This window comes from Burkholderia sp. SRS-W-2-2016 (genome assembly GCF_001931485.1).
Lineage (GTDB): Bacteria > Pseudomonadota > Gammaproteobacteria > Burkholderiales > Burkholderiaceae > Paraburkholderia.
On sequence record NZ_MSDV01000038.1, the window covers coordinates 1 to 57,671 of the forward strand.

Annotated in this window: 48 protein-coding genes, 2 tRNA genes and 1 pseudogene (1 of these 51 running past the window's edge); 19 read left to right on the forward strand and 32 right to left on the reverse strand. The window is 64.8% G+C overall.

The window, feature by feature from the left end; genetic code table 11:
* Positions 1-202 precede the first annotated feature (202 nt).
* From BTH42_RS17275 to BTH42_RS17360, 17 genes and pseudogenes are all read right to left on the reverse strand, one after another.
* Positions 203-562, reverse strand: a complete 360-nt coding sequence (locus BTH42_RS17275) for a DUF488 domain-containing protein (protein ID WP_075301558.1) — start codon at positions 560-562, stop codon at positions 203-205.
* A gap of 214 nt (positions 563-776) precedes the next feature.
* Positions 777-941: pseudogene (locus BTH42_RS36345) on the reverse strand (3-oxoacyl-ACP reductase); the annotation flags it as partial.
* 148 nt (positions 942-1,089) lie between these two features.
* A tRNA-Pro gene (locus BTH42_RS17285) sits at positions 1,090-1,166 on the reverse strand.
* A gap of 79 nt (positions 1,167-1,245) precedes the next feature.
* Entirely contained in the window at positions 1,246-1,680 is a 435-nt protein-coding gene (locus BTH42_RS17290; RefSeq protein ID WP_075301560.1) for a MerR family transcriptional regulator, read from the reverse strand.
* Positions 1,681-1,724: 44 nt separating this feature from the next.
* Positions 1,725-2,135, reverse strand: a complete 411-nt coding sequence (locus tag BTH42_RS17295; RefSeq protein WP_075301562.1) for an integration host factor subunit alpha — start codon at positions 2,133-2,135, stop codon at positions 1,725-1,727.
* 68 nt (positions 2,136-2,203) lie between these two features.
* The gene (gene pheT, locus BTH42_RS17300; protein WP_075301564.1) at positions 2,204-4,639 is read right to left on the reverse strand and encodes a phenylalanine--tRNA ligase subunit beta; all 2,436 of its coding nucleotides are present in this window, start codon (positions 4,637-4,639) and stop codon (positions 2,204-2,206) included.
* A 164-nt stretch (positions 4,640-4,803) separates the two neighbouring features.
* Positions 4,804-5,817, reverse strand: coding sequence for a phenylalanine--tRNA ligase subunit alpha (gene pheS, locus BTH42_RS17305; RefSeq protein ID WP_075301566.1), 1,014 nt, complete (start codon positions 5,815-5,817; stop codon positions 4,804-4,806).
* Between the two features lie 158 nt (positions 5,818-5,975).
* Positions 5,976-6,335: a 50S ribosomal protein L20 gene (gene rplT, locus BTH42_RS17310; protein WP_006052502.1), complete on the reverse strand. Its 360-nt coding sequence runs from the start codon at positions 6,333-6,335 to the stop codon at positions 5,976-5,978.
* 29 nt (positions 6,336-6,364) lie between these two features.
* Positions 6,365-6,562 carry a 50S ribosomal protein L35 gene (gene rpmI, locus BTH42_RS17315; protein ID WP_006052501.1) on the reverse strand — a complete coding sequence of 66 codons (198 nt, stop codon included), beginning with the start codon at positions 6,560-6,562 and terminating at the stop codon, positions 6,365-6,367.
* Positions 6,563-6,820: 258 nt separating this feature from the next.
* The gene (infC, locus tag BTH42_RS17320) at positions 6,821-7,345 is read right to left on the reverse strand and encodes a translation initiation factor IF-3 (protein ID WP_075301568.1); all 525 of its coding nucleotides are present in this window, start codon (positions 7,343-7,345) and stop codon (positions 6,821-6,823) included.
* 50 nt (positions 7,346-7,395) lie between these two features.
* Complete coding sequence (gene thrS / locus BTH42_RS17325) at positions 7,396-9,303, reverse strand: threonine--tRNA ligase (RefSeq protein WP_075301570.1); 1,908 nt, start codon at positions 9,301-9,303, stop codon at positions 7,396-7,398.
* Between the two features lie 251 nt (positions 9,304-9,554).
* Positions 9,555-9,631: transfer RNA gene (locus BTH42_RS17335), tRNA-Val, on the reverse strand.
* A gap of 96 nt (positions 9,632-9,727) precedes the next feature.
* Positions 9,728-11,971 carry a bifunctional (p)ppGpp synthetase/guanosine-3',5'-bis(diphosphate) 3'-pyrophosphohydrolase gene (locus BTH42_RS17340; protein ID WP_075301572.1) on the reverse strand — a complete coding sequence of 748 codons (2,244 nt, stop codon included), beginning with the start codon at positions 11,969-11,971 and terminating at the stop codon, positions 9,728-9,730.
* Positions 11,972-12,049: 78 nt separating this feature from the next.
* On the reverse strand, positions 12,050-12,403 hold the full coding sequence (locus BTH42_RS17345; RefSeq protein ID WP_075301574.1) for a RidA family protein: 354 nt from the start codon (positions 12,401-12,403) through the stop codon (positions 12,050-12,052).
* A 102-nt stretch (positions 12,404-12,505) separates the two neighbouring features.
* Complete coding sequence (locus BTH42_RS17350; RefSeq protein ID WP_075301576.1) at positions 12,506-13,414, reverse strand: alpha/beta fold hydrolase; 909 nt, start codon at positions 13,412-13,414, stop codon at positions 12,506-12,508.
* Positions 13,415-13,704: 290 nt separating this feature from the next.
* Entirely contained in the window at positions 13,705-14,346 is a 642-nt protein-coding gene (locus BTH42_RS17355; RefSeq protein ID WP_075301578.1) for a CoA transferase subunit B, read from the reverse strand.
* A gap of 2 nt (positions 14,347-14,348) precedes the next feature.
* Positions 14,349-15,053 carry a CoA transferase subunit A gene (locus tag BTH42_RS17360; RefSeq protein WP_075301580.1) on the reverse strand — a complete coding sequence of 235 codons (705 nt, stop codon included), beginning with the start codon at positions 15,051-15,053 and terminating at the stop codon, positions 14,349-14,351.
* A gap of 269 nt (positions 15,054-15,322) precedes the next feature.
* Here BTH42_RS17360 and BTH42_RS17365 point away from each other — a divergent pair, with 269 nt between their 5' ends.
* Positions 15,323-15,868, forward strand: a complete 546-nt coding sequence (locus tag BTH42_RS17365) for a LuxR C-terminal-related transcriptional regulator (RefSeq protein WP_075301582.1) — start codon at positions 15,323-15,325, stop codon at positions 15,866-15,868.
* 58 nt (positions 15,869-15,926) lie between these two features.
* On the opposite strand, the gene BTH42_RS17370 is transcribed toward BTH42_RS17365, so the two are convergent.
* Complete coding sequence (locus BTH42_RS17370; protein WP_075301584.1) at positions 15,927-16,358, reverse strand: thioesterase family protein; 432 nt, start codon at positions 16,356-16,358, stop codon at positions 15,927-15,929.
* Positions 16,359-16,458: 100 nt separating this feature from the next.
* The gene (locus BTH42_RS17375; protein ID WP_075301586.1) at positions 16,459-17,235 is read right to left on the reverse strand and encodes an SDR family oxidoreductase; all 777 of its coding nucleotides are present in this window, start codon (positions 17,233-17,235) and stop codon (positions 16,459-16,461) included.
* Positions 17,236-17,422: 187 nt separating this feature from the next.
* Here BTH42_RS17375 and BTH42_RS17380 point away from each other — a divergent pair, with 187 nt between their 5' ends.
* A complete protein-coding gene (locus BTH42_RS17380) occupies positions 17,423-19,096 on the forward strand; it encodes an electron transfer flavoprotein-ubiquinone oxidoreductase (RefSeq protein WP_075301588.1) in 1,674 nt (557 codons plus the stop codon).
* Between the two features lie 110 nt (positions 19,097-19,206).
* Here the strand turns inward: BTH42_RS17380 and aroC are convergent, their stop codons facing one another.
* The 3 genes from aroC to BTH42_RS17395 form a co-directional block, all read right to left on the reverse strand.
* Positions 19,207-20,307 (reverse strand): chorismate synthase, encoded by a 1,101-nt coding sequence (aroC, locus tag BTH42_RS17385; RefSeq protein ID WP_075301590.1) that lies wholly within the window; start codon positions 20,305-20,307, stop codon positions 19,207-19,209.
* Positions 20,308-20,383: 76 nt separating this feature from the next.
* Entirely contained in the window at positions 20,384-22,321 is a 1,938-nt protein-coding gene (locus tag BTH42_RS17390) for an MFS transporter (RefSeq protein ID WP_075301592.1), read from the reverse strand.
* Positions 22,322-22,496: 175 nt separating this feature from the next.
* Positions 22,497-22,967 (reverse strand): CBS domain-containing protein, encoded by a 471-nt coding sequence (locus tag BTH42_RS17395; RefSeq protein WP_075301594.1) that lies wholly within the window; start codon positions 22,965-22,967, stop codon positions 22,497-22,499.
* Between the two features lie 285 nt (positions 22,968-23,252).
* Here BTH42_RS17395 and BTH42_RS17400 point away from each other — a divergent pair, with 285 nt between their 5' ends.
* The 3 genes from BTH42_RS17400 to BTH42_RS17415 all read left to right on the forward strand — a co-directional run bounded on the left by BTH42_RS17400 (position 23,253) and on the right by BTH42_RS17415 (position 26,072).
* Positions 23,253-24,608 (forward strand): O-acetylhomoserine aminocarboxypropyltransferase, encoded by a 1,356-nt coding sequence (locus BTH42_RS17400; RefSeq protein ID WP_075301684.1) that lies wholly within the window; start codon positions 23,253-23,255, stop codon positions 24,606-24,608.
* Complete coding sequence (locus BTH42_RS17405; protein WP_075301596.1) at positions 24,605-25,438, forward strand: alpha/beta fold hydrolase; 834 nt, start codon at positions 24,605-24,607, stop codon at positions 25,436-25,438. The genes BTH42_RS17400 and BTH42_RS17405 overlap by 4 nt, the downstream gene beginning before the upstream one ends.
* 313 nt (positions 25,439-25,751) lie before the next feature.
* Positions 25,752-26,072: a DUF962 domain-containing protein gene (locus BTH42_RS17415; protein WP_075301600.1), complete on the forward strand. Its 321-nt coding sequence runs from the start codon at positions 25,752-25,754 to the stop codon at positions 26,070-26,072.
* 49 nt (positions 26,073-26,121) lie between these two features.
* On the opposite strand, the gene BTH42_RS17420 is transcribed toward BTH42_RS17415, so the two are convergent.
* Entirely contained in the window at positions 26,122-27,435 is a 1,314-nt protein-coding gene (locus BTH42_RS17420) for a YihY family inner membrane protein (protein WP_083654835.1), read from the reverse strand.
* Positions 27,436-27,578: 143 nt separating this feature from the next.
* Here BTH42_RS17420 and wrbA point away from each other — a divergent pair, with 143 nt between their 5' ends.
* The 4 genes from wrbA to BTH42_RS17440 all read left to right on the forward strand — a co-directional run bounded on the left by wrbA (position 27,579) and on the right by BTH42_RS17440 (position 31,139).
* On the forward strand, positions 27,579-28,181 hold the full coding sequence (gene wrbA, locus BTH42_RS17425) for an NAD(P)H:quinone oxidoreductase (protein WP_075301602.1): 603 nt from the start codon (positions 27,579-27,581) through the stop codon (positions 28,179-28,181).
* A gap of 95 nt (positions 28,182-28,276) precedes the next feature.
* Positions 28,277-28,693 (forward strand): DUF2069 domain-containing protein, encoded by a 417-nt coding sequence (locus BTH42_RS17430; protein ID WP_256702083.1) that lies wholly within the window; start codon positions 28,277-28,279, stop codon positions 28,691-28,693.
* Between the two features lie 36 nt (positions 28,694-28,729).
* Positions 28,730-30,148 (forward strand): FAD-binding oxidoreductase, encoded by a 1,419-nt coding sequence (locus tag BTH42_RS17435; RefSeq protein ID WP_075301604.1) that lies wholly within the window; start codon positions 28,730-28,732, stop codon positions 30,146-30,148.
* A 184-nt stretch (positions 30,149-30,332) separates the two neighbouring features.
* Positions 30,333-31,139, forward strand: coding sequence for a metallophosphoesterase (locus BTH42_RS17440; protein WP_075301606.1), 807 nt, complete (start codon positions 30,333-30,335; stop codon positions 31,137-31,139).
* A 243-nt stretch (positions 31,140-31,382) separates the two neighbouring features.
* On the opposite strand, the gene BTH42_RS35505 is transcribed toward BTH42_RS17440, so the two are convergent.
* The gene (locus tag BTH42_RS35505) at positions 31,383-31,535 is read right to left on the reverse strand and encodes a hypothetical protein (protein WP_178392191.1); all 153 of its coding nucleotides are present in this window, start codon (positions 31,533-31,535) and stop codon (positions 31,383-31,385) included.
* A gap of 236 nt (positions 31,536-31,771) precedes the next feature.
* On the reverse strand, positions 31,772-32,710 hold the full coding sequence (locus BTH42_RS17445; RefSeq protein ID WP_075301608.1) for a LysR family transcriptional regulator: 939 nt from the start codon (positions 32,708-32,710) through the stop codon (positions 31,772-31,774).
* 405 nt (positions 32,711-33,115) lie between these two features.
* Between BTH42_RS17445 and BTH42_RS17450 the strand changes: the two genes are divergently transcribed.
* The 4 genes from BTH42_RS17450 to BTH42_RS17465 are packed head-to-tail and all read left to right on the forward strand — an operon-like array spanning position 33,116 to position 38,156.
* The gene (locus tag BTH42_RS17450) at positions 33,116-34,852 is read left to right on the forward strand and encodes an efflux transporter outer membrane subunit (RefSeq protein WP_075301698.1); all 1,737 of its coding nucleotides are present in this window, start codon (positions 33,116-33,118) and stop codon (positions 34,850-34,852) included.
* Positions 34,853-34,863: 11 nt separating this feature from the next.
* Positions 34,864-37,077 (forward strand): FUSC family protein, encoded by a 2,214-nt coding sequence (locus BTH42_RS17455; protein WP_075301621.1) that lies wholly within the window; start codon positions 34,864-34,866, stop codon positions 37,075-37,077.
* On the forward strand, positions 37,067-37,267 hold the full coding sequence (locus BTH42_RS17460) for a DUF1656 domain-containing protein (protein ID WP_075301623.1): 201 nt from the start codon (positions 37,067-37,069) through the stop codon (positions 37,265-37,267). The genes BTH42_RS17455 and BTH42_RS17460 overlap by 11 nt, the downstream gene beginning before the upstream one ends.
* Before the next feature lie 13 nt (positions 37,268-37,280).
* Entirely contained in the window at positions 37,281-38,156 is an 876-nt protein-coding gene (locus tag BTH42_RS17465) for an HlyD family secretion protein (protein ID WP_075301625.1), read from the forward strand.
* Between the two features lie 54 nt (positions 38,157-38,210).
* On the opposite strand, the gene BTH42_RS17470 is transcribed toward BTH42_RS17465, so the two are convergent.
* Positions 38,211-39,917 (reverse strand): methyl-accepting chemotaxis protein, encoded by a 1,707-nt coding sequence (locus BTH42_RS17470; protein ID WP_256702081.1) that lies wholly within the window; start codon positions 39,915-39,917, stop codon positions 38,211-38,213.
* A 416-nt stretch (positions 39,918-40,333) separates the two neighbouring features.
* Between BTH42_RS17470 and BTH42_RS17475 the strand changes: the two genes are divergently transcribed.
* Together BTH42_RS17475 and BTH42_RS17480 are read left to right on the forward strand one after the other, a co-directional pair.
* The gene (locus BTH42_RS17475) at positions 40,334-41,599 is read left to right on the forward strand and encodes an MFS transporter (RefSeq protein ID WP_075301629.1); all 1,266 of its coding nucleotides are present in this window, start codon (positions 40,334-40,336) and stop codon (positions 41,597-41,599) included.
* Between the two features lie 1,014 nt (positions 41,600-42,613).
* Positions 42,614-44,584, forward strand: a complete 1,971-nt coding sequence (locus tag BTH42_RS17480; RefSeq protein WP_083654836.1) for a propionate--CoA ligase — start codon at positions 42,614-42,616, stop codon at positions 44,582-44,584.
* A gap of 140 nt (positions 44,585-44,724) precedes the next feature.
* On the opposite strand, the gene BTH42_RS17485 is transcribed toward BTH42_RS17480, so the two are convergent.
* Both BTH42_RS17485 and BTH42_RS17490 read right to left on the reverse strand, forming a co-directional pair.
* Entirely contained in the window at positions 44,725-45,519 is a 795-nt protein-coding gene (locus tag BTH42_RS17485) for a 5'-methylthioadenosine/adenosylhomocysteine nucleosidase (protein WP_075301634.1), read from the reverse strand.
* A complete protein-coding gene (locus BTH42_RS17490; RefSeq protein ID WP_075301636.1) occupies positions 45,516-47,879 on the reverse strand; it encodes a UvrD-helicase domain-containing protein in 2,364 nt (787 codons plus the stop codon). Before BTH42_RS17490 ends, BTH42_RS17485 begins: the two co-directional genes overlap by 4 nt.
* 899 nt (positions 47,880-48,778) lie before the next feature.
* Here BTH42_RS17490 and BTH42_RS17500 point away from each other — a divergent pair.
* A complete protein-coding gene (locus BTH42_RS17500; RefSeq protein WP_075301638.1) occupies positions 48,779-51,658 on the forward strand; it encodes a valine--tRNA ligase in 2,880 nt (959 codons plus the stop codon).
* A gap of 65 nt (positions 51,659-51,723) precedes the next feature.
* Positions 51,724-52,605, forward strand: a complete 882-nt coding sequence (gene galU / locus BTH42_RS17505; RefSeq protein WP_075301640.1) for a UTP--glucose-1-phosphate uridylyltransferase GalU — start codon at positions 51,724-51,726, stop codon at positions 52,603-52,605.
* A gap of 196 nt (positions 52,606-52,801) precedes the next feature.
* Here galU and BTH42_RS17510 read toward each other — a convergent pair whose 3' ends face one another.
* The 4 genes from BTH42_RS17510 to BTH42_RS17525 form a co-directional block, all read right to left on the reverse strand.
* Positions 52,802-53,029: a sulfurtransferase TusA family protein gene (locus BTH42_RS17510; RefSeq protein ID WP_075301700.1), complete on the reverse strand. Its 228-nt coding sequence runs from the start codon at positions 53,027-53,029 to the stop codon at positions 52,802-52,804.
* A gap of 103 nt (positions 53,030-53,132) precedes the next feature.
* Entirely contained in the window at positions 53,133-54,164 is a 1,032-nt protein-coding gene (locus BTH42_RS17515) for a Gfo/Idh/MocA family oxidoreductase (RefSeq protein WP_075301642.1), read from the reverse strand.
* Positions 54,164-55,180 (reverse strand): inositol 2-dehydrogenase, encoded by a 1,017-nt coding sequence (gene iolG, locus BTH42_RS17520; RefSeq protein WP_075301644.1) that lies wholly within the window; start codon positions 55,178-55,180, stop codon positions 54,164-54,166. Before iolG ends, BTH42_RS17515 begins: the two co-directional genes overlap by 1 nt.
* Entirely contained in the window at positions 55,173-56,057 is an 885-nt protein-coding gene (locus BTH42_RS17525) for a MurR/RpiR family transcriptional regulator (protein WP_075301646.1), read from the reverse strand. Before BTH42_RS17525 ends, iolG begins: the two co-directional genes overlap by 8 nt.
* Before the next feature lie 266 nt (positions 56,058-56,323).
* Here BTH42_RS17525 and BTH42_RS17530 point away from each other — a divergent pair, with 266 nt between their 5' ends.
* Both BTH42_RS17530 and BTH42_RS17535 read left to right on the forward strand, forming a co-directional pair.
* Positions 56,324-57,370 (forward strand): sugar ABC transporter substrate-binding protein, encoded by a 1,047-nt coding sequence (locus BTH42_RS17530; protein ID WP_075301648.1) that lies wholly within the window; start codon positions 56,324-56,326, stop codon positions 57,368-57,370.
* Between the two features lie 194 nt (positions 57,371-57,564).
* Positions 57,565-57,671, forward strand: partial view of an ABC transporter permease gene (locus BTH42_RS17535; protein ID WP_075301650.1) — the 5' end (the start) only. The gene runs 1,069 nt beyond the window's last position; 107 of the gene's 1,176 nt are visible here — the first part of the coding sequence; its start codon is at positions 57,565-57,567; its stop codon lies off the right edge, out of view.

The window sequence follows — 57,671 nt, forward strand, 5'->3', positions numbered from 1 at the left end:
CGGTCGCCATTCCCCTTTGGGGGCGTTGTGTTCTCTTTATCGTGTTTGGGTGTCCGTATTATATTCTTTTGGTGTTTTTGGGTTTGGGGGGGGGTTGAGGGTTGGGTGGGCTGCTGCGGTTCGGTGTTGCTGCCGACCGCATGCACGCGACGATCGTGTTTGGCGAAATCTGTCCGACGCGTGTGCCCGCACACATCCCGTGTCAGCGTTTTTGAACGTACTGCTGCAGCACCACCGCCTGGTTGTGCTCTTCGTCGCGCGCGCCGTACACCAGCGTAACCGGCCCTTCCTCGCAAAGCGCGCGCAACCGCGACACCGCCTCGTCGTTCGCATCGAGTTCCCGCCGGTACTCGCGCTGAAACTGCTCCCACCGCTCCGGATCGTGATTGAACCACTGCCGCAGCTTCGTGCTCGGCGCGATCTCTTTCAACCATAGCGTCAAGCCAGCCCGCTCTTTCCTGATGCCACGCGGCCACACGCGATCGACGAGCACGCGCGCGCCGTCTTGCGGCGACGCCGGCTCGTAGATTCGTTTGATCTGCACGTTGTGATGCGAGCGCATGTCGATGTTTCGCTATGGAAGAGTTAGCGACGACTTTTAGCGTAGTGACTTCCCCATAGCATTGCAAGCGGACGGCTGTCTTCCGGCAGACCGAAATACTCAGTTCTGCCACGGATATTTTCCAGTCGAGCGGATCCAGGCCATTGAGAAACTCGTGCGTCCGCGGTTGATGCAGCGGCGTCCTGATGATGCCCGGCGCGACCGCATTCACGCGGATGCCGCTGCGCGCATATTCGATCGCGGGCGAGCGCGTCATCGCATCGAGCCCGCCCTTAGTCAGATCGACGAGACCCGACGGCATAGCCGCGATCGGCTGATCGACCAGTGCCGCCGTGGGCAGGCTCGCAACGACCTGCCGGTCGGAACCGTGGTCGAACATCCGGTGCAAGCGTTTGCGGATAAGCAGGGATTGTTTGCGGCTTGAGGTCGTGGACCACGTCGTGACGCGTGCTCACGCAGTGAGTGCGTATCAACCGCCAGAAACGAAAAAAGGACCTACGGCTTTCACCATAGGTCCTTCTATTCTTTGGTCGGGGCGAGAGGATTTGAACCTCCGACCACCTGCACCCCATGCAGGTACGCTACCAGGCTGCGCTACGCCCCGAACAGCAAGAAATTATAACAGACACTTTATTCGATTAGAACCGCCAGACGGAAAACTAAACTCCGTCTCGCGGCATCGGCTATTGATGTCCACCGAGCAGATCGATCACGCTTTGCAGTTCCTTGCGCAACTTCTCGACATCCACCGCATCCCCGGCGCGCTCCACAGGGGCCGCGGAAGTCTGCACCGCCGCTGCCCCGCTACCCTCGCCTTCGTCGCCCATCGCGTCCGGCGCAGCACCGCCGCCATGCGAATCGAGCCGGTTACGCGCGCCGTTGATCGTGAAGCCCTGTTCGTACAGCAATTCACGAATCCGGCGGATCAACAGCACCTCGTGATGCTGGTAGTAACGACGATTGCCTCGCCGCTTGACCGGCCTCAACTGGGTGAACTCCTGCTCCCAGTAACGCAGCACATGAGGTTTCACGCCGCATAGTTCGCTGACCTCACCAATCGTGAAGTAGCGCTTAGCTGGAATCGGAGGCAACACGACTTTTTCGATCGTCGCGGTCATCGTCAGTTAGCCGTGATGGATTGCGCAAAAGCGCGCCAGTCAGATCAGCGCGCGAAGCTCGCTTCAGCGCCGTTCTCGACGAGCGCCTTCAGCTTTTGACTTGCATGAAACGTCACCACACGACGCGCGGCGATCGGAATCGCCTCGCCGGTCTTCGGATTACGGCCCGGACGCTGCGGCTTGTCGCGCAACTGAAAGTTACCGAAGCCCGACAGCTTGACGCTGTCGCCGCTCTCCAGCGCGTCACGGATCACTTCGAAGAAGGCTTCGACCATGTCCTTCGCTTCCCGCTTGTTGAGCCCGACATTGTCGAACAGCAACTCGGCAAGTTCCGCCTTGGTGAGCGTCGGCGTTTCGGTGGAAACGACGGCGGGTGATGTCGGAATATCTCGAATCATGGCGCTGCGTTGCGCCGTAAGAAGGGCTTCGAAATCACTCGAGTTCATTTCATTCATATCTATCAAATGGCGCGCCAAGCATAAAACAATGGATGCGGAAACAGCCGTGCAATTGTCAAATGCGGTTATCCGCGCAACCGTGCGCCATATACTCGAGCCAGACGTTCCACCAGAGTTTGAATAGCCAGATCGACCGTTTCATCCTGAAGGGTTCCGCCAGTATCTTGCAAGGTCACACGGAACGCAAGGCTTTTCTCGTGCGCGGCCAGACCACCGGAAGTGTTTGATTTTGGACGGAATTCGTCGAAAAGCGCAACCTTCTGAACGCTCTTGCAAGCAGGTTCCGACAGGGCCTTCTGAAGCTCGTCGAGCAGCGCCTGGACCTCGATTTTTTGATCGACGACCACCGCGATATCACGTCGTACCGGCGGGAATTTCGATACTTCCGACGGAACCGGCAATACTCGCTGCATTAATGCTTCCGCTTCGATTTCAAACAGAATCGGCGCATGCGGTAAATCATATTTTTGCATCCAACGCGGATGCAATTCGCCAATCCAGCCGACCGCGCGACCATTCAGCTCGATACGCGCACTGCGTCCCGGATGGAGCGCCGGATGCTCGGCCTTCACGAAGCGCGCAGTGGCCGGCGCGACCAGCGCCTCGAGATCGCCCTTCACGTCGAAGAAGTCAACGGCACGCGTTGCCGCGCCCCACTGCTCTTCCAGTGCCGGACCATAGGCGAGGCCGCCAATCATCTTCGGCTGCGCGAAACCTTCGACGGTCAGCTCACCAGCCTTGATCGACGGATCGTGCAGGAACACGCGACCGGCTTCGAACACGCGCACGCGGTCCGCGGCACGACGGTTCAGGTTGGTGCGCAGCACGTGGATCAGGCTGCCGAACAGCGTGGTGCGCATCACCGACAGCTGGCTCGCGATCGGATTGAGCAGACGCACCGGGTTGCTGTTGCCCGCGAAGTCCTGCTCCCACTCGGCATCGACGAAACTGAAGTTCACCGTCTCCGCGTAGTCGCGCGCGGCGAGCGCGTGACGGATCGTGTGGATCGAGCGCTGCGTTTCGTTGGTCGCGCGCATTTCGCTGGCGGCGACCGGCGGGTTTGCCGGGATCTTTTCGAAGCCGTAGATACGCGCGACTTCTTCGATCAGGTCTTCTTCGATTTCGATATCGAAGCGGTACGACGGCGGCTGCACCGCGAACGTATCGCCGTCGCGCTCGAACGTGAGACCGAGGCGCGTGAAAATCTGCGCGATTTCATCGGCGCCGATCTGCACACCGATGATGCGATTCGCGCGCGACACCCGCATCTTCACCGGCGCGCGCTTCGGCACGTTGACGATCTGATCGTCGACCGGGCCGGCTTCGCCGCCGCAGATATCGAGAATCAGCTGCGTGATGCGCTCGATATGCTCGACGGTCGTCGCATAGTCGACGCCGCGTTCGAAGCGATGACCCGCGTCGGTCGAGAAGTTGTACTTGCGCGAGCGGCCGCGAATGCTATCGGGCCACCAGAACGCGGCTTCCAGATAGATGTTGGTGGTGTCGAGCGTGACGGCCGTGCTGTCGCCGCCCATGATGCCCGCGAGGCTTTCGATATGCTGCTCGTCGGCGATCACGCCGACCGTTTCGTCGAGTTCGACCGTGTTGCCGTTCAACAGCTTCAGCGTCTCGCCCTTGCGGCCCCAGCGCACGTCCATGCCGCCGTGGATCTTGTCCAGATCGAACACGTGCGACGGACGGCCCAGTTCGAGCATCACGTAGTTCGAGATGTCGACGAGCGCGGAAATGCTGCGCTGACCCGAGCGCTCGAGACGCTCGACCATCCATTGCGGCGACTTCGCGCGCGCATTCACGCCGCGGATCACGCGACCCGAGAAACGGCCGCACAGATCGGGCGCCGAAATCTTCACAGGCAGCGTTTCGTTGAGCTTCACCGCAACCGGCTTGATCTCGAGCGGGCGCAGCGGCGCACCGGTGATCGCCGAGGTTTCGCGCGCGACGCCGAACACCGACAGGCAGTCCGCCTTGTTCGGCGTCAGCTTGATTTCGAACACGGTGTCGTCGAGGTTGAGCGTATCGCGGATGTCCTGGCCGATCGGCGTGTCTTCCGGCAGGATCAGCAGGCCGCTATGGTCTTCCGAGAGTTTCAGCTCGCGCGCCGAGCACAGCATGCCCTGGCTTTCCACGCCGCGCAGCTTCGACAGCTTGATCGCGAACGGGGCGCCGCCCTCTTCGGCCGGCGGCAGTTGCGCGCCCACCAGCGCGACCGGCACCTTGATGCCGGGCGACACGTTCGGTGCGCCGCACACGATGTTCAGCGTCGCGCCGGTGCCGGCGTTGACCTGACACACGTTGAGCTTGTCCGCATCCGGATGCTTGACGACTTCCAGCACCTGGCCGACGACGATCTTCGAGGTGGGCGGCGCAGCCGGACGCAGGTCTTCGACTTCGAGACCCGCCATCGTCAACGCATGCGACAGCTCCTCGGTGGTCAGTTGCGGATCGACAAAAGTTCTGAGCCAGGATTCCGGAAATTGCATGGTTCTGTGTTCGTTCTGATCAGGTTAGGTCCACGTCCGGCGAATGCCTCGTGTCCGTAATGCACCGGTTTCGGACCGGCCCACTCGGCGCTGCCGGGGACGCTCGCGGCACGCATTCGATGCGCCACCGCGTTCTATGCTTGGTCGCGCTCGCGCGCGCCGCTTCACGCGAATTGACGCAGGAAACGCAGGTCGTTTTCGAAGAACAGGCGCAGGTCCTGCACGCCGTAACGCAGCATCGTGAGACGCTCGAGGCCGCTGCCGAAGGCAAAGCCGATGTAGCGCTCAGGGTCGAGGCCCATGTTGCGGATCACGGTCGGATGCACCTGGCCCGAGCCCGAAATCTCGAGCCACCTGCCGGCGTTCTTGCCCGTTTCGAACTGCATGTCGATCTCGGCCGACGGTTCGGTGAACGGGAAATACGACGGCCGGAAGCGCACGAGAATGTCGTCGCGCTCGAAGAATTTCTTCAGGAAATCGGTGTAGACGCCCTTCAGGTCCGCGAAGCTGATGTCCTCGGCGATCCACAGGCCTTCGACCTGGTTGAACATCGGCGAATGGGTCGCGTCGCTGTCCACGCGATAGGTACGGCCCGGCACGATCACCTTGATCGGCGGCGTGTTGGTGCGCGCGTAGCGGACCTGCATCGGGCTCGTATGCGTGCGCAGCAGCAGCGGACGGCCGTCGGCATCCTTGCCGTCGACGTAGAAGGTGTCCTGCATCGAACGCGCCGGATGGTTTTCCGGGCTGTTCAGCGAGGTGAAGTTGTACCAGTCGGTTTCGATCTCGGGGCCGTCGGCCACGTCGAATCCGATCGTGCGGAAAATCTGTTCGACGCGCTCCCAGGTGCGCATCACCGGATGCAGGCTGCCCGTGCTGGCGCCACGACCCGGCAGCGTCACGTCGATCGATTCGGCGGCCAGACGCTGGTTCAGCAGCGCGTCGGCGAGGGCCTGACGGCGTGCGGTCAGCGCGGCTTCGACCTGCTGTTTGACGAGGTTGATCCGTGCGCCTTCGGTCTTGCGCGTGTCGGGATCGAGTTTGCCAAGGCCCTTCAACAGTTCGGTCAGCGCGCCCGATTTACCGAGAAAGCGAGCCTTCTCGTTCTCGAGCGTGGTGACGTCGGGGGCTTCTGCGAAGGCTTTTTGCGCGTCGGCGACAATCTGGTCCAGATCCATTGATCCCATCATTTCAACGTCAGTGTTCTATCGAAACAAAACTGGTTCTACCAACAAAAACGGGGCTCGGTGAGGAGCCCCGTTTTTGTTGCAGCGTCACCGAGACAACCGGATATTCGCTGCTACGAACCACGCAGTTTTAATTGCCAGAAGCGCAATCAGGCTGCAACGGCGGCTTTCACCTGCTGAACGATCGCAGCAAAAGCAGCCTTGTCGAACACAGCCATGTCGGCCAGCACCTTACGGTCCAGTTCGATCGACGCCTTCTTCAGGCCGTTGATGAACACGCTGTACGTCATGTCGTGCTGACGCACCGCCGCGTTGATACGCGTGATCCACAGTGCGCGGAACACACGCTTCTTGTTGCGGCGGTCGCGGTAGGCGTACTGGCCTGCACGCATGACCGCCTGCTTGGCGATGCGATAGACGTTATTGCGACGGCCGCGGTAACCCTTGGCCAGCTTGATGATCTTCTTGTGACGGGCCCGTGCGGTAACCCCACGTTTTACTCGAGGCATGTTTCGCTCCTATGAGTGTCGGTTAAGGGTTAAGCGAACGGCAGCATTGCGCGAACGGAGTTCAGATCGGAATCATGAACTGCCGTGGAGCCGCGCAGATGGCGTTTGTTCTTGGTGGTCTTCTTGGTAAGAATGTGACGCTTGAAGGCCTGACCGCGCTTGACGGTACCGCCCGGACGCACCACGAAGCGCTTTGCAGCACTCTTCTTGGTCTTCATCTTCGGCATGACAACTCCATTATTAGATGGACATGGGTGTGCGGTCGGCCAGATAGCCATTTCCCGCCCTTCGAAACCCACTCCACTTGGTATGCAGACCGCCGATACCGCCAGCGGCCGCTTTCCGGGACCCGCCGCGCACTTGCGTACGCGCCGTTCCGAAACCTTCCTGCGCCGCACCGGACACCCGGCACGACGACAAACAAACCTGCGCCACCGGAGCGCGCGCCACACGGCGCGCCGCCGCTCCGGATCACTACTGAGCGCTTACTTCTTTTTCTTCGGAGCGAGCACCATGATCATCTGGCGCCCTTCCATCTTCGGCATCTGCTCGACCTGACCGACTTCGTCGAGGTCGGTGCGCAGGCGTTCGAGCATGCGCATGCCGATTTCCTGGTGAGCCATTTCACGGCCCCGGAAACGCAACGTGATTTTGGTCTTGTCGCCGTCTTCGAGGAAGCGAATGAGGTTGCGCAGCTTGACGTTGTAGTCACCGTCGTCGGTACCCGGGCGGAATTTGACTTCCTTGACCTGGATGACCTTCTGCTTGAGCTTGGCCTCGTGTTGCTTCTTCGCTTCCTGGTACTTGAACTTGCCGTAGTCCATCAAACGGCAAACCGGCGGAACCGCTTGCGGAGCGATTTCAACCAGATCGACGTCCTGTTGTTCCGACATACGGAACGCCTCAGCGAGCTTTACGATGCCGAGCGGTTCGTTCTCGACGCCGACCAGTCGCACCTCGGGTGCAGTGATCTCACCGTTGATGCGGTGCGCAGACTTATCAGTAGCGATGTTACGTTTCCTCTAAAAATTAAAAAAAACGAGCCGGGCTGCCAAGTGGCTCAGTTGAACGACTGCACGTCCTGGCGCAGACGCTCAATGAAGGAATCGACGGGCATCACACCCAGATCGACACCGCCACGGGCACGCACGGCTACCGTTTGTGCTTCACGCTCCTTGTCGCCGACTACCAGCAGGTATGGGACCTTTTCCAGCGTGTGCTCGCGTATTTTATAGCTAATCTTCTCGTTGCGCAAATCGGCCTCAACTCTAAGCCCTTGTTTTTGCAACGATTGGGCCACAGCCTGCGCATATTCAGCCTGGTTTTCCGCGATATTCATCACGACAACCTGCATCGGCGCAAGCCACGCGGGCATTGCACCAGCATGGTGCTCGATCAGAATCCCGAGGAAACGCTCCATCGAACCGACGATTGCCCGGTGCAGCATGATCGGCCGGCGGCGGCTGTTGTCTTCCGCCACGTATTCGGCGCCGAGGCGCTCCGGCAGCACCATGTCGAGCTGCAGCGTGCCGCACTGCCACGAACGGCCAAGCGCGTCCTTGATGTGATATTCGACCTTCGGTCCGTAGAACGCGCCCTCGCCCGGCAGCTCTTCCCACGTCACGCCGCATGCGGTCAACGCTTCACGCAGGCCCTGCTCCGCGCGATCCCACGTCTCATCGGTGCCGGCGCGCGCATCCGGGCGCAGCGACAGCTTGATCTCGACGTTGTCGAAGCCGAAGTCGCGGTAGACGCTCATCGCCAGCGTGTTGAACGCGATCGATTCGCTGATGAACTGATTTTCGGTACAGAAAATATGCGCGTCGTCCTGCACGAATCCACGCACGCGCATCAGGCCATGCAGCGCGCCCGACGACTCGTTGCGATGGCACGAGCCGAACTCCGCGTAACGCAGCGGCAGATCGCGATAGGAGCGCAGACCGTGATTGAACACCTGCACGTGACCCGGGCAGTTCATCGGCTTGATCGCGTAGTCGCGCTTTTCCGATTCCGTCGTGAACATGTTTTCACGATAGTTCTGCCAGTGGCCCGACGCTTCCCACAGCGAACGGTCCATGATCAGCGGCGTCTTGATTTCGAGGTAACCGGCGTCGTTCACGCGACGGCGCATGTACTGCTCGACCTGCTGCCACAGCGTCCAGCCGCGCGGATGCCAGAACACCATGCCCGGCGACTCGTCCTGCATGTGGAACAGGTCGAGCTGCTTGCCGAGCTTGCGGTGGTCGCGCTTCTCCGCCTCTTCGAGCATGTGCAGATACGCTTCCTGGTCTTCCTTCTTCGTCCAGGCCGTACCGTAGATGCGCTGCAGCTGCTCGTTCTTCGAGTCGCCGCGCCAGTACGCGCCCGCGACCTTCATCAGCTTGAAGACCTTCAGCTTGCCGGTCGACGGCACGTGCGGGCCGCGGCACAGATCCGTGAAGCCGCCGTGCGAGTACAGCTTGATTTCATCGCTGGCGGGAATCGATTCGATGATCTCGGCCTTGTACTTTTCACCGATGCTCTTGAAGTAGTCGACCGCTTCGTCGCGCGACACTACGCGGCGCGATACCGGCTCGTCCTTCTTCGCGAGTTCCTGCATGCGCTTTTCGATCTTTTCGAGATCTTCCGGCGTGAAGGGACGGCTATACGAGAAGTCGTAATAGAAACCGTTGTCGATGACCGGGCCGATCGTGACCTGCGCTTCCGGGAAGAGGTCCTTCACCGCGTACGCGAGCAAGTGGGCGGTGGAGTGACGGATGATATCGAGACCGTCTGCGTCCTTCTCGGTGACGATGGCGAGCGCCACGTCGCGATCGATCAGCGTCGACGTATCGACCAGCTCACCGTCGATCTTGCCGCCAAGCGCGGCTTTCGCGAGGCCGGGGCCGATCGAGGCGGCCACTTCGGCGACGGTCACCGGATGCTCGTACTGTCGAACAGAACCGTCAGGCAAACGTATCGAAACCATTGCGTTCTCCGTGGTGCCGACCGGCGGCGGCACATACAACCATCAAAAAAATCCAAAAAAAATGCGGCCCCGCTTTCGAGGGGCCGCATTCACATTTCATGCAAACTTCACTGGCGAAATTGGTCCTCGACTAGCGTCGCTCCGAAGTAGTCTCGGTCAACGTTCGCGGTGTCATAACCGTATTCGCCTTTTGCGCTCGAGGCGCTTACTGCGTTTGCGAAACCCCGGTTAGACCGGAGTTTCATTTTCGTTGGTAGGCTCGATTGGACTCGAACCAACGACCCCCACCATGTCAAGGTGGTGCTCTAACCAGCTGAGCTACGAGCCTGAAGAAACGAGAGTATATGGGGTCTAGCGGACCTTGGCAAGTACTTTTATGCGGAGACTTTAAATTCCGTCCCGGCCGCGCCAAACCGCCGGCGCGTCAATTCTTGCGCGTCGCCCTGACCACGCCCGTGACTTCGCCGAGCAGCGTGCACGCGCGCTGGATCTGCGCGGAGCTCGACACTTCGACGGTGAATTGCATGAACGCGGCGTTACGGCGCGATTGCGTCTTCACGCCGATCACGTTCATCTTTTCCCGCGCGAACACTTCGGAGATATCGCGCAGCAAGCCCTGCCGGTCGGTCGCCTCGATGCTGAGGTCGACCGGATAGACCGACTGGCCGCGCCCGCTCATCACATCCGCCGACCACGCGGTCTGCAGCACGCGCTCAGGTGCGCGCTCGGCCATCCGCTGGAACGTCGCGCAGTCGCTGCGGTGAACCGACATGCCCTTGCCGCGCGTGACGAAACCGGAGATGTCGTCGGGCGGCGCCGGCCGGCAGCAACGCGCGAGCTGGGTCAGCAACGCGTCGACGCCGACCACCAGCACCCCGGCCGACGCGCCGCGCGCGACGCTCGCGCCGCTGCTGCGCTTCTCGAACTTCTCCGGCGCATCGATTTCGGGCTCGGGCGGCGGCGCATCGTGCAGCGCCTGCTCGACGAGCCGCAAGCTGAACTCTTCCTTGCCGACGATCGAGAACAGGTCGTCGGTGGTCTTGAAGCCGAGCCGCGCCGCCAGCTGATCGAGATTGACCGACGTCTTGCCTTCGCGCTGCAAGGTCTTTTCGACCATCGCGCGACCGCTCGCGATGTGTTCCTGCAACTCGACCGCGTTGAACCACGCGCGCACCTTCTGCCGCGCGCGCGGACTCTGCAGATAGACGAGCTGCGGATTGAGCCAGTCGCGCGACGGACCGCCCTCCTTCACCGCAACGATCTCGACCGTCTGACCGTTCTGCAGCGGCGTGTTCAGCGGCACCATCGCACCATCGACGCGCGCGCCGCGGCAGCGATGCCCCAGCTCGCTATGCAGGTGATACGCGAAGTCGATCGGCGTCGCGCCGTGCGGCAGTGGAATCACGCGCGCCTGCGGAGTCAGCACGTAGATCTGGTCGTCGTCGAGCGTGGCCTGGCGCAGTTGCTCCCACGGCTGCGCCGCGCGCTCGTCGCCGTGCTCGCCCTCCGAGACCTCGTCCTTCCACGCAAGCAGTTGACGCAGCCACGCGATCTTCTCGTCGTATTTTTCGTTCGCCGCGAAGGTGCCGCCATAGCCGCGCGCGCCCGCTTCCTTGTAGCGCCAGTGCGCGGCCACGCCGTACTCGGCGAAGCGATGCATTTCCTGCGTGCGGATCTGCACTTCGAACGCGCGGCCGTCGTCGCCGATCACGACCGTGTGCAGCGACTTGTAGCCGTTCGGCTTGGGTCGCGAGATGTAGTCGTCGAACTCCCTCGGCACCGGCTGCCACAGGTTGTGCACGATCCCGAGCACGGTGTAGCAGTCCTTGATGTCCGGCACGATCACGCGGAAAGCGCGCACGTCGTAGAGCTCGGCGAAGTCGAGCTCCTTGCCGCGCATCTTGCGCCAGATGCTGTAGATATGTTTCGGGCGGCCGCTCACTTCCGCGCGGATATGCGCGGCGGCCAACTCCTGCTGCAAGCGTTCGATCGCCTGGGCGACATAGCTTTCGCGCTCGACGCGCTTTTCGTCCAGCAGCTTCGCGATGCGCTTGTAGGTGACCGGTTCCTCGAAGCGGAACGCGAGGTCCTCGAGCTCCCACTTCAATTGCCAGATACCGAGCCGGTTCGCGAGCGGCGCATAAATATCCAGCGTTTCGCGCGCGACGTCCGGCGACGGCGTGATCTTCGCCGCCGCGTAATAGCGCAGCGACTGCAACCGCGACGCGAGCCGGATCAGCACCACGCGAATGTCCTGCGCGAACGCGAGCAGCATCTTGCGCAGCGCCTCGACCTGCGCGCGACGCGCGGCCTGCGCATCGCGCCCGGCCTCGGGCATCGCGTTCTGCGCGGCCCGCAAACTGACCGTGCCGAGACGCAACAGCTTGCGCACGTCGCCGACCAGCTGCGCGACCTCCTCGCCGAAGTTATCGGCGATCACGCGCTCCGGGTCGCGCAGGTGCGGCGTCAGCGCGAACAGCGCCGCCGCCAGCACCGCCGGCGGATCGACGTTGAGCTTGCGCATGATCAGCGCAGTGCCCTCCGCGTGATCGGCGAGCAGCTCGCCCGACGACAGCCGCACCTCGCCCGCATGCTCGCGCACGAACGCCATCGCTTCCTCGAAGGAAGGATAAGGATGAGGCGCGTTCGTAACGGTTTCGGTATTCATGGTGCGACGGCCCGCCGGGCCAGACGATTCAACGGGATTTCAACAACGCCGCGGTCCAGCGGTTGGACCAGCGGCGGATTAGCTGCGCTGCGCGGCGACCACGACGATTTCGACGAGGCACTTCGGGTTCGCGAGCTTCGCTTCGACGGTCGCGCGCGGCGGCGTGTCGCCCTGCGCGACCCACTCGTCCCACACCGCGTTCATGCCGGCGAAATGCACCATGTCCGAGATATAGATCTGCACCGACAGCAGCAGCGACTTGTCGCTGTTCACTTCGCCCAGCAGACGGTCGATGTGGCCCAGCACTTCGCGCGTCTGGCCGGTAATGTCCTGCGCGTCGTCTTCGGCGATCTGGCCGGCGAGGTAGACGGTGCCGTTGTGCACGGCGATTTCCGAAAGACGCTTGCCGACGTGGTGACGAATGACTGCCATGAAAAATCCTGAGCTGGTTGGTTAATCGATATGCATCCGATCGAATGCATTTCGCATGACACTCCGGATCAAGCCGATGGAAATGTCATGCGGAACTTAACATTATCGCGCGTTCGCGGCCGCGCCGATAAAGAACTGCCGCGCGAGCGCGATCTGATCGGCCGCGAGAAACGCCGGCGCATGCCCGACGCCGGCGATTTCCGCGCTCGACACCGCCGGCCCGGTCGCGACCATTTTCGCGACGGTGTCGCGCGACAGCAGATCCGACTGCTCGCCGCGCACCACCAGCACCGGCCCCTTGAACGCGCCGAGCGCATGCCACAGCGCCGCCTCGCCGAGCTTCGCGGCTTCTTCGGTGACAGCCGCAAACGGCTGCGCGATGCGCGGGTCGTAGCGCAGCATCCACCCGCCATCCTGCTCACGCAGCAGCGGCGTATTGATTTCGCGCCATTCGTCCGCCGTCAGCGGGCCGAAGCTTTGCGCGAGTTGCGCCGCGTAGTCGACACCCTGCTGCAAGCTCTCGAAGCGCGCGGGCTTGCCCAGGTAATCGCCGATCCGCTTCACCGCGACCGGCTCCAGATGCGGCCCGACGTCGTTCAGCAGCAGCTTGCGAATCGGCGTGTCGGGCAGACCGGCGAGCGCCATGCCGATCAGCCCGCCCATCGAGGTGCCGAACCAGTCGACCGTGTCGACGTCGAGCCGCGCGATCAGCGTCACCATGTCGGCAACATACTGCGGCACCGCGTAGAAGTTGGGGTTCGCGAGCCACGACGACAAGCCGCGGCCGACCACGTCCGGGCACACCACGCGGTAGGTATCGGCGAACTCGGCGGCGACGCGATCGAAGTCGCGGCCCGACCGCGTGAGGCCGTGCACGCACAGCAGCACGCGCGGATTGTCCGGGTCGCCCCATTCCGTATAGGCCACGCGATGCAGGCCGGCGCCGCTCGCACATTGCACATAGCGTTGACGCGGCTCGGGCCGCCCGGCGGCGGAAGTCGTTGCGGTCATCTGGGATCCTTGCAAAAAGGGCTACGGATTGGCTCGATCGATACACGCTGACGCGGGCACGACGCAATCGACACGCCCCACCCGCGTTCAATCTGTCGACGATTGTAAACCGCTTCGCCGCGCGGCAAGGATCGGCCAGAAGGCATAGGAAGGTCCGCTCGAAGCGCTCACGCACGCCCGCGCGCGCCGCGCCAAAAGCAGAACGGGCGAGACTTTCGTCTCGCCCGTCCGGACTACGCTGTTGCCGCCCCCCCTCGTCACAGCAACGGGAAGGCAGCTTCGCAAACCGCTTAGCTCACCGCGCTCACATCCAGCGGCGCGCCGGTCTTCGCCTTGATTTCGTCGACGCTGACGCCCGGCGCCAGTTCGGTGACCTTCAGGCCCGCGTCGGTCACTTCGATCACGCCGAGGTCCGTGATGATCTGATCGACCACGCCCACACCGGTCAGCGGCAGCGTGCATTCGTCGAGGATCTTGTGCTGGTCGCCCTTCGCGACGTGCTCCATCAGCACGACCACGCGCTTGACGCCGGCGACCAGATCCATCGCGCCGCCCATCCCCTTGATCATCTTGCCCGGAATCATCCAGTTCGCCAGATCGCCCTTCTTGCTGATCTGCATCGCGCCGAGAATCGCCAGGTTGATGTGGCCGCCGCGAATCATCGCGAACGAATCCGCCGACGAGAAAATCGACGAACCCGGCAGCGTCGTCACCGTCTGCTTGCCGGCGTTGATCAGATCGGCGTCGACTTCGTCTTCGGTCGGCGACGGGCCGATCCCGAGCAGGCCGTTTTCCGACTGCAGCCACACTTCGACGCCGGCCGGCACGTGGTTCGCGACCAGCGTCGGCAGCCCGATACCGAGGTTCACGTAAAAGCCGTCCTGCAGTTCCTTCGCCGCGCGCGCGGCCATTTCGTCACGAGTCCATGCCATGATCAGTCTCCTTTCGCGCGGACGATGCGTTGTTCGATGCGTTTCTCCGGATGCGCATTCAGCACGATGCGCTGCACGAAGATGCCCGGCGTGTGGATCGCGTCCGGATCGAGTTCGCCGACTTCGACGATCTCCTCGACTTCCGCGACGGTGATGCGGCCGGCCATCGCGCACATCGGGTTGAAGTTGCGCGCGGTGCGGCGATAGATCAGGTTGCCGGACTTGTCGGCCTTCCATGCCTTGACGAGCGCGACGTCGGCGGTCAGCGAATGCTCGAGCACGTAGTGGTTCTCGCCGAACTGGCGGGTTTCCTTGCCCTCGGCGATCAGCGTGCCGTAGCCGGTGTTGGTGAAGAACGCCGGGATGCCCGAGCCGCCGGCGCGCAGCTTCTCGGCGAGCGTGCCTTGCGGGGTGAATTCGAGCTCGAGTTCGCCGGCCAGGTACTGGCGCTCGAACTCCTTGTTTTCGCCGACGTACGACGAGATCATCTTCTTGATCTGGCGCGTCTCGAGCAGCAGGCCGAGGCCGAAACCGTCGACGCCCGCGTTGTTGCTGATGCAGGTGATGTTCTGCACGTGGGTATCGCGCAGCGCCGCGATCAGCGCCTCGGGAATCCCGCACAGCCCGAAGCCGCCGACGGCGAACGTCTGGCCGTCCTTGACGATGTCCTTCAGCGCCTCGGCGGCGCCTGGATAGACCTTGTTCATCAGTGTGTCCCTTCCTCTATGGAAATCCGAAACCGGTTGCCGGCCGCCGGATATTTGCGGCCGGCATCGCATCAAGCGAGTTTGTGCGCCGCTAGCCGATGCCGCTACGTCATTCTAGTCATCCGCGGCGGGACCCGCGACGCGCTTGCCCAACTCGCGCCCGTGCCCGCCGCGGCGTCTTGCGCCGCGTTGTCATCTGCCCGAAAGAGTACGCTGGGCGCGCCATACGGCACAATACGCAAAAATACATAAGTACTTGCCGCCCGCCCATGCCCGCCCTGGATTACCGCACCGCGTTTCACCTCGCCCCGATCGGACTCGTGCTGTCGCGCGAACGCTTCATCGAGGACTGCAACGACCAGCTCGCATCGATTTTCGGTTACCCGCGCGACGCGTTGATCGGCCAGTCGTTTCAGGTGCTGTATCCGTCGGCGGATGAATTCGAGCGGATCGGCGCGCGCATTCCGCCAATCATGACCGCCCAGGGCAGCTACGCGGACGACCGCATCATGAAGCGCGCGAATGGCGAACTGTTCTGGTGTCATGTGACCGGGCGTGCGCAGCAACGCTCGGACCCGCACGCGGCGGGCGTCTGGACCTTCGAGGATCTGAGCGCGACGCGGCGGGTCGCGGTCGAGTTGACGCCGCGCGAGCGGGAGATCGCCGCGCAACTGGTGACGGGTAAAACGAGCAAGCAGATCGGCCGCGCGCTCGAGATCAGCCCGCGCACGGTCGACGTGTACCGGGCGCGGCTGATGCGCAAATACGATACGGGGAACGCGACCGAGCTGTTGCAGCGGCTGCTCGGTAATTGACGGTGGGGAAATGGAAGGCCCGAGGTCCCGGGCCTTCGCGAGCCGCGATCCGGCGGGATCAGTCAGCCTTGACCAGCGCCGCCTGCTCGATCGCCGCGCGCAGCACGTCGGGCACCGGCACCGACTTGCCGGCCGCATAGTCGATCCACACGCAGCGCGCGGCGCCGCGAGCATACAGCGTGTCCGGCTGATCGGCGCGCACGAGTTCGAACGCGGTATCGAAGCTGCTGCGCCCCGGCGTCGCCACCGACATCCGGCCGATCACGTCGCCCGGGTAATGCAACTGCTTCAGAAACTCCATCGACGCATTGACGATCACCGGCCCCTGCCCGTCCGCGCTACTGCCGATAAAGCCCATGTGCTCGAACCACGAAATCCGCACCTGCTCCATATAGCGGAAATAGACCGTGTTGTTGACGTGGCCGAAAGCGTCCATGTCGCCCCAACGAATCGGCATCTTCATTTCGAAAACTGCGTGAAAATCGCTCATTCTTTACTTCCGTTGTTCCCTTGCTGCTTTTGAAGCGGTGAAACCTCGAAGCGTTGGTACGTTGAAAAAAGCCGGTGGCCGGCGACCGTTTCAGCAGCGCTCAGGCGAGCCCGAAACCGTCGTCGGCGGCAATCACCGAGCCGTTGATGAACTGCGATTCGTCCGCCGCCAGCAGCAACAGCAGGCCGTCCAGATCCTCCGGCTTGCCGACGCGATGACGCGGCAGCAGCGACACCAGCTTCTGCCCCTGCTCGGTCGACCAGTGATGATGGTTGATTTCGGTGTCGATATAACCCGGGCAGATCGCGTTCACGTTGATCCCGTGCTTGCCCCATTCGAGCGCCATCGCTTTCGTCATATGGACGACCGCGGCCTTGCTCATCGAGTACAGGCCGATCTGCGGCAGCACTCGCAGCCCCGCCATCGAAGCGATATTGATGATCCGGTACGACGGTTTCTGCGCGCCGTTGCCGCGCATGATCATGCGCTTGGCGACTTCCTGCGCGACGAAAAACGCGCCGCGCGTATTGGTGTCGAACACGTATTCGAAGTCCGCCGGGGTCACCTCGGAGAGCTTCTGGGTGGTCGACACGCCCGAGTTGTTGACGAGGATGTCGATCGTGCCGGCCTCGGTTTCCGCGTGCGCGACCGCCGACTTGATGCTCTGGTAATCGGTGACGTCGAGCGAGACGACATGCGCCGCGCCGCCCGAAGCCTCGATTTCCGCGCGCAATTCCTTCAACCGCTCGGTGCGCCGGCTCGCCAGCACGACCTTCGCGCCCGCCTGCGACAGCACCTGCGCGAAGCGCTTGCCCAATCCGCTCGAAGCGCCGGTGATCAGCGCTACCTTGCCTTCCAGATTGATCGAACGGCCCATTGTCGTTCCTTGTTCGGTGGTAGTGACGACTGCGGTTGACGGGTGCGGTAGGACCATCGCTGCGGGCCGATACCGTATCACAAAATAGAACGATCGTGCTAATCGGTTTCCACCGGGTTGCGGTGCGGGAATCGTTCGCCCACAATACGAACCCGAAAAAAGCATTCTAACGGTAAGAGGAGCATCAATGACCCCCGCAAGTCTCATTGAGCAGTACGGCCCGCGCGAGTCGATGGAGTATGACGTCGTGATCGTCGGCGGCGGCCCGGCTGGCCTGTCGGCGGCGATTCGCCTGAAGCAGCGCGCCGCCGAGAAAGGCGTCGAGCTGGGCGTGTGCGTACTGGAAAAGGGCTCGGAGATCGGGGCGCATATCCTGTCGGGCGCGGTGATGGACCCGCGCGCGCTTACCGAACTGATCCCGGACTGGAAGGAAAAAGGCGCGCCGCTGACCGTCGACGTGACCGAGGACCGCTTCCTGTTCCTGACGGAAACCGGCTCGAAGAGCGTGCCGACCTGGGCGTTGCCGGACAATTTCAAGAATCACGGCAACTACGTGATCAGCCTCGCGAACGTCACGCGCTGGCTCGGTCAGCAGGCCGAGGCGCTCGGCGTCGAAATCTTCCCGGGCTTTCCGGCTGCCGAAGTGTTGTACAACGACGACGGCTCGGTCAAGGGCGTCGCGACCGGCAATCTCGGCATCGGCAAGGACGGCGAGCCGACCGAGAACTTCCAGCTCGGCATGGAGCTGCACGCGAAGTACACGCTGTTCTGCGAAGGCGCGCGCGGCCACCTCGGCCGCCAGCTGCACGACAAATTCAAGCTGCGCGACGGCGTCGACCCGCAGGTCTACGGGCTCGGCATCAAGGAACTGTGGGAAATCGATCCGGCCAAACACAAGCCGGGTCTGGTGATGCACACCGCCGGCTGGCCGCTGGAGAACGACACCTACGGCGGCTCGTTCCTCTATCACATGGATAACAACCAGGTCGTGGTCGGCTTCGTGGTCGGCCTCGGCTATTCGAATCCGTATCTGTCGCCGTTCGAGGAATTCCAGCGCTACAAGACCCATCCGGCGATCCGCGCGATTCTCGAAGGCGGCAAGCGCGTGTCGTACGGCGCGCGCGCGATCACCGCCGGCGGCCTGATGTCGCTGCCGAAGCTGGTGTTCCCGGGCGGCGCGCTGGTCGGCGACGACGCGGGTTTCCTGAACGCGTCGCGGATCAAGGGTTCGCACGCTGCGATCAAGACCGGCATGCTCGCCGCCGACGCCGCGTTCGACGCGGTGCAGGCCGGCCGCCAGGCGGACGAACTGACCGCTTACCCGGAAACGTTCAAGACCTCGTGGCTGCACACCGAGCTGTATCGCGCGCGTAACTTCAAGCAATGGATGAGCAAGGGCCTGTACCTGGGCACGCTGATGGTCGGGATCGAGCAGAAGCTGCTGGGCGGCAACGTGCCGTGGACGCTGCATCACCAGCATTGGGATCACGAAATGCTGAAGCCGGCGTCGCAGTGCAAGCCGATCACCTATCCGAAGCCGGACGGCAAGCTGACGTTCGACCGGCTCTCTTCGGTGTTCATCTCGAACACCAATCACGAAGAGAACCAGCCGGCGCACCTGACGCTGAAAGACGCGTCGGTGCCGGTCAACGTGAACTGGCAGACCTATGCGGGTCCGGAGTCGCGCTACTGCCCGGCCGGCGTCTACGAGTTCATGAAGAACGACGACGGCAACGAGCGTCTGGTCATCAACGCGCAGAACTGCGTGCATTGCAAGACCTGCGATATCAAGGACCCGACGCAGAACATCGTCTGGGTCACGCCGGAAGGCGGCGGCGGTCCGAACTATCCGAATATGTAAGCAGGTAGTCGCCCAATGAAATCGGGGCGCCCGGCGAAAGCCCGGCGCCCCGATTTTTTTGCCAGCGCCGCGGCGCGCGGCGCTGTGTGATTGCGTGACGGCGCCTGGCGTTACGGCGCGCTTGCCGCGATCTTCTGCGTGCTGACCTCGACGTCGCCGCATTGCGCGCGATGGCGCAGCGCGTGATCGATCAGCACCAGCGCGAGCATCGCCTCGGCGATCGGCGTCGCGCGAATCCCAACGCACGGGTCGTGGCGTCCGAAGGTTTCGACGACCGCCGGCTGGCCGGCCTTGTCGATCGAGCGACGCGGCGTGCGGATGCTCGAAGTCGGCTTGATCGCGATCGACACCGTGATGTCCTGGCCGGTCGAAATCCCGCCGAGCACCCCACCCGCGTGATTGCCGACGAAACCTTCCGGCGTCAGCTCATCGCCATGCACCGAGCCGCGTTGCGCGACGCTCGCGAAGCCCGCGCCGATCTCGATGCCCTTCACCGCGTTGATGCCCATCATTGCGTGCGCGATGTCCGCGTCGAGACGGTCGAACAGCGGCTCGCCGAGACCGACCGGCACGCCCGAGGCGACCACGTTGATGCGCGCGCCGATCGAATCGCCGTCCTTACGCAGCGCGTCCATATACGCTTCGAGCTGCGGCACGATATCCGCATTCGGCACGAAGAACGGGTTCTCGCGCACCTGCGCCCAGTCGACGAACGGCACGTCGATCTCGCCGAGCGCCGCCATGTAGCCGCGAATCTCGGTACCGAACTTCTCGCGCAGCCACTTCTTCGCGACCGCGCCCGCGGCGACCGTCGGCGCCGTCAGTCGCGCCGACGAACGGCCGCCGCCGCGATAGTCGCGAATTCCGTATTTCTGCCAGTAGGTGTAGTCGGCGTGACCCGGGCGGAAGGTCTCGGCGATGTTGCCGTAGTCCTTGCTGCGCTGGTCGGTGTTGCGGATCAGGAGCGCGATCGGCGCGCCGGTGGTCTGGCCTTCGAACACGCCCGACAGGATCTCGACCTTGTCTTCTTCCTGGCGCTGCGTGACGTGGCGCGACGTGCCGGGCTTGCGGCGATCGAGTTCGAGCTGGATGTCGGCTTCGCTGAGCGCCATGCCCGGCGGGCAGCCGTCGATCACACAGCCGATAGCGGGACCGTGCGATTCGCCGAAGGTCGTGACAGTGAAAAGCGTACCGAGGGTGTTGCCGGACATGGGCGTCGTCCAAAGAAATGCGGGGAGAACGCTATTATGCCAGCCCGCCTGGCTTCAACGCTCGCCCCCCGCGCCGCTATTTGCGCGCGCCGCGCAGCTCCGTCACGATCTGCTGCAGCTTTTCCGGCGTCGCCAGTTCCGGCTCGAGCGGCTCGCCGACCGCCAGACTCAGCCGGCTCATCACGCCCTTGTGGATCGGCCGCGGCCAATGCGCGTCGATCGAGCGCGAAAACACGCTGCCCCACAGCCCGCGCAACGCCATCGGAATCACCGGCGCCGGCGTACGCGTCACGATCTCGGTCACGCCGTGGCGAAACGGATTCATTTCGCCGGTGCGGGTCAGCTTGCCTTCCGGAAAGATGCACACGAGTTCGCCGTCGGCGAGCGCCTGCGCGCACAGATCGTAAGCACGCGCGAGCAGCGCCGCGTCCTGATGCGCGGGCGCGATCGGAATCGCCTTCGCGTGCCGGAACAGCCAGCCGATGAACGGCGAGCGGAAAATCTGATGATCCATCACGAAGCGGATCGGCCGCGGGCTTTCGGCCATGATCACGATCGCGTCGACGAAGCTCACGTGGTTGCACACCAGCACCGCCGCGCCCTTCTGCGGAATCCGCTCCGCGTGCACCAGCCGGATCCGGTAGAACGTATGCACGAGCACCCACGCGACGAAGCGCAGCAGGAACTCCGGCACCAGCGAATAGATGTAGCCCGCGACCACCACGTTCAGCAGCGCGGTGACGAGAAAGATCGCCGGAATGCTGAAGCCCGCCGCGGTCAGACCCATCGCCATCAGCGCGGAAACGATCATGAACAGCGAGTTCAGGATATTGTTCGCCGCGATGATCCGCGCGCGGTGGCTCGGCTGGCTGCGGCTCTGAATCAGCGCGTACAGCGGCACGCTATAGAAGCCGCCGAACATCGCGAGCAGGAACAGGTCGGCGAGCACGCGCCAGTGCGCGGGCCGCGCGAGGAATTCGCCGACGCTCAGCAGATGCCCGGCCTGCGGCAGCGCGTGGCTCGCGAAAAACAGATCGATCGCGAACACGCTCATGCCGATCGAGCCGAGCGGCACGAGACCAACTTCGATCCGCCGTTTCGACAGCTTTTCGCACAGCAGCGAGCCGCTGCCGATCCCGATCGAAAACGTGCCGAGCAGCACCGTCACGACGTCCGGATCGGCGGACAGCACGTCTTTCGCGAAATTGAAGAACGACGCGAGGAAGGTCGCGCCGACGAACCACAGCCACGAAATGCCGAGCAGGCTCAGGAACACCGTGCGGTTTTCGCGCGCGAGCTTCAGATTGCGCCACGTTTCGCTGACCGGATTCCAGTTGATGCGCAGGTCGGGCTGCGGCGCGGGCGTGGCCGGCACGAAGGCCGACACCGCGCGGCCGATCAATGCGATCGCGATACACGCAAAGGCCAGCACCACCGCGCCATGCTCCGCGAACCCCGCCCCCGCGCCGCCGACGATCGTGCCGAGCAGAATCGCGACGAACGTGCCCATCTCGACCATCCCGTTGCCGCCCACCAGCTCCTGCTTCGACAGATGCTGCGGCAGATACGAGTACTTGACCGGCCCGAATACGGTCGAATGCACGCCCATCAGGAACGTGCACAGATACAGCAGCGGCGCGCTATGCAGCCAGAAGCCCGCGCCGCCGACCAGCATCACACCGATCTCGAAGGTCTTCACGAGGCGCGTGAGCAGCGCCTTGTCGTACTTGTCGGCGATCTGGCCCGAGGTCGCCGACAGCAGCACGAACGGCAGGATGAAGATCGCCGAAATCAGGAACGCCGCGGTCTTCGGGTCGACGCCCGAAAAGCGCGCCGCCTGATACGTGACCAGCGACGTGAAGCCGATCTTGAACACGTTGTCGTTCATCGCGCCGAGAAACTGCGTCCAGAAAAACGGCGCGAAACGGCGCTGACGAAGCAGCGCGAACTGGGATTCGTGCTGGTCTTGCGCGTGAGCGGCGCGACGGGCGGCAGGCAACGGACGATCGTTCATAAGGTTCGGGAAACGGCAAGCGGGTCTGGCAACAACGGGGCGAAACGGGGCTGAACGGGGCTGGCAACGGCACAGATGGGCGGACACAAAAAAAGCGCACGCTCTCGCGTACGCTCCCTGTCAGATCCCGCGCGCTCTGCTCACCTCGCCGGGCGCGCGGTCCGGGCCTCGCGCATCAGCGCGCCGGCTGCTGTGCCTGCTGCCCTTCCGGTTCTTCCGGCCAGTCGCGGATATACGCCTTCAGCATGCGGTTCTCGAAGCCCTGCTCCTCGACCACCGCCTTCGCGACGTCGTAAAACGAAATCACGCCCATCAGCGTACGGCTTTCCATGACCGGCAGATAACGCACGTGATGCTCGAGCATCATGCGGCGCACTTCGTTGACGTCGGTTTCCGGCGTGCAGGTGAGCGGATGGTCGTCCATCACCTTGCGGATCGTCGAGGTGCCGACGCTGCCGCCGTTCTTGCTCAAGGTCAGAATGATTTCGCGAAACGTCAGCATGCCGACGAGATCGCCGTACTCCATCACCACGAGCGAACCGATATCGTGCTCGGCCATCGTGTTGACCGCGTCGTGCAGCGTGGTATCCGGCGTGACCGTAAAAAGGGTGTTGCCCTTGACTTTAAGAATGTCGCTGACTCGCATGATCTATCTCCTGATACCGCTAATTCCGCAATGCATGAAATGGTGTTCCGATCCTAGCGGAAAGGCCCATAAAAGGAAAGCGGCCCGCCTGGCAAGGCGCGGCGGGTTTGCGCAATCTCAAATTCGTACTGCGTCGAGGATCCATTCCGGCATAAATCCGCCCTTCGGCGGGAACCCGTATCGGGACAAACCCGGGGAAAACCTCGCTTGAACCCGCGCGCGCCGCTCGATAGGATGGCCGCCACCCTGATCCTTCGCGCGGCCGTTCGCGGCCCGCCGCCCACGATGTCCGCCAACCGTTTCGACACGCTTGCGCTGCACGCCGGCGCAGCCCCCGACCCCGCCACCGGCGCGCGCGCGACGCCGATCTATCAGACCACGTCGTTCTCGTTCCGCGACTCCGATCACGCCGCCGCGCTGTTCAACATGGAGCGCGCCGGCCATGTCTACTCGCGCATTTCGAATCCGACCGTCGCCGTGTTCGAGGAGCGCGTCGCCGCGCTCGAAAACGGCGCGGGCGCGATCGGCACCGCGAGCGGCCAGGCCGCGCTGCACCTCGCGATCGCGACGCTGATGGGCGCCGGTTCGCACATCGTCGCGTCGAGCGCGCTGTACGGCGGCTCGCACAACCTGCTGCACTACACGCTGCGGCGCTTCGGCATCGAGACGAGCTTCGTGAAGCCCGGCGACCTCGACGGCTGGCGCGCCGCGCTGCGCCCGAACACGCGGCTGCTGTTCGGCGAAACGCTCGGCAACCCGGGCCTCGACGTGCTCGACATCGCCGCGCTCGCGCAGATCGCGCATGAGCACCGGGTGCCGCTGCTGGTCGACTCGACCTTCACGACGCCTTACCTGCTCAAACCGTTCGAGCACGGCGCGGACTTCGTCTACCACTCGGCGACCAAGTTTCTCGGCGGCCACGGCACGACGATCGGCGGCGTGCTGGTCGACGGCGGCACCTTCGACTTCGACGCGTCGGGCCGCTTTCCCGAATTCACCGAGCCTTACGACGGCTTTCACGGCATGGTGTTCGCCGAGGAAAGCACGGTCGCGCCGTTCCTGCTGCGCGCGCGCCGCGAAGGTCTGCGCGACTTCGGCGCATGCCTGCATCCGCAGGCCGCGTGGCAACTGCTGCAAGGGATCGAGACGCTGCCGCTGCGGATGGAGCGGCATGTCGCCAATACCCGGCGGGTCGTCGAGTTTCTCGCCGCGCATGCGGCGGTCGACAGCGTCGCCTATCCGGAACTGCCGACGCATCCCGACCATGCGCTCGCGCAGCGGCTGCTGCCGCGCGGCGCCGGCGCGGTGTTCAGCTTCAATCTGCGTGGCGACCGCGCGGCCGGGCGCAGCTTCATCGAGGCGCTGACGCTGTTCTCGCACCTCGCGAACGTCGGCGACGCGCGCTCGCTGGTGATCCATCCCGCGTCGACCACGCACTTCCGGATGGACGCCGATGCGCTCGCCGCGGCCGGGATCGCGGAAGGCACGATCCGGCTGTCGATCGGGCTCGAAGATCCCGACGATCTGATCGACGATCTCAAGCGCGCGCTGAAAGCCGCGCAGAAGGCGACGCAGAGCGGCGGCAGCGCGAACCCCGCGCCCGCCGGCGCAAGCACCCCCTCCCGCCCGGAGTCGGCATGATCGTCACCGTTCAAGGCAAAGCCGCCTACGCCTACACCGGCGGCAAATCCTTCGACGCGAACCTGCCGACCGCGGTGTTCATCCACGGCGCCGAGCACGACCACAGCGTGTGGGCGCTGCAAAGCCGCTACTTCGCGCATCACGGCTTCGGCGTGCTGGCGGTCGATCTGCCGGGCCATCGACGCAGCGCCGGCCCCGCGCTCACGAGCGTGGGCGCGCTGGCCGACTGGCTCGCCGCGCTGCTCGACGCGCTCGGCGTGGCGCGGGCGTTCGTCGCCGGTCACAGCATGGGCTCGCTGGTCGCACTCGATTTCGCCGGCCGCTACCCGCAGCGAGCAACGCATCTCGCATTGCTCGCGACCGCGTTGCCGATGAGCGTGTCCGACGCGCTGCTCGACGCCGCGCTCGAGCGCGAGCCCGAAGCGATCGGCATGGTCAACCAGTGGTCGCATTCGACGCTTGCCGCGAAGCCGTCGTGCCCCGGCCCCGGCTTCTGGCTGCGCGGGATGAACCAGCGGCTGATGGAGCACGTCGCGGCAAGCGGCGAGCCGCATCTGTTTCACACCGACTTCACCGCCTGCCACCAATACGCGGACGGTCTGGAGCGCGCGGCTCAGGTGAAGTGCGCGACGCGTTTGATCATCGGCCGCCGCGATGCGATGACGCCGCCGCGCGCCGCGCGAGCGCTGGCCGACGCGCTCGCGCAAGCCGGCGTCGCGGTCGATACCGTGACGCTCGACGCCGGCCACGCGCTGATGACCGAACAACCCGACGCGACGCTCGACGCGCTGTTCAGCTTCGCGTCAAAAGCGCCGCGTGAAGCGCGCTAAACGCGCGCTAAATACTCGCTGTATCGCAGCCGGCTGCGGACCGCGAATGGCAGCGCACAGTACGCGCCGCTGATCGTCACGGACTGTCAGAAAATTGCCTGAGAAACGTCGCTGAAGGCGCGCCGCAACACCACCGCACGGGGCCACGATAGCCGCGCCGGATGCGCCGCGCCATCGGCCGAACGGCCAGCTTGCAGCGCGCTGACGATCGCCGGACAATGACAGAAGCCCGCCGTTTTCCGCCCATACGCGACGGCAAACAACGAACCCATCGAGCCGCATCCATCAGCAGCGCCCAGACCCGGAGGCCATCATGGCTCACACCGCGCATACCGATCACTTCGCGAGCTTCGCGGAGTTTTATCCGTACTACCTGAGCGAACATGGAAATATCGTGTCGCGGCGCCTGCACTTCGTCGGCTCGCTCGGCGTGATCGGCTGTCTGGCGATGGCGCTCGCCACCGGCAACTGGCTGTGGCTACCGGCGGCGGTGGTCTGCGGCTACGGCTTTGCATGGGTCGGCCACTTCTTCTTCGAGAAGAACAAACCGGCCACCTTCCGCCATCCGTTCTACAGCCTGATGGGCGACTGGGTGATGTTCAAGGACATCTGCACAGGGAAGATTTCGTTGTAGTTCTGCCGACGGGCCGCGCCGCGCTCGAGCGGCGGCAGCGCCCGCCCCTTCACGCCGCCTGATGCGGCATCGAGGCGGCCGCCTGCTCGCTGTCGCCGGCGCGCGCCGCCTTCGCCGCGGCCCGCGCGGCGAGCAACGCGGCCAGCGTCACCCGCAGCTTGTCGTTATCGAGCGACGCCAGCAGCATGTCGGCGTCCACCCGCGTCGAGTCGAGTTCCAGTTGATACGTGAGTTCCGCGCGGTCGATCACGAACAGGTCGAACAGCCGCTGCACCGTCACCTGCGCCGGGTTCGCGATCAGCACGAAGTGCGGACCGGTGCGGTCCTCCTCCAGCCGCGCAATCCATTCGATGTCCTCCAGCTGTTGCAGCAGCATCAGCGTCGTGTCCTTGTCGCGGCGAAGCATGCGCGCGAGTTCGGGCATCGTGTAGCCGCGCTTGCCGGCTTCGCGCGCTTCGCACAGACGCGCGAGCAGCTCCAGCGAATCGAACAGATTGCTGCCGTTGAAGACCGGCCGGTGAAACTGGCCGATACGAATAGCCGGCAGCGCCGACGCGATCATCGCGCCGGTCAGCGTGATGAACCAGCACAGATACACCCACAGCAGGAACAGCGGCACCGCGGCGAACGCGCCGTATACGGCGGTGTAAGTGGGGATGCGGCGCACGTAGTAACCGAAGCCGCGCTTCGCGAGTTCGAACGCGACCGCGGCGATCACGCCGCCGACCACCGCATCGCGCCATTCGACGCGCGTGTTGGGCAAATAAACGTAAAGAATCGTGAACGCGAGCACCGTCAGCGGCAACGTCGCGCTCGCGAGCGCCCATTCGATCAGCGGCGTGATGCGCTGAGCGGCCGAGAAGGTCATGGACTGGGTGAACAGGTAGGACGAGATCGACAGACTCACGCCGATCAGGATCGGGCCGAGCGTGATGATCGCCCAGTAGACGAGGACGCGCTGCGCGACCGGCCGCGCCTTGCGCACGCGCCAGATCACGTTGAACGCGGATTCCACGGTCATCATCGTCATCACCGCGGTGACGAACAGCACGATCATGCCGATCGTGGTCAGCCCTTTGGCCTTCGCGGCGAACTCGTTCAGATATCTGAAAATCTGGTCGTTCAGCTGCGCGGGCATCAGGTGATCGGCGAGAAAGAACTGCAGCGACGCCTGGAACGAACTGAAGATCGGAAACGCGGTGAACAGCGCGAACGCCACCGTGGCGAGCGGCACCAGCGAGAGCATCGTCGTAAACGTCAGGCTGCCTGCCACCTGTGGAATCCGGTCCTCACCGATGCGTTGCGCGGCGAATTGCGCAAGCCGTTTGAGCGTGTCGAGATCGAAACGCATCCTGGACAACAAACCTGCCTCCTTGCTCCCTGAAGCGCTGATTGCGCAACGCTGATTCTGGACTGCGGGCACCGCGCGCGACACCTGGCCGAACGGCCAGCAGTGGCCTGTGCAGCGGACCGAACCCCTATAATACCCGTTCACCGATGAGGCCTATGAAAGACATTCTCGTGCTTTATTACAGCCGTCACGGCGCCACTCGCGAGCTCGCGCTGGCGATCGCGCACGGCGTCGACAGCGTCCCCGGCATGCAGGCGCGCGTGCGCACCGTGCCGGCGGTTTCCACGGTCTGCGAGGCGAGCGAGCCGGACATTCCCGCCGAAGGCCCCCCGTACGTCGAACTGCGCGATCTCGAGGAATGCGCGGGCCTCGCGCTCGGTTCGCCGACCCGCTTCGGCAACATGGCGGCCGCGCTCAAATACTTTCTCGACGGCACCACGCCGCAGTGGCTGGCGGGCGCGCTGTCGGGCAAACCGGCTTGCGTGTTCACGTCGACCGGCAGCCTGCACGGCGGCCAGGAATCCACCTTGCTGTCGATGATGCTGCCGCTGCTCCATCACGGCATGCTGATCGTCGGCATCCCCTATACCGAGAGCGTGCTGTCCACCACGCAAACCGGCGGCACGCCGTACGGCGCGTCGCATTTCGCGCGTGCGGGCAGCGCCGCGCAAGGCATCTCGGCCGACGAGCGCACGCTGGCCGTTGCGCTCGGCGCACGCGTCGCGCGCACCGCCGCGTCGATGAGCGAGCGGCCGTGAGCGGCGCGCCGCCGGATTCGCCAACGGGCGGCAACGGCGCCGAGGCGCGATATGCGCGTGCCGCGGAAGCAGTGCCAGCCGGTAGCAATGCGCCGTTGCACGCAACCGCCCCACCCGTGCAACCGAAAACCGCCGCCGCGCTGCTCGCCGCTTTCACGCTGGTCGCGATGATCGTGCTCGCGATCGCGTGGGAATGGTGGCTCGCGCCGTTGCGCCCCGGCGGCTCGTTGCTGGTGCTCAAGGCGTTGCCGCTGCTCAGCGCGCTGCCGGGCGTATGGCGCCGCCGGCTTTACACGCTGCAATGGGCGTCGATGCTGATCCTGCTGTACTTCGCCGAGGGCGTCGTGCGCGGCTGGAGCGATTTCGGACTGAGCGCGCGACTCGGCTGGCTGCAAGCCGCGCTTGCGGTGATCTTTTTCGCGAGTACGCTCGCCTATGTGGGACCGTTCAAGCGCGCGGCGAAACGAGCGGCCAAACAGTCCGCCGCGGCTGCTAACCATGACGCGCGCTGAGCCACCCATCACAAGCCCCGACTTTTCGACTGCCCCATGACCGACACCGCCTTCCTCACTGCCTGCCGCGACGCCATCGGCGCATCCCACGTACTGACCGACCCGCACGACACCGCGCCCTACCTGACCGACTGGCGCCGCCGCTATGCCGGTGCGGCCTGTGCGGTACTGTGCCCGGCCAACGCCGACGAAACCGCCGCGCTCGTCAAACTCGCGGCCGCGCATCGCGTCGCGCTGGTGCCGCAGGGCGGCAACACCGGCCTCGCGGGCGGCGCGACGCCCGACGCGAGCGGCGCGCAGGCGGTGCTCAGTCTGCGTCGTCTGAACCGGGTGCGCGACATCGATCCGCACAACAACACGATCACCGTCGAAGCCGGCGTGATCCTCGCCGACGTGCAGAAGCACGCGGAAGCGGCCGGCCGGCTGTTTCCGCTGAGCCTCGCCGCCGAAGGCAGTTGCACGATCGGCGGCAATCTGTCGACCAACGCGGGCGGCACCGGCGTGCTGCGCTACGGCAACACCCGCGAGCTGTGTCTCGGCCTCGAAGTCGTGACGCCGCAAGGCGAGTTGTGGGACGGTCTGCGCGGACTGCGCAAGGACAACACCGGCTACGATCTGCGCGACCTGTTCATCGGCGCGGAAGGCACGCTCGGCGTGATCACCGCGGCGGTGCTGAAACTGCATCCGCAGCCGGCCGCGCGCGTCACCGCGCTCGCCGCGCTCGCGTCGCCGCATGCGGCGCTCGATTTCCTCGCGCTCGCGCAACGCGTCGCCGGACCGTTGCTGACCGGCTTCGAGCTGATGTCGGATTTCTGTCTGCGCCTCGTCGGCCGGCATTTCGAACAGATGCGCTACCCGTTCGCCGAACCGCACGCGCAGGTCGTGCTGCTCGAACTGTCGGACAGCGAAAGCGAAGCGCACGCGCGCACGCTGTTCGAGTCGATGATGGAAACCGCGCTCGAACAGGGGCTGGTCGAAGACGCGGTGGTCGCGGAAAACCTCGCGCAGTCGCGCGCGTTCTGGAATCTGCGCGAGCACATTCCGCTCGCGCAGGCCGAGGAAGGGCTGAACATCAAGCACGACATCGCGGTGCCGATCTCGCGCATCGGCCACTTCATCGAGACCACCGACGCCGCGGTCGCGCAAGCGGCGCCGGGCGCGCGGATGGTCACCTTCGGCCATCTCGGCGACGGCAATCTGCACTACAACGTGCAGGCGCCGGAGGGCGTCGATGCGAAGGCGTTTCTGCAGCAGTACCAAAGCCCGATCAACCGGATCGTCTACGACAGCGTGCACGCGCATCGCGGCAGCATCAGCGCGGAACACGGTCTCGGCCAGCTGAAAATCGACGAGGCCGCGCACTACAAGCAGGACGTCGAGGTGCGCATGATGCGCGCGATCAAGGCCACGCTCGATCCGCTGAACCTGATGAATCCGGGTAAGGTGCTACGCTGATAAACCGGTGCCCGCTCACGTTTGGCGCGGGCATCCAGGATCGCCGGCGCGGCTGGCGGATATGAGTCGGCGCCTGTTCACGCCACACGCGGGCGCCTCGGGCCGCCGGCATGGCCGACGGATCATCGTTTAACTCAACGAGCCTGCGCGCTGCCGCGTGCGGGCATTTGCAGGAGTCGCGTCCGTGAAGATTCGCGTGCTGTCCGATCTGCATCTGGAAAACGACGAGCCTGAGTTGATCCCGCATGCGCAGGCCGATCTGATCGTGCTGGCCGGCGACATCCACAATCATGCGGCCGGTCCGCGCTGGGCCGCGCAGGCATTCGACGGCCAGGTGCCGGTCGTCTACGTGCCGGGCAATCACGAGTATTACGACGGCGAGTTCGGCGCGCTCGAACGCGCGCTCTTCGACGCGGCCGATCAGGTCGACAACGTGCACGTGCTGAACAACGCGGCGCTGGTCGATCCGCACGGTCGCTGGCGTGTGCTCGGCACGACCTTGTGGACCGACTTCGCGCTGTACGGCGCGATGCCCGCCGAACTCGATATCTCGATCGATGCCGCGCGCCACGTGATGCTCGATTATCTCGGGCTGATCCAGATGAACTGGCCGCACGACACGCACGACGCGACGCGCGACTTCACGCCCGCCGACTCACTCGCACTGCACCGGCATGCGCGCGCGTGGCTCGAAGCCGAACTCGCGAAGCCGTTCGCCGGGCAGACGATCGTGGTCACGCATCACGCGCCGCATCGGTTGAGTCTGGCCGAGCGCTATGCGTTGGACCGCGTGTCGGCCGGCTTCGTCAATCATCTGCCGGAACTCGTGCGCCCGCCTGTCGCGCTGTGGATTCACGGCCACACGCATACGTCGTTCGATTATGTGGTCGACGGCACGCGCGTCGTCTGCAATCCGCGCGGCTATTTCGACCGGCGCACGGGTCAGTGGGAAAATCCGCAGTTTGCGTGGGATAAGGTCGTCGAGATCTGACGCGTCCCGGGTACGAAGCCGGGCGAATGCCGGTTCGCTCGCAGCGTGAGAGGAACACGCGAATTGCGCGGAGCCGCGCAGCGTGGTGTCGGAGACAAGTGCCGCGCTCGTCGCCCGCCTGACAAAGGCGGCAACCGCTCAGCACTCAAAAAAAGAACCAGTCTGAAACGACATGCGCGAGATGCGCATGACTTCACTTCGCCAATCTATTCGCGCGCGGCCCACGGACCCCGCGCGTTCAGTTCAACGCTCGCGCCGCCGCGCATCCGGCCGCTCGATCTTGATCGGCACCAGTTGCGGCTGCTGTTCGCGCATCCGGCGCAGCAGATCGCGCGACGCGGCGATGCCGATCAGTCCAAACATAACGGCCACGCCGATCATCAGATGCGTATCCATGAATTTGTCGTCCTTCAGTGGTTGCGAGGTGCCGAACGGCGGTGAATCGGCGCGAGCGCTTGCTTAAGCGTAAGCGGCGGCGCGTGAACGACACGTTAGCAAATCGACCGCGCCCGAACAGTAAGGAAGTGTTGCGACGCGACGCGGATGTAACAGCCTGTCACGCGGCGGGTCGCTCGAACGTCAAGCTTTGCAAGCACCACCGCGCGGCAGGACCGCGGCTCGGGAACGTGAACTCAGGAGCGCGCGAACTGCCGCAATTCCGCCTGGTCCGCCGCGAGCGTGGACGGCAGCTCGTCGCGCAGGAATTCCACCCACGTGCGGATCTTCGCATCGAGATACTGGCGCGACGCGTACAGCGCATACAGGTTCATTTCCTGCGACGTGTACTCGGGCAGCAGCCACACGAGCTTGCCGCTGCGCAAACCGCTGATCGCCGAATAGATCGGAATCAGCGCGATGCCCATGCCCTGCGAGACCGCTCCGACCATCGCCTCGGCAACGTTCACCTGAAACTTCGTTGCGCCGAGCGCGATGACTTCCTCGCCGTTCGGGCCGTCGAAGGTCCATTTGTCCGGCGGGTACACCGGCGAGACCATTTGCAGGCAGGTGTGCTGCGCGAGGTCGGACGGCGTCAGCGGCACGCCGTGGCGCTCCAGATAGTCCGGCGACGCGCACGCGATGCTGAACGCGCTGCCCAGCCGCTGCGACACCAGCCCCGAATCCGGCAGGCCGGTCGCGAGCGTCAGCGACACGTCGAAGCCTTCGTCGAGCAGATCCGGCATGCGCTGCGCGAGCGTCAGCTCGATGTGCACGTCCGGATAGCGGTCCTGGTAGCGGCCCACGGCCGGCACCACGTAGTGCTGGCCGAAGCTCGTCATCGCGTGGACCTTGAGCTTGCCGGACGGGCGCGCATGCGCGTCGCTGGCCTCGGCCTCCGCCTGGTCCACGTACGCGAGAATCTGCTCGCAGCGTTGCAGATAGCGCTCGCCGGCCTCGGTGAGCGCGATGCGGCGCGTGGTCCGGTTCAGCAGCCGGGTGCGCAGATGCGCCTCCAGATCGGAGACTGCGCGCGACGCGTAGGCCGTCGTCGTATTCAGATGCTGCGCGGCGCCCGTGAAGCTGCCGGCTTCGACGACCCGGACGAAAACGCGCATGTTTTGAAGCGTGTCCATACCCTTTCCTTTGTCGACCCGGAGTTGGCGCTTTAGCGCTTACTCCGGTCCCATGCAACTCGCGTTGCGGTCGACCCGGAGTTGGCGCTTTAGCGCTTACTCCGGTCCCATGCAAAGCTCCTTATTCCGGTCCCATGCAAGTGGTTGCGGTCGCCCCGGAGTTAGCGGTTTACCGCCCTACTCCGGTCCCTGGCAACCCCGTCGCATCGAGCCCCCAAAGCGCTTTCACGCCTCTTCTCGCCCTTTGCAACAGAATTGCGATTAATCGGCGGCGATTGTTACACGATTCGCAAAGGCAATTATCTCACGCTTTGTAAAAATGCCTTGCACCTTTACCGGTTATTCCCCAATCGATCGAAAAATATAATTGCGCACAAGCATCTATAGTCAATTTTGGAGGAAATCGTGCAGTCTCCGGTACCCAACGGGATCGCCGCAGCCGCGGTTCTTACGATCCTATTAACAATCGCCGGATGTGCAAGTACCGGAGGCATCGCGCCGCAAACGCGCACGATCGCGCCCGCCTCGCTCGATGCCGGCAACGCGATCCGCGCCGCCAACGCCGACGCCCAATGGCCAGCCGCCGACTGGTGGCGCGTCTATAACGACCCGCAGCTGAACGAGTGGATCGACACCGCACAGGCCGGCAACCCGAGCCTCGCGATCGCCCAGGCGCGGGTGCGCGAGGCGGCGTCGATGGCCGGCGTCGCGCGCGCCGCGCTTGCACCGCAAGTAAACGGCAGCCTGTCGATCCAGCGTCAGAAGTGGGCCGACAACGTTTACTACGGCCCGGGACCGCTCGCCGGCGAGCAGTCGTGGAACAACACCGGCACGCTCGGCCTGTCCTATCACCTCGATCTGTGGGGCAAGGACAAGAACGCGGCCGAGCGCGCGCTCGACCTCGCGCACGCGAGCGCCGCCGACGCGCGCGCCGCCCAGCTCGAACTGCAGGCGAACGTGGTGCGCACCTACATCGAGATGTCGATGAACTACGCGCTGCTCGACATCGCGAAGGCGACGCTGCAGCAACAGCAGCAGATCGTCGACCTCGCGACGCGGCGCCTGAAGGGCGGCATCGGCACGCAGCTCGAAGTGAGCCAGGCCGAAACGCCGATGCCCGAGTACGAACGCCAGATCGATGCGATCGACGAAAAGATCGCGCTCGGCCGCAACCAGCTGGCCGCGCTCGCCGGCAAGGGCCCGGGCGCCGGCGACGCGATCCAGCGTCCGGCGCTGTCGCTCGCGGCGAACGCCGGCCTGCCGGCCGCGCTACCCGCCGAACTGATCGGCCATCGCCCCGACGTGGTCGCCGCGCGCTGGGGCGTCGCCGCGCAGGCGCGCGGAATCGATGTCGCGAAGGCCAACTTCTACCCGGACATCAACCTGCTCGCGTCGATCGGCGGCTATGCGGCGATGGGGCCGCTGTTCCAGTTCCTGAAGGCGCCGTCGCACAGCTGGAGCGTGGGTCCCGCGCTGTCGCTGCCGATCTTCGACGGCGGCCGGCTGCGCTCGCAGCTCGGCGCGGCATCGGCGGGTTACGACGAGGCGGTCGAGCGTTACAACCAGTCGATCGTCACCGCGCTGAAGGACATCTCCGATCAGGTGATCCGCATCCGCTCGCTGTCGACCCAGGCGGAAGACGCCGACCGCTCGGTCGCCGCGGCGCGCCGGAACTACGATCTGTCGCGCGAAGGTTACCGGCGCGGCCTGACCGATTATCTGAACGTGCTGGTCGCGCAAAGCCAGTTGCTGCGCGCGCAGGAAGGTGTTGCGAAGGTGCAGGCCGAGCGGCTCGGCGCGCATGCATCGCTGATGACCGCGCTCGGCGGCGGCCTCGACGATCCGGCCAACGGTCCGCGGGATAACGAGACTTTGCCGGCGCACGGCAAGAGCGCCGCGGCCGCGCAGACCGGCGGCGGCGTGACGGGCAACGCGGACAGCGCGGCTGCAAGCGCGCTCACCGGCGCGAAGCCGAACGCAGGCGCAAACGTGCAGGGCAGCGCACAGCCGGGCGCCGGCGCGACCGTCAAGACAAACGCGCAGCCGCACGCCAACGCCGCGCCGACCGCCGCGCCCGCCGCCGCCACGATCGCGGCCACCAAGGCCACCACGACCGCCCCGCGCGCGGCCGCGGCCGAGTAAGGAAGCCGGCCATGTCCGCCCCCTCCTCTCACGCCGCGCGCCCGGCCACGCTGGCCGATTTCCGCAAGGCCGCGCTCGAATGGGCGCGCACCGACGGCCTCACGTGGGTCTATATCGCCAAGGCGCTGGCCGCGTGCTTCCTCGCGCTCGGCGTCGCGATGAAACTCGACCTGCCGCAGCCGCGCACCGCGATGACCACCGTGTTCATCGTGATGACGCCGCAAAGCGGCGCGGTGTTCGCAAAGAGCTTCTACCGGATCTGCGGGACCCTCGTCGGTCTCGTCGTGATGCTCGCGCTGATCGGGCTGTTCGCGCAGCAGCCGGAGCTGTTCATCATCTCGACCGCGATCTGGGTCGGCATCTGTACCGCCGGCGCCGCGCGCAACCGCAACTTCCGCTCGTACGGCTTCGTGCTGGCCGGCTACACGGCCGCGCTGATCGGTATCCCGGCCTCGCAGCATCCGGACGGCGCGTTCCTGTCCGCGCTCACGCGGGTCGCCGAAGTCGTGATCGGCATCATCTGCGCGGGCGCGGTCAGCGGCCTCGTGTTCCCGCAGTTCGCCGGCCTGCAGATGCGCAGCACCGTGCGCGCGCGCTTCTCGGCGTTCGTCGAGTACGTGTCGGCGTCGCTCGCCGGGCGCAACGACCGCGCGCAGATCGAGGCGACCAATGCGCGCTTCATCGCCGATATCGTCGGCTTCGAGGCCGCGCGCAGCGTCGCCGTGTTCGAAGGCCCCGATTCGCGGATGCGCGGCGGCCGCCTCGCGCGGCTGAACAGCGAGTTCATGACCGCGTCGACGCGCTTTCACGCGCTGCATCAGCTGATGAACCGGCTGCGCGCCAACGGCAGCGCCGGTGCGTCGGTGGCGATCGCCGCGCTCGAGCCGTACTTCCGCGAGATCGCGCCGCTACTCGCGAAGTCGGGCGAACCGGTGCTGTCCGCGGCCGACGCCGCGCACGCCGCCGCGCAACTCGACACCTACAAGACCGAGCTGCCCAAACGCGTGCGCTCGACCCGCGCCGAGCTCGAAAGCCATCCCGACGCCCCGCTGCTCGAATTCGACACCGCCGCCGAGCTGCTGTACCGCTTCATCGACGATCTGTATCAGTACGCGGCTACCTATGCGTCGCTGGCAGTCGACACCCATGCGCGCGAGCGCTGGATCGAGCGCTACGAGCCGAAGACCAATGCGATCGCGTCGGGCGTCGCGGGCCTGCGCGCGGCGATCGTGATGATGGTGCTCGGCGCGTTCTGGATCGCCACCGCGTGGCCGAGCGGCTCGACGCTGGTGCTGAACGCGGCGGCCACCTGCGCGCTAGCGTCGTCGGCGCCGAACCCGAAGCGCATCGCGTTCCAGATGGGCGCCGGCACGCTGCTCGCCACCTTCACCGGGATGCTCGCGGTGTTCGGCGTCTATCCCCATATCGACGGCTTCGCGCTGCTGTGCGTCGCGCTCACGCCGTTCCTGCTGCTCGGCGTGTTCATGACCACGCGGCCGCAACTGGCCGGCTACGGGATGGGCTACTGCATCTTCTTCTGCTTTCTGGCCGGCCCGGACAACGTCGTCCACTACGACCCGAGCGCGTTCATGAACGATGCGCTCGCGCTGGTGCTGTCGATGCTGGTGTCGTCGATCGCATTCGCGGTGCTGTTGCCGCCGTCGACGCCGTGGCTGCGCAAGCGCCTCCTGGTCGACCTGCGCCGCCAGGTGGTGGTGGCCGGCCGCGCCGGTCTCGCGCGGGTGCGCTCGCGTTTCGAGAGCGGCGCGCGCGATCTGATGTTCCAGATCAACGCGCTGTCGCCGGACGAACCCGACACGAAGCGCGACACGCTGCGCTGGCTGTTCTCGGTGCTCGAAGTCGGCAACGCGGTGATCGATCTGCGCCGCGAAGTCGCGACGCTGCCCGCGCATCCGCGCAACGACAAGGGCGCGCCGTGGCGGCTCACGCTCGACGGCCTGCTCGACGCGCTCGCCGCGCTGTTCGAGCGGCCGCGCGAGGACCATTTCGCGCGCGCGCTGAACGCGACCTCCGACGCCATCGCCGAAGTGCAGCAGCTGATGGACGGCTTCACGCCGTCGCGCGACGAACGCCATCAGTTGCAACGCATCCGCAGTCATCTGCATTTCATTCGTACCGCGCTGCTCGATCCGCAGTCGCCGCTAGCCGCGGCGATCAATGCGCCGGCCAGCGCGCCCTCAGAAGGAGTTCCCCATGCCGCGTGATATCGCCGTGCTGGACGCTTATATGCCGGCCATCGTGCTGCTGTTCATCGCCGGTGCCGCGCTCACCTGGGTGCTCGATCGCGTAATCGCCTATACGGGCCTGTATCGCATCGTGTGGCACCCCTCCCTGTTCCGGGCCAGCTTGCTCGTGTCTGTGTGCGGCCTTCTCGGCCTCGCCGTTTATCGTTGATCAGAGTCGAAACATGACCATCCGAAATCTTGTGGGCTTCTTCGCGACAGCCGTCATTTTTATCGTCGCGATCCTGATTGGCCGCGTGCTGTGGGTCCATTACATGGATGAACCGTGGACCCGCGACGGCCGCGTGCGCGCCGAGATCGTCAACGTCGCGCCGGACGTGTCGGGCGCGATCGTCGATCTGCCGGTCAAGGACAACCAGTTGGTGAAGAAAGGCGACCTGCTGATGCAGATCGACCCGTCGCATTACCAGATCGCGGTCGAGCAGGCGCAGGCCGCCGTGGCCGCGCGCAAGTCCGAGCTGCAGATGAAGCGCGACGACGCGCAGCGGCGTGCCGACATGGATTCGCTGGTGGTGTCGAAGGAAAGCCGCGAGAACGCGTCGCATACCGCGTCCGCCGCCGACGCCGCGTACCAGCAGGCCCTCGCCGCGCTCGACGCCGCCAAGCTCAATCTCGAGCGCACCCGCGTGGTGTCGCCGGTCGACGGCTACGTGACCAACCTCAGCGTGTTCCGCGGCGACTACGCGACCGCCGGCAACGCGAAGCTCGCGATCGTCGACAGCCACTCGTTCTGGGTCTACGGCTACTTCGAGGAAACCAAGCTGCCGCGCGTGCGGATCGGCGACAAGGCCGAGGTGAAGCTGATGAGCGGCGGCGTGTTGCAAGGCCACGTCGAAAGCATTTCGCGCGGCATCTACGACCGCGACAATCCGCAAAGCCACGAACTGCTCGCCGACGTGAACCCGACCTTCAACTGGGTCCGTCTCGCGCAACGCGTGCCGGTGCGCGTGAAGATCGACTCGGTGCCCGACGATGTGATGCTCGCCGCCGGGACGACCTGTACGGTAGTGGTGCAGCCGGGGTCGGCGCAAAAGAGCTGACGTGACGACGGCAAACCCGCAACGCCGTTTTGCCGTCCGGGCTCTATCCCCGCTCTACAGCCGGAACTTGCCGACCATCGCCTTCAGCCCGCGCGCCTGATCGTCGAGCGAGCGGGCCGCGGCGCTCGCCTGCTCGACCAGCGCCGCGTTCTGCTGGGTGCTGGCATCCATCTGCGTGACCGCGAGACTGATCGCCTCGATGCCGGTGCTCTGTTCGGACGAGGCCGCCGAAATTTCCCCGATGATGTCCGTCACGCGTTTGACCGCCCTGACCACGTCGTCCATCGTCTGACCGGCGTCGGCGGCCAGCGCCGAGCCATTGCCGACCCGCTCCACCGAGGTCTGGATCAAGCCCTTGATCTCCTTGGCCGCCGACGCGCTGCGCTGCGCGAGATTGCGTACTTCCGCCGCCACCACCGAAAACCCGCGCCCCTGCTCGCCCGCGCGCGCCGCCTCGACCGCCGCGTTCAGCGCGAGGATGTTGGTCTGGAACGCGATGCCCTCGATCACGCCGATGATGTCGCCGATGCTGCGCGCGCTGTCATTGATGTCGCTCATCGTCGCGACCACCCGGTGGACGACCGCGCCGCCCTGCTCGGCGATCTCCGACGCGTTGCTCGCGAGCGTGCTGGCCTGCTTCGCGTTGTCGGCGTTCTGCCGCACGGTGGAGGTCAACTGCTCCATGCTGGTTGCGGTGCGCTCGAGCGCGAACGCCTGCTGCTCGGTGCGCTGCGACAGGTCGAGGTTGCCCATCGAGATCTGCGCGGACGCGGTCGCGATCGCATCGGCGCTCGACGCGATGCCGGCCACCGTGCTCGCGAGTTCGCTCTGCATGCCGGCGAGCGCATGAAGCAGGCTCGACTGATCGTTGCCGCCGAGCGCGATGCGGTTCGACAGATCGCCGGCCGCGATGTGGCTGGCAATGGTCTTCGCGTAAGCAGGCTCGCCGCCTAGCTGCGCGGTGAGACGCCGCACGACCCACGCGGCGATACCGAACGCGAGCACGATCAGCGCGAGCGTCATCACCGCGATCATCACGAACGACGAGCGATAGATGAAGCCGGATGCGTCGATCGTCGCCTTCGCGGCGATGCCGCGCTGCGCGACCAGTTCGTCGACGAGCTTTTCGAGTTTGCCGGTCTCGACCAGCAACGAGACATCCTGGGTGCCGACCTGCCAGTTCATCTGCGACAGGTCGAGCGGTTGCGCCTTCACGAGCGTCACGAAATCGCGCAAATGGCCGCTCCACGCGCCGACCGCGGCGGCAAATGCCTTCTGCCCGGCGAGCGCTTTCGGGTCAGCGGAATCGACGTACTGCTGCAGCGTGCGCAGTTGCTCGCCCAGCCCGGCAAGGCCGCGCTCGATGTCGGCGCCCAGTTCGTCGCGCTCCTTCGCGGTGGTCGCGGTGAGCAGCATCTTTTGCGCGCGGCTCGCGCGCAGCATGTGGCCGCGCGCCTGCTCGGCGGCGCGGCTGGCGACGTGGCCCTGGTCGTAGATCGACTGCGCGGACGCGGCGAGCCGACCGATCTGCAACAGCGAAAACACGCCGATCAGCAGCGTGCCGAGCAGCAGCACCGCAAACGCGATGCGCAGCGTCGCCTTGACCGACAGGCCAGCGGCCCGCGCGGCGGCGGGACCGGGCTCCGCGCGAGGGACGCCGGTCACGCGGTCGCGCTCCGTTCGTGCGGCCGGATTTGTCCCGGCCGGTCCGCTCTCCAGCCGCCCCGCGCGCTGTGCGCCGCTTCGCGCCATCGTTGTCATGTTCCCCGTTCCCCATCTATCGACGCGCCGGAAAGGTCGGTTCCGGCACGACTCGTTATCTCTCCGGGTCTACGGCAACGAACTGCGCAACCTTGAACCCGCGCCCGCGTGCGCTTTATACCGCGACCAAAAATCGCGACAAAATAGTCCGTCGCCGTGGTAGCGCGAAGAGATCCCTGCTCCATTCGTCAGCCAGGGGCGCGTCGCCAATGTCCGATTCACGACAAAACTTGTCCTTACAATTCACAGGCGCCACATTAAACTTCGATAACTGCTTAAAAACGCCGGTTACCGCGACGAAATGCCGCTCTGCGTCACGTAACGCGCTTACGAGGTGCGCTACCCGACCGGCTCATCGCCGATGTCCCATTCCGATGTCCCATTCCACCGTTTGCCTGACTTCTTTTTTCTAGCGTATGGAAACGAGCCTCGATAAAAGCGCCCTTGCCGGCGCCGCCGCCACGGGCGCGGCAACGCCGTCCACTTCCGCCGCCGCGCCGGCGGCCAAGGTTCAGCGCACGGTGTACTCCGTGCTCGGCGCGATCAGTTTTTCGCACCTGCTGAACGACATGATCCAGTCGCTGATTCTCGCGATCTACCCGATGTTCAAGGACAACTTTTCGCTGTCGTTCGGGCAGATCGGGCTGATCACGCTGACCTACCAGATCACCGCATCGCTGCTGCAGCCGCTGATCGGCAGCTATACCGACAAGCATCCGAAGCCGTACTCGCTGCCGGTCGGCATGGGCTTCACGCTCGCCGGGCTGCTGCTGATGTCGGTGGCGCCGAGCTTCGGCGTGCTGCTGATCGCGGCGGCGCTGGTTGGCTGCGGCTCGTCGGTGTTCCATCCGGAGTCGTCGCGGGTCGCGCGGATGGCCTCGGGCGGCCGTCACGGGCTCGCGCAGTCGCTGTTCCAGGTCGGCGGCAACGCGGGTTCGTCGCTCGGGCCGCTGCTCGCCGCGTTGATCGTGATTCCGCATGGCCAGCGCAGCATCGCGTGGTTTTCGGCGGCGGCGCTGGTGGCGATCGTCGTGCTGACGCAGATCGGCCGCTGGTACAAGCGTCATCCGTCGGTGAAGAAGGCGCGCGGCCAGGGGATGCAGGCGGTGCTGCCGCGCCGTCAGGTGATTCTCGCGATGAGCGTGCTGGTGTTGCTGGTGTTTTCGAAGTACTTCTATCTCGCGAGCATCAATAGCTATTTCACGTTCTATCTGATCGACAAGTTCCATCTGTCGGTGCAGGCCGCGCAGGTGCATCTGTTCGTGTTTCTGGCCGCGGTTGCGGCGGGGACGGTGATCGGCGGTCCGATCGGCGACAAGATCGGTCGCAAGTATGTGATCTGGGTGTCGATTCTTGGCGTCGCGCCGTTCACGTTGCTGTTGCCGTACGCGAATCTGTTCTGGACTGGCGTGCTGACCGTGGTGATCGGGGTGGTGCTCGCTTCCGCGTTTTCGGCGATTCTCGTTTATGCGCAGGAGTTGATTCCTGGCAAGGTCGGGATGGTGGCGGGGCTTTTCTTTGGGTTTGCTTTTGGGTTGGGCGGCGTGGGCGCCGCTGTGCTTGGACAGCTTGCCGATGCCACTAGCATTGCGTTTGTTTATAAGGTTTGTTCGTTCCTGCCTTTGATTGGGGTTTTGACTGTGCTTTTGCCGGATGTCGAGGGGAAGCTGGTTAAGCGTTGATTTGGGCCCCTTGGGCGGGGCGGCGCTTTTTTGTGGTTGTTCTTGGTGCGTTGGCCCCTTCCCTGAATTTTTGTCGGTCTGGGAGCGCTGCCCCCCTTCGCGGGGGTGGCGCTTTTTTGTTTTTGTATTTCTTTGCGGTTTTTGTTTGAGGTTGAGTTTTTGTCTGTGTTCTTGGGGGTGTTGGCCTTTCCTTGATTTCTTGTCGGTCTATTGGCGTTGCCCCTGTGCGGGGCGGCACCTACTTTCTTTGCTGCTGCAAAGAAAGATAGGCAAAGAAAGCAGCTTCACACCGCTAATTCTTAAGCGGGAACCGTAGCCCACCACCGGTAGTGGTGCATCTGGAATCCGTGCTCCCGCACATTCCGCGTTCGTGACAAGGCAGTCATTCTTCCGGCGGCGCTGCGCGCGCCGAAGCCCCGCTCAAAAACCGTCGGCGTTTTGGAGCCTCGCCGGGCGAGCCGAAACTCCCCTGAGCGAGGCCTGTTCATCCGCCGCTAGTTGCGCCCGCCGCCCCGAGGCGCAGCCGAGGGGCCCCGCCGCGCGGGCCACCCACGGGTTTCCCTCGCAGACCCGGCCGCGACGCACGCAGTGCGGAGTGGGAGCTGATGACGGCTTTGTCGCTGGGGCGGAGTGTGCGGGGGCACGGATTCCAGATGCACCACTGCCTCTTCCAAGCCGGGGGACCCACTTAAGAGCTTGCGGTGTGAAGCTGCTTTCTTTGCCTACCTTTCTTTGCAGCAGCAAAGAAAGTAGGTGCCGCCCCGCACAGGGGCAACGCCAATAGACCGACAACACAACAAGGAAAGGCCAACACCCTAAAGAACACAGACAAAAAAAGCCCCGCCCTGCACAAAGGGCCCCAAACAAACCTCTCCGTGATAACAAATTTCCAGCGCACAATCACAAAACAAACCATCACCGCGACCGCGCCCATCCTCATGGACAACCCCCGTTGCCCGCGCCCGCGCGCATGCCTATCCTAATGCGCACACCCGCGCCGCCCAGGCGCAAAATTTGCACGAAAGTCCTACCGAAAGAAAACCCACCCCATCCCTTCACGCCGCCAAAGGATCGCCGCCGATGACCCGCTACCGCGAATTCCACCGCCGTTCGATCGACCACCCCGAAGACTTCTGGCGCGAAGAAGCGCAGCGGATCCACTGGCACACGCCGTTCGGCACCGTGCTCGACCGCTCGAAGCCGCCGTTCGCGCGCTGGTTCGTCGGCGGCCGCACCAACCTGTGCCACAACGCGGTCGACCGCCATCTCGCCGAGCGCGCGCAGCAGAACGCGCTCGTCTACGTGTCGACCGAAACCGGCATCGAGCGCCGCTACACGTACGCGGAGCTGTACGCGGAAATCAACCGGATGGCCGCGGTGATGCGCTCGCTCGGCGTCAAGCGCGGCGACGTCGTGCTGATCTATCTGCCGATGATCCCCGAGGCCCTCTTCGCGATGCTCGCGTGCGCGCGGCTCGGCGCGATTCACTCGGTCGTGTTCGGCGGCTTCGCGGCGCCGAATCTCGCGGCCCGCATCGACGACGCGAAGCCGGTGCTGATCGTCACCGCCGACGCCGGCGCGCGAGCCGGCAAGGTGATCGACTACACGCCGCTCGTCGACGAAGCGATGGCGCGCACCACGCACCAGACTCCGCACGTGCTGCTGATCGATCGACAACTCGCGCCCGAGCGTCTGAACGCGCCCTACCTCGTCGCCTACGAGCCGCTGCGCGAACAATTCTTCAACGTGCACGTGCCGTGCGAATGGCTCGAATCGAACGAGCCGTCGTACGTGCTGTACACGTCCGGCACGACCGGCAAGCCAAAGGGCGTGCAGCGCGACGTCGGCGGCTATGCGGTCGCGCTGGCGGCATCGATGGAATACATCTTTCAGGGCAAGCCGGGCGACACGATGTTCACCGCGTCCGACGTCGGCTGGGTCGTCGGCCATAGCTACATCGTCTACGCGCCGCTGATCGCGGGGCTCACCACCGTAATGTACGAAGGCACGCCGATCCGCCCGGACGGCGGCATCTGGTGGCGGCTCGTCGAGCAGCACAAGATCAACATCATGTTCACCGCGCCGACCGCGCTGCGCGTGCTGAAAAAGCAGGACCCGGCGCTGCTCGCGGCCGCCGATCTGTCGAGCCTGCGCACACTGTTCCTCGCCGGCGAGCCGCTCGACGAACCGACCGCCGCGTGGATCGCCGGCGCGCTGAACAAACCGGTGATCGATAACTACTGGCAGACCGAAACCGGCTGGCCGATGCTGGCGATCCCGCGCGGCATCGAAGATCTGCCGAACAAGCTCGGCTCGCCGGGCGTGCCGTCGGTCGGCTACAAGCTGACGATCCGTAACGAGCTGACCGGCGAGCCGTGCAAGACCGGCGAAAAAGGCGTGCTGACGCTCGACTATCCGTTGCCGCCGGGCTGCATGTCGACGGTCTGGGGCGACGACAAGCGCTTCGTCAGCACCTACTGGTCGAGCGTGCCGAACCAGCAGGTCTACTCGACGTTCGACTGGGGCGTGCAGGACAAGGACGGCTACGTGACGATCCTCGGGCGCACCGACGACGTGATCAACGTCGCCGGCCATCGCCTGGGCACGCGCGAAATCGAGGAAGCGCTGTCGAGCCACGCGGCCGTCGCGGAAGTCGCGGTGGTCGGCGTCAACGATCCGGTCAAGGGCCAGGCGGCGATGGCCTTCGTGGTGCTGCGCGGCGCGCAACCCGGTGCCGATCCGAGCGAGCGCGCGCGGCTCGAAGCCGAACTGGTGATGACGGTCGATCGCCAGCTCGGCGCGATTGCGCGGCCGGCGCGGGTGGTGGTGGTGTCGATGCTGCCGAAGACGCGCTCCGGCAAGCTGCTGCGCCGCGCGATCGCGGCGCTTGCGGAAGGCCGCGATCCGGGCGATCTGCCGACCATCGAAGACCCGTCCGCGCTACAACAGGTGCGCGACGCACTCGGCGACGGCGGGAAGAGCTAACGGGAGAAACGGGCGGGAAGGCGGCGCGGGTTCAGCGAAAGCCTCGCGAAGGCCCTGCGAAAAACCGCGCCGAAACGCGGCAATCCAGCGAAAATCACGGCGCGGAATCGGCGAAAACCCACCGAAAACCCGCCAAAAACTCAGCCCGCGCCACCCGGCGCGGCGAGAAAACGCGCAAGAATCGCGTTCGAATAGGTGCCGGCGATCTCGGTCAGGAACGACATGAACGACGCGGGCGCGTGATCGTCGGCGGTATCGGAGATCGTGCGCACGACCGCGCACGGCACGCCGTACTCGTAGCAGACCTGCGCGAGTGCCGCGCCTTCCATCTCGACCGCGAGCGCATCGGGCAGCGCGAAGCGCAACGCGCCGAGCGCCGCCGCGCTCGCGACGAACTGATCGCCGCTAACGATCAGCCCGCGATGCACGCGCGGCTCGTGGGTGCCGAAACGCGCCGCGCAGGCCGCGCCCTCTTCCGCGACGAAACGCTCGCACGCGGCGGCCAGCCGGTCGGCGAGCGCCGCATCGACGCCGAAGCGCGACACGCCGAGCAGCGGCACCTCGAAGCGCGGAAACAGCGGCGACGCATCGATATCGTGTTGCAACAGCGTGCTCGCGACGACGATATCGCCGACCCGCACCTCGCTGCCCACGCCACCGGCGACGCCGGTAAACACGATCGCCTCGACATCGAACGCATGGATCAGCGCGCTCGCGGTCGCGGCCGCCGCGACCTTGCCGACGCGCGCGAGCGTGACCACGCACGGCGTGCCGTGCACGGTGCCGACGTGATAATCGCGCCGGCCATGCGTGACGGTGCGCACGCCGGATTCGGCGCGCATCGCTTCGATCAGATCGCCGAGTTCCTGCGGCAACGCGGCCAGAATGCCGAGCGGCCGGCCGGTCGCGGCGGCCTCGCTGATCAGCGTGCTCATTCGACCGCCTGAAGTTTGGCGACGGCCAGCGCGAGCCACTTCTCGCCGTGGCGTTTGAAGCGGACCTGCGCTTTCGAGTCGGTGCCGCCGCCTTCGAGCGCGGTGATCGTGCCTTCGCCGAACTTCGTGTGGAACACCTGCTGACCGACCCGGAAGCCGGTTTCGGCCGCGCGCTGCTCGTTCGCGAAAGCCGGTGCCGGCGCGGACGGGACCGATGCCGCCGTCGACGCACCGCCGCCATAGCCCGGCCGCTGGAACCAGTCGCGCCCGTAGCCGGCGTTATCCGAGCGGCCGCCCCAGCGCGCGCCCGCCTCGACCTTCGGCGTGAGCCACTTGAGCGTCTCTTGCGGCAGTTCGTCGAAGAAACGCGAGCGGATGTTGTAGCGGGTCTGACCGTGCAGCATCCGGCTTTGCGCGAACGACAGATAGAGCCGCTCCTTCGCGCGCGTGATCGCGACATACATCAGACGCCGCTCTTCTTCGAGGCCGTCGGCTTCCATCGCGCTGTTCTCGTGCGGGAACAGACCCTCTTCGAGACCGGTGATGAACACCGCGGTGAATTCGAGGCCCTTGGCCGCGTGCACGGTCATCAGCTGCACCGCTTCCTGACCGGCCTGCGCCTGGTTGTCGCCCGCTTCGAGCGACGCGTGCGACAGGAAACCGGCCAGCGGCGTCATCGTGTCGGGGTTCTGGGCCGGATCGGCAACATCCGGCGCGTCGAGCACGACCGTGTTCGGATCGTCGGTCGCGACTGCCAGTTCGGGCGCGGCGCTCGCGCCCGGGCGCAGCGGAATCGAGCGCGCCGGCGTATCGAGCCCGTAGCCCTCTTCACTGACGAACGCGGCGGCCGCGTTGACCAGTTCCTGCAAGTTCTCGAGCCGCTCCTGACCTTCGCGCTCGTTCTGATAGAACTCGGAAAGGCCGCTCGTGCGGACCACGTACTCGACGGTTTCCGGCAGGCTCATCTGCTGCGTTTCCGCGCGCATCTTGCCGACCAGGTTCGCGAACGCGGCGAGGCTCGAACCCGCCTTGCCGGCGACGTACGGAATCGCCGCGGCCATCGAGCAGTTGTACAGACGCGCGGCGTCGGCGAGCTGTTCGAGCGAGCGCGCGCCGATCCCGCGGGTCGGGAAATTGACGACACGGGCGAACGCGGTGTCGTCGTTCGGGTTATCGATCAGGCGCAGATACGCGAGCGCATGCTTGACTTCCTGGCGCTCGAAAAAGCGCAGACCGCCGTACACGCGATACGCGATCCCCGCATTGACGAGCGTGTGCTCGATCGTGCGCGACTGCGCGTTGCTACGGTAGAGGACCGCTATTTCGCTGCGCGACACGCCGGTGTTGATCAGCGCGCGAATTTCCTCGACGATCCAGCCGGCCTCCTGCGAATCGGTCGCCGATTCATACACGCGCACCGGTTCGCCGTGGCCGGCGTCGGTGCGCAAATTCTTGCCGAGCCGGCGCGAGTTGTTGGCGATCAGCTGGTTGGCCGCGTCGAGAATATGACCGTGCGAGCGGTAGTTCTGCTCGAGCTTGATCAGATGACGCACGCTGAACTCGTGCTCGAAGTCGCGCATGTTGCCGACGTTCGCGCCGCGGAACGCGTAGATCGACTGGTCGTCGTCGCCGACCGCGAAGATTGCGTTGTGCTGGCCGGCGAGCAGCTTGAGCCACGCGTACTGGAGCTTGTTGGTGTCCTGGAACTCGTCGACGAGGATGTGGCGAAAGCGCGCCTGATAGTGCGCGCGCAGCGGCGGATTATGGGCGAGCAGTTCGTAGCAGCGCAGCAGCAGTTCGGGGAAATCGACCACGCCTTCGCGCTGGCATTGCTGGTCGTACGCCTCGTACAGTTCGACGAACTTGCGGTTGAAGTTGTCGGTGGCGTCGACGTCTTTCGGGCGCAGGCCCTGTTCTTTCGCGTTGTTGATGAAGTACTGGAGATTTTTCGCCGGGTACTTTTCGTCGTCGATGTTAAGGCCCTTCATCAGACGCTTGATCGCCGACAGTTGATCGGCGGTATCGAGGATCTGGAAGGTGGCGGGCAAGCCGGCATCGCGGTGATGCGCGCGCAGCATACGGTTACAGAGGCCGTGGAAGGTGCCGATCCACATGCCGCGGGTATTGATGGGCAGCAGCGCCGACAGGCGCGCCATCATTTCGCGGGCGGCCTTGTTGGTGAAGGTCACTGCGAGGACGGTCGCGGGCGATGCCAGACCGTGCTGGATGAGCCACGCGATGCGGGTGATCAGGACGCGGGTTTTGCCGCTGCCGGCGCCGGCGAGAATCAGCGCGGGCTCATTGGGGAGCGTGACGGCGGCGTGTTGTTCGGGGTTCAGATTGGCGAGGAGGTCGGGCATTTTCTCGTGGGGACGGCAAGGCAAAGGGCATTATATGCCCCGACGGTTTTTGGGGGCCCTTGGCGCAGGGCGGGGCTTTTTTTGTCTTTGCTCTTAGGGTGTTGGCCTTTCCTTGTTTTCGTGTCGGTCTATTGGCGTTGCCCCTGTGCGGGGCGGCACCTACTTTCTTTGCTGCTGCAAAGAAAGGTAGGCAAAGAAAGCAGCTTCACACCGCTAATTCTTAAGCGGGAACCGTAGCGGGCCACCGGTAGTGGTGCATCTGGAATCCGGGTCCCCGCACATTCCGCGTTCGTGACAAGGCAGTCATTCTTCCGGCGGCGCTGCGCGCGCCGAAGCCCCGTTCAAAAACCGTCGGCGTTTTAGAGCCTCGCCCGGCGAGCCGAAACTCCCCTGAGCGAGGCCTGTTCATCCGCCGCTAGTTGCGCCCGCCGCCCCGAGGCGCGGCCGAGGTCCCCGCTGCGCGGGCCACCCACGGGTTTCCCTCGCAGACCCGTCCGCGACGCACGCAGTGCGGAGTGGGAGCTGATGACGGCTTTGTCACTGGGGCGGAGTGTGCGGGGGAACGGATTCCAGATGCACCACTGCCTCTTCCAAGCCAGGGGACCCGCTTAAGAGCTTGCGGTGTGAAGCTGCTTTCTTTGCCTACCTTTCTTTGCAGCAGCAAAGAAAGTAGGTGCCGCCCCGCACAGGGGCAACGCCAATAGACCGACAAGAAATCAAGGAAAGGCCAACACCCCAAGAACAACGAAAAAAGCACCCCACCCTGCGCCAAAGGGCAAAACAAAACCCGCCGTACGGCAAAAAATACCACCACTACCAAAACCGCCGGACGGCCCAAACCCCCTGTTAGCTATAATCAACCATTCTCCGAATCCAAAGCCTCCGATAAATTCAGAAACATGAGCGACACCCAGAGCTCCACCCCGTCGACGCTTGAAAAAAGCTTCGAACCCCACACCATCGAAGCCCACTGGGGCCCGGAATGGGAAAAGCGCGCGTACGCAGCCCCCTCCTTCGACGCCAACCGTAAAGACTTCTCGATCCAGTTGCCGCCGCCGAACGTCACCGGCACCCTGCACATGGGCCACGCGTTCAACCAGACCATCATGGACGGCCTCACCCGCTATCACCGGATGCTCGGCGAAAACACCCTGTGGGTGCCGGGCACCGACCACGCGGGCATCGCCACGCAGATCGTCGTCGAACGGCAGCTGGACGCCCAGAAAGTGTCGCGCCACGATCTCGGCCGCGAGAAATTCGTCGAACGCGTGTGGGAGTGGAAGCAGCAGTCCGGCTCGACCATCACCAATCAGGTGCGCCGCCTCGGCGCGTCGATCGACTGGTCGCGCGAATACTTCACGATGGACGACAAGATGTCGGCCGCCGTGCGCGACGTGTTCGTACGCCTGTATGAACAGGGCCTGATCTATCGCGGCAAACGCCTCGTCAACTGGGACCCGGTGCTGCTCACCGCGGTGTCGGACCTCGAAGTGGTCAGCGAGGAAGAAAACGGCCACCTGTGGCACATCCAGTACCCGCTCACCGACGGCTCGGGCCATCTGACCGTCGCCACCACCCGTCCGGAAACCATGCTCGGCGACACCGCCGTGATGGTCCACCCGGAAGACGAGCGCTACGCGCACCTGATCGGCAAGACCGTCACGCTGCCGCTGTCGAACCGCGAAGTGCCGATCATCGCCGACGATTACGTCGACCGCGAATTCGGCACCGGCGTCGTCAAGGTCACCCCCGCGCACGATTTCAACGACTACCAGGTCGGCCTGCGCCACAAGCTGCCGCAGATCGAAATCCTCACGCTCGACGCGAAGATCAACGACAACGCGCCTGAAAAATACCGCGGCCTCGACCGTTTCGAAGCCCGCAAGCAGGTGGTCGCCGACCTCGAAGCGCTCGGCGCGCTCGAATCGGTCAAGCCGCACAAGCTGATGGTGCCGCGCGGCGACCGCACCGGCGTCGTGATCGAGCCGATGCTGACCGACCAGTGGTTCGTCGCGATGAGCAAGCCGGCGCCGGAAGGCACCTACAACCCCGGCAAGTCGATCGCCGAAACCGCGCTGGATGTGGTCCGCAACGGCCAGATCAAGTTCGTGCCGGAAAACTGGACCAGCACCTACTACCAGTGGCTCGAAAACATCCAGGACTGGTGTATCTCGCGCCAGTTGTGGTGGGGCCATCAGATTCCCGCGTGGTACGGCGAGAACGGCGAAGTGTTCGTCGCCAAGACCGAGGAAGACGCGCGCGCGAAGGCCGCCGCGGCCGGCTACACCGGCGCGCTCAAGCGCGACGAAGACGTGCTCGACACGTGGTTCTCGTCGGCGCTGGTGCCGTTCTCGTCGCTCGGCTGGCCGAACGAAACGCCGGAACTGAAGCACTTCATGCCGTCGTCGGTGCTCGTTACCGGCTTCGACATCATCTTCTTCTGGGTCGCGCGGATGGTCATGATGACCACCCACTTCACCGGCCAGGTGCCGTTCGAGACGGTCTACGTGCACGGTCTCGTGCGCGACGCCGAAGGCCAGAAGATGTCGAAGAGCAAGGGCAACACGCTCGACCCGATCGATATCGTCGACGGCATCGACCTCGACACGCTGGTCGCCAAGCGCACCACCGGCCTGATGAATCCGAAGCAGGCCGCGTCGATCGAGAAGAAGACCCGCAAGGAATTCCCCGACGGCATCGCGGCGTTCGGCACCGACGCGCTGCGCTTCACGATGGCGTCGATGGCCACGCTCGGCCGCAACGTGAACTTCGACCTCGCGCGCTGCGAGGGCTATCGCAACTTCTGCAACAAGCTGTGGAACGCGACCCGCTTCGTGCTGATGAACTGCGAAGGCCACGACTGCGGCTTCAGCCAGCCGTCGGGTTGCGGCGAATGCGGGCCGGACGGCCATCTGCATTTCTCGCCGGCCGACCGCTGGATCGTCTCGCAACTGCAGCGCGTCGAAATGGAAGTCGCGAAGGGCTTCGCCGACTATCGCTTCGACAATGTGGCCAATGCCCTATACAAGTTCGTGTGGGACGAATACTGTGACTGGTATCTCGAGCTCGCGAAGGTTCAGATCCAGACGGGTCAGCCGAACCAGCAACGCGCGACGCGCCGCACGCTGCTGCGCGTACTCGAGACGGTGCTGCGCCTCGCGCATCCGGTGATTCCGTTCATCACCGAAGCGCTGTGGCAGAAAGTGGCACCGCTCGCCGGCCGCTACCCGGAAGGCAAGGCCGACGGCGAAGCGTCCATCATGGTGCAGCCGTACCCCATCGCGGACCAGTCGAAGCTCGACGAAGACGCCGAGCAGTGGGCGGCCGACCTCAAGGCGGTGATCGATGCATGCCGGAATCTGCGCGGCGAGATGAACCTGTCGCCGGCGGTCAAGGTGCCGTTGCTGGCCACCGGCAACGCGGAGCGCTTGCGCACGTTCGCGCCTTACGCCCAGGCGCTGGCGCGTCTGTCCGAAGTGCAGATCATCGCCGACGAAGCCGCACTCGACGCGCAGGCGGATGGCGCGCCGATTGCTATCGTAGGAAGCGACAAGCTCGTCCTGAAGGTCGAAATCGACGTCGCGGTCGAACGCGAGCGGCTGTCGAAGGAAATCGCGCGCCTGACCGGCGAAATCGCCAAATGCAACGGCAAGCTGAAGAATGATAGCTTCGTCGCGAAGGCGCCGCCGGCGGTCGTGGAACAGGAACAGAAGCGGCTCACCGACTTCGAAGCCACTGTCGGCAAGCTGAAAGCCCAATTGGCCCGCTTGCCGGCCTGAACGATTCCCTCGCCCTTCCTCAAGGGCGAGGCAAGGACTTAAACCAGAGGACTCAGGGTATTCACATGCTTAAAGTTACGAAGGCGGTATTTCCGGTAGCCGGTCTTGGCACCCGGTTCCTCCCGGCCACGAAGGCGAGCCCGAAAGAGATGCTGCCGATCGTCGACAAGCCGCTGATCCAGTACGCAGTCGAAGAAGCGATGGCGGCCGGCATCACCGAAATGATCTTCGTCACCGGCCGCAGCAAGCGGGCGATCGAAGACCATTTCGACAAGTCCTATGAGATCGAAGCCGAACTCGAGGCACGCGGCAAGGCCAAGCTGCTCGAACTGGTGCGCAGCATCAAGCCGAGCCACGTCGACTGCTTCTACGTGCGTCAGGCCGAAGCGCTCGGCCTCGGCCACGCGGTGCTGTGCGCGGAAAAGCTGGTCGGCGACAACCCGTTCGCGGTGATCCTCGCGGACGACCTGCTGTACGGCAAGCCGCCGGTGATGACGCAGATGATCGAGGTGTTCGATCACTATCACAGCTCGGTGATCGGCGTCGAAGAAATCCCGCCGGAAGACACCAAGTCGTACGGGATCGTCGACGGCAAGGAATGGGAAGACTCGATCATCAAGATGTCGGGCATCGTCGAGAAGCCGGAGCCGAGCGTGGCGCCGTCGAACCTCGGCGTGGTCGGCCGCTACGTGCTCAAGCCGCGCATCTTCGATCACCTGCGCTCGATCAAGCCGGGCGCCGGCGGCGAATTGCAGCTCACCGACGCGATCCAGTCGTTGCTCGCCGACGAACAGGTGCTCGCATACAAGTACCACGGCACGCGTTTCGACTGCGGCAGCAAGCTCGGCTATCTGAAGGCAACGGTCGAGTTCGCGCTGCGTCACCCGGAAGTGGCGGCCGATTTCGAAGAGTATCTGCGCACCCGTTCGCCGGTTCTCGAAGGCTGATTGCGCGGCACGGCTGCTTAGCCGTTGACCGCTGAAACGAAGAAGGCGCTGGGCCCCGCATCTGGGCCCAGCGCCTTCTTTTTTACATTGGCGTGCAGTTTTTTCCGGTTATCCGGCGCGATGGCCGCCGCTGGCACTGCTCGTGCCGCAAAAGCGACCGGAACCGCTAAACCGTTGAACGGTTGACCCGGCGCGTTTAACGGCGCCGCATCAGGAACGTGAACACCTTGTCTTGCGCGGAGCTTTCGACGATCTCGTTGCCGGTCTGCTTCGCGAACGCGGCGAAATCGCGCTGCGAGCCGGGATCGGTGGCGAGCACCTTGAGAATCTGGCCGCTTTCCATATCGGCGAGCGCCTTCTTGGCGCGCAGGATGGGCAGCGGGCACATGAGCCCGCGCGCATCAACTTCCTTGTGAATCTGAATTTGCATCGACGATGACCTTCGGGACGGGGCGTCGCCAACGACGCCGCACAGAAGGGTCAAATTCTACCGCAGCCAGGCGGTTGCCGCCGCCGCGTGCCACGCGTTACAGCGTGACCGCCTGCCCGCTCAGCAGCGACTCGCGCAGTGCCACGCCGATGCGGGTCGCCTCCAGCGCATCGGCAAGACTCGCGCCCGTCTGCTCCGCCCCACCCCGCACGGCGGCCACGAATGCGCGCGCCTCGTGCAGGAACGCATCCTCGAAACGCTCGTAGAAACTCGGCGTGCATTCGTTGCGAATCCCGCTCGCGTCGTAAATCTCGACGCGATTCGCGCGCGGATTGCGGCCGATCGTCAGCGCGCCCGCCGTGCCGATTACTTCGCTATGCGTATCGTTGCCGTGCGCCTGGGTGCGCGACGCGTAGAACATCGCGAGCCGGCCGTCCTCGAACTCGCAGATCGCGACACCGTTGTCGACATCGCCGAATTCCTTCAGTCCATCGTGCAACGCGACCGCGCCCGCCGCGAACACGCGCGTCGCGCGCGGCTTGCCGAGCAGCCAGCGGGCGACGTCGATGTCGTGCACGGTGCAGTCGAGAAAGATCCCGCCCGAACTCGCCGCGAAGCGCACGAAGAAACCGTCGGTGTCGTTTTTATCGGTGGTCTGCGAGCGCACCAGAAACGGCCGGCCGATCTGGCCGGCGGCGATCCGCTCGAACGCGTCCCTGTAGCTCGGATCGAAACGGCGCATGAAGCCGATCGTCGCGTGCAGATGCGGATAGCGCGCCGCTTCGGCCAGCACGCGCTCGCATTCGGCGACTTCGAGCGACAGCGGCTTCTCGCAAAACACGTGCTTGCCGGCGCGCAACGCATCGACGATCTGCTGCGCGTGCAACGACGACGGCGTGACGAGCCACACCGCGTCGACCTTCGGGTCGGCGAGCAGATCCGCGTAATCGTCGTACAGCGCGGGCTCGGGCAACGCGTCGCGCGCCCATGCGAGTTCGTCGGCGAGCGGACTGCACGCGGCAACCAGCGTCGCGCCCGGCACCCGGTACGCGAGGTTCTCCGCATGCCGCCTGCCGAGCCGCCCCAAGCCAACCACGCCGATCCGCAAGCTGTCAGCGGCGGGCTTCATCACGACGCCTCGCCGAGCTTGATCGCGCGCCCCTCGCGCCACGAACGGGTCGCGGCGTCCGCGAGTTCGAGCGCCTTCAGGCCGTCGGCGACGGTCGTGCGCACCGGCTTGCCGCGTGTGACCGCGTCGAAGAAATGCGCGATTTCGAGCGCGTACGCGGCGCGATAGCGTTCGAGAAAAAACGCTTCGGGCACGTCGGTCGACACTTCGGTTTTCGAATATGCGGTGACCTCGGTCGGCCGCACGTTGCCCGCCTGCAGCATCCCGCTGCTGCCGAGCACTTCGAAGCGCTGGTCGTACCCGTAAGCCGCGCGCCGCGCGGTGTTGATCTGGCACAGCCGGCCGCGCTTCGTGCGGATCGTCACCGCGGTCGAATCGATGTCGCCGGCCTCGGCGATCGCCGGATCGCTCAGGCAACTGCCGGTCGCGTGCAGCGTGTCGGCTTCGTCGTCGAGAATCCAGCGGAAGATATCGAAGTCGTGGATCAGCATGTCCTTGAAGATACCGCCCGAGTGGCGGATGTACTCCACCGGCGGCGCCCCCGGATCGCGGCTCGTGACGACCAGCATTTCCGGCGTGCCGATCTCGCCCGCGTCGAGGCGCGCCTTCAGCGCCGCGAAGGTCGGATCGAAGCGCCGCTGAAAGCCGATCATGCAGACCACGCCCGCGCGTGCCACCGCGTCCGCGCACAAGCGCGCGCGCTCCAGCGTCAGATCGACCGGCTTCTCGCAGAACACGTGCTTGCGCTGCGCGGCCGACTTCACGATCAGATCCGCGTGCGTGTCGGTGCTCGAACAGATCACGCTCGCGCCGATCGACGCATCGCCGAGCGCGCCGTCGACGTCAGCGACCTGCGCGCCGTGCTGCGCGGCCAGCGCCTCAGCGGCCGCGCGATTGACGTCGACCACGTATTTGAGCCGCACGCCCGGCTGTCGCGCGAGATTCGCCGCATGGATCTTGCCGATCCGCCCCGCGCCGAATACCGCGACGTCGATCGTCTGTACCGCGTCAGTCATCGTAGCCTCCCGTGTCGTTGGATTCTTCAACGTTCAGTTCGAGCTTGTACGCGAGCGCGATAAAGAGCGCCTGGCACAGGCAGATCGTGCTGGTCAGCGAGCGGAACGCGAACGCGCTGCCCTCTTTCACATAGAGTTGCGTGCTCGCGTAGCGCGCGAGCGGCGATAGTTGGCTATCCGTAATAACCAGCGTCTTCGCCTGATGATGATGCGCGACGCGCAGACAGTGCTGGGTTTCCTTGCCGTACGGCGCGAAGCTGATCGCGATCACCACGTCGCCCTTCCGGACGCTGCGGATCTGCTCGCGATACATGCCGCCGAAGCCGGACACCAGATGCACGCGCTTATGCGTGTGCTGCAATGCGTAGACGATATAGCTCGCGACCGGAAACGAGCGCCGCACGCCGATCACGTAGATGTTGTCGGCCTGTTGCAGCATCTTCACGGCGGCGTCGAACTGGCGGTCGTCGAGCCCCGCTTCGAGTTCTTCCAGACCGCCGCGCGAGGCCGCGATGAATTCGCGCGCAACCGCCCCGCCGGACAACGTGCCGGGCTTCTCGTCGATCAGCTTGCGAATGCGCTGCTGATAGCTCGGCGACGACACCCCGTGGCCGGTATAGGCCTGACGAAACACCGCCTGCAGATCGGAGAAGCCGGAAAAGCCGAAGCGCTGCGCAAAACGCACGACCGCCGACGGATGCACGCCGCAACTCGCGGCGATATCGCTGGTGCGGTCCATCATCACGCTCGAGCGGTTCTGCTCGATATAGGTCGCGACGCTTTTCAGCTGACGCGGCAACGACTCGTAGTTTTCCGCGATGCGCTGCATCAATTCGTCGACGCTCGGCAAGGTTGTTTCGGTGCTTTCTTCCGCCATGACTGCCTCTCAGATGCTCGTGCAACGCGGCATACCGTTACGACACTTCGTAGGGGTGCCGACGCTGCCGATTATAGGCAGGCAACGCAGCCCAATGGAACGTATTTTCCATTTTTATTCAACGTGAAATATTCTTTGCAAGGCTTCGGAAGTTGACCTAATCTTGGTCGAGAGCGAGGGTGTCGCGGCGGCTTCGCGCCGCGCGAAAACGTGCCGGTCCCGCGCTCCCCTCAATAACGAACGACAGACCGAGAAAGGTGGAGACAATGAGACTTTGCACAGGCAAGGCAACGCTCAGAATTCTGGTGACGGCGTTGACGTTGGCGACGGGATTGAGCGCGGCCAGCGCCGCGCGCGCGGCCGATGCCCACTTCGTGCTGATCAGCCACGCGCCCGATTCGGATTCGTGGTGGAACACGATCAAGAACGCGATCAAGCAGGCCAACGAAGATTTCAACGTCGAGACCGACTACCGCAATCCGCCGAACGGCGACATCGCCGACATGGCGCGCCTCGTCGAACAGGCGGCCGCGCGCAACTACGACGGCGTGGTCGTATCGATCGCGGACTTCGATGTCCTGAAGAGTTCGATCTCGAAGGTCACCGCGAAGCACATTCCGCTCGTCACGATCAATTCGGGTACCGAAGAACAGAGCGCGAAACTCGGCGCGATCATGCACGTCGGCCAGCCCGAATACGCTGCCGGCAGGGCCGCCGGCGAAAAAGCCAAGGCGGCCGGCATCAAGTCGTTCCTGTGCGTGAACCACTATGCGACCAACCCGGCGTCGTTCGAGCGCTGCCGCGGTTTTGCCGAAGCGATCGGCGCGAACTTCAAGACCTCGACGCTCGACGCGGGCCAGGACCCGACCGGCGTGCAGTCGAAAGTCAGCGCGTTCCTGCGCAATCATCCGAATACCCAGGCGGTCCTCACGCTCGGGCCGCTGTCCGCCGACCCGACCTTGAAGGCGCTGCAACAGATGGGACTCGCCGGCAAGATCTGGTTCGCGACCTTCGACTTCGATACCGACATCGCGAAGGCGATCCAGGACGGCACGATCCAGTTCGCGATCGACCAGCAACCGTATTTGCAGGGCTATATCCCGGTCGCCGTGCTGGCGATCGCGAAGAAGAACAACACCACCGATCCGGTGAAGATCCGCGAAATCCTGCAGGCCAATCCGAAGTTCAAGGAGCGGCTCGCGACCTACGGCCTCGCGCCGTCCTATGGACCCCGAAATATCGGTTCGGGTCCGGGCTTCATCACCAAGGAGAACGTCGACAAGGTGCTGAAGTACGCGGGTCAGTATCGCTAGACGTGCAATCAGGCGCCGCGTGAGCGCGGCGCTTCGCTTGTATTCGCGGCATGCGGCGGGCTGCTCGCCCGCTCGCTGCGCACGCCACTGTGTCCGTTGCCGCGTTGTCTCGCCGCCGCGCACCGTGGCGTTGCGCCGACCGCCGTCGGTCGTCCGCTGCTCCGCTGTCCGCCGCCGTCTGAAGGAGAGTTTCAATGGGTGTCGCCGATCTCTTCCATCCCCACCACCGCAAGCCGCCGCCCGATCCGCAGGATCCGGCGTCGCAGGCTTCGGCCGCCGTGACGGGAGACGAACGCGTACG

What these genes read in the sequence shown, in the direction of transcription:
- BTH42_RS17470 (WP_256702081.1), bottom strand. Translation starts at nt 39,917, where the DNA reads ATGACAACGATGGCGCGAAGCGGCGCACAGCGCGCGGGGCGGCTGGAG.
- BTH42_RS17460 (WP_075301623.1), top strand. Translation starts at nt 37,067, where the DNA reads ATGCCGCGTGATATCGCCGTGCTGGACGCTTATATGCCGGCCATCGTG.
- BTH42_RS17465 (WP_075301625.1), top strand. Translation starts at nt 37,281, where the DNA reads ATGACCATCCGAAATCTTGTGGGCTTCTTCGCGACAGCCGTCATTTTT.
- pheT (WP_075301564.1), bottom strand. Translation starts at nt 4,639, where the DNA reads ATGCAATTTCCGGAATCCTGGCTCAGAACTTTTGTCGATCCGCAACTG.
- galU (WP_075301640.1), top strand. Translation starts at nt 51,724, where the DNA reads ATGCTTAAAGTTACGAAGGCGGTATTTCCGGTAGCCGGTCTTGGCACC.
- BTH42_RS17390 (WP_075301592.1), bottom strand. Translation starts at nt 22,321, where the DNA reads ATGAACGATCGTCCGTTGCCTGCCGCCCGTCGCGCCGCTCACGCGCAA.
- BTH42_RS17275 (WP_075301558.1), bottom strand. Translation starts at nt 562, where the DNA reads ATGCGCTCGCATCACAACGTGCAGATCAAACGAATCTACGAGCCGGCG.
- BTH42_RS17435 (WP_075301604.1), top strand. Translation starts at nt 28,730, where the DNA reads ATGACCGACACCGCCTTCCTCACTGCCTGCCGCGACGCCATCGGCGCA.
- thrS (WP_075301570.1), bottom strand. Translation starts at nt 9,303, where the DNA reads ATGGTTTCGATACGTTTGCCTGACGGTTCTGTTCGACAGTACGAGCAT.
- wrbA (WP_075301602.1), top strand. Translation starts at nt 27,579, where the DNA reads ATGAAAGACATTCTCGTGCTTTATTACAGCCGTCACGGCGCCACTCGC.
- BTH42_RS17295 (WP_075301562.1), bottom strand. Translation starts at nt 2,135, where the DNA reads ATGAATGAAATGAACTCGAGTGATTTCGAAGCCCTTCTTACGGCGCAA.
- BTH42_RS17380 (WP_075301588.1), top strand. Translation starts at nt 17,423, where the DNA reads ATGACCCCCGCAAGTCTCATTGAGCAGTACGGCCCGCGCGAGTCGATG.
- rplT (WP_006052502.1), bottom strand. Translation starts at nt 6,335, where the DNA reads ATGCCTCGAGTAAAACGTGGGGTTACCGCACGGGCCCGTCACAAGAAG.
- BTH42_RS17375 (WP_075301586.1), bottom strand. Translation starts at nt 17,235, where the DNA reads ATGGGCCGTTCGATCAATCTGGAAGGCAAGGTAGCGCTGATCACCGGC.
- BTH42_RS17500 (WP_075301638.1), top strand. Translation starts at nt 48,779, where the DNA reads ATGAGCGACACCCAGAGCTCCACCCCGTCGACGCTTGAAAAAAGCTTC.
- BTH42_RS17485 (WP_075301634.1), bottom strand. Translation starts at nt 45,519, where the DNA reads ATGAGCACGCTGATCAGCGAGGCCGCCGCGACCGGCCGGCCGCTCGGC.
- BTH42_RS17395 (WP_075301594.1), bottom strand. Translation starts at nt 22,967, where the DNA reads ATGCGAGTCAGCGACATTCTTAAAGTCAAGGGCAACACCCTTTTTACG.
- BTH42_RS17400 (WP_075301684.1), top strand. Translation starts at nt 23,253, where the DNA reads ATGTCCGCCAACCGTTTCGACACGCTTGCGCTGCACGCCGGCGCAGCC.
- BTH42_RS17365 (WP_075301582.1), top strand. Translation starts at nt 15,323, where the DNA reads ATGCCCGCCCTGGATTACCGCACCGCGTTTCACCTCGCCCCGATCGGA.
- BTH42_RS17290 (WP_075301560.1), bottom strand. Translation starts at nt 1,680, where the DNA reads ATGACCGCGACGATCGAAAAAGTCGTGTTGCCTCCGATTCCAGCTAAG.
- BTH42_RS17525 (WP_075301646.1), bottom strand. Translation starts at nt 56,057, where the DNA reads ATGGCGGAAGAAAGCACCGAAACAACCTTGCCGAGCGTCGACGAATTG.
- BTH42_RS17340 (WP_075301572.1), bottom strand. Translation starts at nt 11,971, where the DNA reads ATGAATACCGAAACCGTTACGAACGCGCCTCATCCTTATCCTTCCTTC.
- aroC (WP_075301590.1), bottom strand. Translation starts at nt 20,307, where the DNA reads ATGTCCGGCAACACCCTCGGTACGCTTTTCACTGTCACGACCTTCGGC.
- BTH42_RS17475 (WP_075301629.1), top strand. Translation starts at nt 40,334, where the DNA reads ATGGAAACGAGCCTCGATAAAAGCGCCCTTGCCGGCGCCGCCGCCACG.
- iolG (WP_075301644.1), bottom strand. Translation starts at nt 55,180, where the DNA reads ATGACTGACGCGGTACAGACGATCGACGTCGCGGTATTCGGCGCGGGG.
- BTH42_RS17355 (WP_075301578.1), bottom strand. Translation starts at nt 14,346, where the DNA reads ATGGCATGGACTCGTGACGAAATGGCCGCGCGCGCGGCGAAGGAACTG.
- BTH42_RS17370 (WP_075301584.1), bottom strand. Translation starts at nt 16,358, where the DNA reads ATGAGCGATTTTCACGCAGTTTTCGAAATGAAGATGCCGATTCGTTGG.
- BTH42_RS17405 (WP_075301596.1), top strand. Translation starts at nt 24,605, where the DNA reads ATGATCGTCACCGTTCAAGGCAAAGCCGCCTACGCCTACACCGGCGGC.
- BTH42_RS17455 (WP_075301621.1), top strand. Translation starts at nt 34,864, where the DNA reads ATGTCCGCCCCCTCCTCTCACGCCGCGCGCCCGGCCACGCTGGCCGAT.
- BTH42_RS17445 (WP_075301608.1), bottom strand. Translation starts at nt 32,710, where the DNA reads ATGGACACGCTTCAAAACATGCGCGTTTTCGTCCGGGTCGTCGAAGCC.
- BTH42_RS17415 (WP_075301600.1), top strand. Translation starts at nt 25,752, where the DNA reads ATGGCTCACACCGCGCATACCGATCACTTCGCGAGCTTCGCGGAGTTT.
- BTH42_RS17345 (WP_075301574.1), bottom strand. Translation starts at nt 12,403, where the DNA reads ATGGCAGTCATTCGTCACCACGTCGGCAAGCGTCTTTCGGAAATCGCC.
- BTH42_RS17350 (WP_075301576.1), bottom strand. Translation starts at nt 13,414, where the DNA reads ATGACCGCAACGACTTCCGCCGCCGGGCGGCCCGAGCCGCGTCAACGC.
- BTH42_RS35505 (WP_178392191.1), bottom strand. Translation starts at nt 31,535, where the DNA reads ATGGATACGCATCTGATGATCGGCGTGGCCGTTATGTTTGGACTGATC.
- pheS (WP_075301566.1), bottom strand. Translation starts at nt 5,817, where the DNA reads ATGGATCTGGACCAGATTGTCGCCGACGCGCAAAAAGCCTTCGCAGAA.
- BTH42_RS17490 (WP_075301636.1), bottom strand. Translation starts at nt 47,879, where the DNA reads ATGCCCGACCTCCTCGCCAATCTGAACCCCGAACAACACGCCGCCGTC.
- rpmI (WP_006052501.1), bottom strand. Translation starts at nt 6,562, where the DNA reads ATGCCGAAGATGAAGACCAAGAAGAGTGCTGCAAAGCGCTTCGTGGTG.
- BTH42_RS17515 (WP_075301642.1), bottom strand. Translation starts at nt 54,164, where the DNA reads ATGAAGCCCGCCGCTGACAGCTTGCGGATCGGCGTGGTTGGCTTGGGG.
- BTH42_RS17530 (WP_075301648.1), top strand. Translation starts at nt 56,324, where the DNA reads ATGAGACTTTGCACAGGCAAGGCAACGCTCAGAATTCTGGTGACGGCG.
- BTH42_RS17360 (WP_075301580.1), bottom strand. Translation starts at nt 15,053, where the DNA reads ATGAACAAGGTCTATCCAGGCGCCGCCGAGGCGCTGAAGGACATCGTC.